Source organism: Kitasatospora saccharophila, assembly GCF_039529925.1.
Taxonomy (GTDB): domain Bacteria; phylum Actinomycetota; class Actinomycetes; order Streptomycetales; family Streptomycetaceae; genus Kitasatospora; species Kitasatospora saccharophila.
Genome location: NZ_BAAANS010000014.1, coordinates 1 through 57,671, shown reverse-complemented (window position 1 = coordinate 57,671; position 57,671 = coordinate 1). Strand labels below are relative to the sequence as shown.

Annotated in this window: 35 protein-coding genes and 1 pseudogene (1 of these 36 running past the window's edge); 24 read left to right on the top strand and 12 right to left on the bottom strand. The window is 75.8% G+C overall.

The genetic code is table 11. From position 1 onward, the window contains the following. From ABD345_RS12770 to ABD345_RS12755, 4 genes are all read right to left on the bottom strand, one after another. A protein-coding gene (locus tag ABD345_RS12770; RefSeq protein WP_344552105.1) for an ABC transporter permease crosses the window boundary here: on the bottom strand, nucleotides 1-264 show its 5' portion. 777 nt of this gene lie to the left of the window's left edge; the window shows 264 of its 1,041 coding nt (coding positions 1-264); it begins with the start codon at nucleotides 262-264; its stop codon lies beyond the left edge, outside the window. Further along, nucleotides 261-1,811 carry an ABC transporter substrate-binding protein gene (locus tag ABD345_RS12765; protein ID WP_344552104.1) on the bottom strand — a complete coding sequence of 517 codons (1,551 nt, stop codon included), beginning with the start codon at nucleotides 1,809-1,811 and terminating at the stop codon, nucleotides 261-263. Before ABD345_RS12765 ends, ABD345_RS12770 begins: the two co-directional genes overlap by 4 nt. A gap of 501 nt (nucleotides 1,812-2,312) precedes the next feature. Further along, nucleotides 2,313-3,224 (bottom strand): thioredoxin domain-containing protein, encoded by a 912-nt coding sequence (locus ABD345_RS12760; RefSeq protein WP_344552103.1) that lies wholly within the window; start codon nucleotides 3,222-3,224, stop codon nucleotides 2,313-2,315. Beyond that, a complete protein-coding gene (locus ABD345_RS12755; protein WP_344552102.1) occupies nucleotides 3,221-3,658 on the bottom strand; it encodes an RrF2 family transcriptional regulator in 438 nt (145 codons plus the stop codon). Before ABD345_RS12755 ends, ABD345_RS12760 begins: the two co-directional genes overlap by 4 nt. A gap of 154 nt (nucleotides 3,659-3,812) precedes the next feature. On the opposite strand from ABD345_RS12755, the gene ABD345_RS12750 reads away from it, so the two are divergent. The 3 genes from ABD345_RS12750 (at nucleotide 3,813) to ABD345_RS12740 (ending at nucleotide 7,670) form a co-directional block, all read left to right on the top strand. Further along, on the top strand, nucleotides 3,813-4,349 hold the full coding sequence (locus tag ABD345_RS12750) for a cupin domain-containing protein (protein WP_344552101.1): 537 nt from the start codon (nucleotides 3,813-3,815) through the stop codon (nucleotides 4,347-4,349). Between the two features lie 244 nt (nucleotides 4,350-4,593). Next, nucleotides 4,594-7,140 (top strand): DUF7617 domain-containing protein, encoded by a 2,547-nt coding sequence (locus tag ABD345_RS12745; RefSeq protein WP_344552100.1) that lies wholly within the window; start codon nucleotides 4,594-4,596, stop codon nucleotides 7,138-7,140. A gap of 143 nt (nucleotides 7,141-7,283) precedes the next feature. Then, nucleotides 7,284-7,670, top strand: coding sequence for a helix-turn-helix domain-containing protein (locus ABD345_RS12740; protein ID WP_344552099.1), 387 nt, complete (start codon nucleotides 7,284-7,286; stop codon nucleotides 7,668-7,670). A 31-nt stretch (nucleotides 7,671-7,701) separates the two neighbouring features. On the opposite strand, the gene ABD345_RS12735 is transcribed toward ABD345_RS12740, so the two are convergent. Together ABD345_RS12735 and ABD345_RS12730 are read right to left on the bottom strand one after the other, a co-directional pair. Continuing rightward, complete coding sequence (locus ABD345_RS12735; protein ID WP_344552098.1) at nucleotides 7,702-8,307, bottom strand: ClpP family protease; 606 nt, start codon at nucleotides 8,305-8,307, stop codon at nucleotides 7,702-7,704. 1 nt (nucleotide 8,308) lies between these two features. Further along, entirely contained in the window at nucleotides 8,309-8,962 is a 654-nt protein-coding gene (locus tag ABD345_RS12730) for a ClpP family protease (protein WP_344552097.1), read from the bottom strand. 281 nt (nucleotides 8,963-9,243) lie between these two features. On the opposite strand from ABD345_RS12730, the gene ABD345_RS12725 reads away from it, so the two are divergent. Continuing rightward, a complete protein-coding gene (locus ABD345_RS12725; protein WP_344552096.1) occupies nucleotides 9,244-9,669 on the top strand; it encodes a hypothetical protein in 426 nt (141 codons plus the stop codon). A gap of 124 nt (nucleotides 9,670-9,793) precedes the next feature. On the opposite strand, the pseudogene ABD345_RS40285 reads toward ABD345_RS12725, so the two are convergent. Further along, nucleotides 9,794-10,474, bottom strand: a pseudogene (locus tag ABD345_RS40285) (AfsR/SARP family transcriptional regulator); the annotation flags it as partial. Between the two features lie 491 nt (nucleotides 10,475-10,965). Here ABD345_RS40285 and ABD345_RS12720 point away from each other — a divergent pair. After that, entirely contained in the window at nucleotides 10,966-11,625 is a 660-nt protein-coding gene (locus ABD345_RS12720; protein WP_344552095.1) for a thioredoxin family protein, read from the top strand. Beyond that, nucleotides 11,622-12,131 carry a hypothetical protein gene (locus ABD345_RS12715; protein ID WP_344552094.1) on the top strand — a complete coding sequence of 170 codons (510 nt, stop codon included), beginning with the start codon at nucleotides 11,622-11,624 and terminating at the stop codon, nucleotides 12,129-12,131. Before ABD345_RS12720 ends, ABD345_RS12715 begins: the two co-directional genes overlap by 4 nt. A gap of 168 nt (nucleotides 12,132-12,299) precedes the next feature. Here ABD345_RS12715 and ABD345_RS12710 read toward each other — a convergent pair whose 3' ends face one another. From ABD345_RS12710 to ABD345_RS12700, 3 genes are all read right to left on the bottom strand, one after another. Beyond that, nucleotides 12,300-15,008 carry a hypothetical protein gene (locus ABD345_RS12710; RefSeq protein WP_344552093.1) on the bottom strand — a complete coding sequence of 903 codons (2,709 nt, stop codon included), beginning with the start codon at nucleotides 15,006-15,008 and terminating at the stop codon, nucleotides 12,300-12,302. A gap of 85 nt (nucleotides 15,009-15,093) precedes the next feature. After that, nucleotides 15,094-19,107: a type VII secretion protein EccCa gene (gene eccCa / locus ABD345_RS12705; protein WP_344552189.1), complete on the bottom strand. Its 4,014-nt coding sequence runs from the start codon at nucleotides 19,105-19,107 to the stop codon at nucleotides 15,094-15,096. 153 nt (nucleotides 19,108-19,260) lie between these two features. Further along, nucleotides 19,261-20,166, bottom strand: coding sequence for a LysR family transcriptional regulator (locus ABD345_RS12700; protein ID WP_344552092.1), 906 nt, complete (start codon nucleotides 20,164-20,166; stop codon nucleotides 19,261-19,263). A gap of 202 nt (nucleotides 20,167-20,368) precedes the next feature. Here ABD345_RS12700 and ABD345_RS12695 point away from each other — a divergent pair, with 202 nt between their 5' ends. From ABD345_RS12695 to ABD345_RS12650, 10 genes are all read left to right on the top strand, one after another. Next, on the top strand, nucleotides 20,369-20,797 hold the full coding sequence (locus ABD345_RS12695) for an ester cyclase (protein ID WP_344552091.1): 429 nt from the start codon (nucleotides 20,369-20,371) through the stop codon (nucleotides 20,795-20,797). Between the two features lie 154 nt (nucleotides 20,798-20,951). Next, complete coding sequence (gene eccD, locus ABD345_RS12690; protein ID WP_344552090.1) at nucleotides 20,952-22,325, top strand: type VII secretion integral membrane protein EccD; 1,374 nt, start codon at nucleotides 20,952-20,954, stop codon at nucleotides 22,323-22,325. 67 nt (nucleotides 22,326-22,392) lie between these two features. After that, entirely contained in the window at nucleotides 22,393-23,838 is a 1,446-nt protein-coding gene (eccB, locus tag ABD345_RS12685; RefSeq protein ID WP_344552089.1) for a type VII secretion protein EccB, read from the top strand. Between the two features lie 169 nt (nucleotides 23,839-24,007). Next, nucleotides 24,008-24,355, top strand: coding sequence for a WXG100 family type VII secretion target (locus ABD345_RS12680; RefSeq protein ID WP_344552088.1), 348 nt, complete (start codon nucleotides 24,008-24,010; stop codon nucleotides 24,353-24,355). Between the two features lie 60 nt (nucleotides 24,356-24,415). Then, a complete protein-coding gene (locus ABD345_RS12675) occupies nucleotides 24,416-24,718 on the top strand; it encodes a hypothetical protein (protein ID WP_344552087.1) in 303 nt (100 codons plus the stop codon). 5 nt (nucleotides 24,719-24,723) lie between these two features. Beyond that, nucleotides 24,724-25,170, top strand: coding sequence for a hypothetical protein (locus tag ABD345_RS12670; protein ID WP_344552086.1), 447 nt, complete (start codon nucleotides 24,724-24,726; stop codon nucleotides 25,168-25,170). Nucleotides 25,171-25,260: 90 nt separating this feature from the next. Then, entirely contained in the window at nucleotides 25,261-27,255 is a 1,995-nt protein-coding gene (locus ABD345_RS12665; RefSeq protein WP_344552085.1) for a hypothetical protein, read from the top strand. A gap of 40 nt (nucleotides 27,256-27,295) precedes the next feature. Next, nucleotides 27,296-27,739 carry a YbaB/EbfC family nucleoid-associated protein gene (locus ABD345_RS12660; RefSeq protein ID WP_344552084.1) on the top strand — a complete coding sequence of 148 codons (444 nt, stop codon included), beginning with the start codon at nucleotides 27,296-27,298 and terminating at the stop codon, nucleotides 27,737-27,739. Next, on the top strand, nucleotides 27,732-28,049 hold the full coding sequence (locus ABD345_RS12655; protein WP_344552083.1) for a hypothetical protein: 318 nt from the start codon (nucleotides 27,732-27,734) through the stop codon (nucleotides 28,047-28,049). The genes ABD345_RS12660 and ABD345_RS12655 overlap by 8 nt, the downstream gene beginning before the upstream one ends. Nucleotides 28,050-28,074: 25 nt before the next feature. Next, nucleotides 28,075-41,463 carry an EndoU domain-containing protein gene (locus ABD345_RS12650; protein WP_344552082.1) on the top strand — a complete coding sequence of 4,463 codons (13,389 nt, stop codon included), beginning with the start codon at nucleotides 28,075-28,077 and terminating at the stop codon, nucleotides 41,461-41,463. Nucleotides 41,464-41,521: 58 nt separating this feature from the next. Here ABD345_RS12650 and ABD345_RS12645 read toward each other — a convergent pair whose 3' ends face one another. Next, nucleotides 41,522-42,454 (bottom strand): aldo/keto reductase, encoded by a 933-nt coding sequence (locus ABD345_RS12645; RefSeq protein WP_344552081.1) that lies wholly within the window; start codon nucleotides 42,452-42,454, stop codon nucleotides 41,522-41,524. A gap of 85 nt (nucleotides 42,455-42,539) precedes the next feature. On the opposite strand from ABD345_RS12645, the gene ABD345_RS12640 reads away from it, so the two are divergent. The 8 genes from ABD345_RS12640 to ABD345_RS12605 all read left to right on the top strand — a co-directional run bounded on the left by ABD345_RS12640 (nucleotide 42,540) and on the right by ABD345_RS12605 (nucleotide 54,798). Next, complete coding sequence (locus ABD345_RS12640; protein WP_344552080.1) at nucleotides 42,540-43,199, top strand: TetR/AcrR family transcriptional regulator; 660 nt, start codon at nucleotides 42,540-42,542, stop codon at nucleotides 43,197-43,199. A 104-nt stretch (nucleotides 43,200-43,303) separates the two neighbouring features. Then, nucleotides 43,304-43,636, top strand: a complete 333-nt coding sequence (locus ABD345_RS12635; protein WP_344552079.1) for a trypco2 family protein — start codon at nucleotides 43,304-43,306, stop codon at nucleotides 43,634-43,636. A gap of 61 nt (nucleotides 43,637-43,697) precedes the next feature. Further along, nucleotides 43,698-46,835, top strand: coding sequence for a tetratricopeptide repeat protein (locus ABD345_RS12630; RefSeq protein WP_344552078.1), 3,138 nt, complete (start codon nucleotides 43,698-43,700; stop codon nucleotides 46,833-46,835). 118 nt (nucleotides 46,836-46,953) lie between these two features. Then, nucleotides 46,954-48,300, top strand: coding sequence for a hypothetical protein (locus ABD345_RS12625; RefSeq protein ID WP_344552077.1), 1,347 nt, complete (start codon nucleotides 46,954-46,956; stop codon nucleotides 48,298-48,300). 55 nt (nucleotides 48,301-48,355) lie between these two features. Further along, on the top strand, nucleotides 48,356-51,718 hold the full coding sequence (locus ABD345_RS12620) for a right-handed parallel beta-helix repeat-containing protein (protein ID WP_344552076.1): 3,363 nt from the start codon (nucleotides 48,356-48,358) through the stop codon (nucleotides 51,716-51,718). Nucleotides 51,719-52,136: 418 nt separating this feature from the next. After that, on the top strand, nucleotides 52,137-53,336 hold the full coding sequence (locus ABD345_RS12615; protein WP_344552075.1) for a S8 family serine peptidase: 1,200 nt from the start codon (nucleotides 52,137-52,139) through the stop codon (nucleotides 53,334-53,336). Between the two features lie 154 nt (nucleotides 53,337-53,490). Next, a complete protein-coding gene (locus ABD345_RS12610) occupies nucleotides 53,491-54,150 on the top strand; it encodes a sigma-70 family RNA polymerase sigma factor (protein ID WP_344552074.1) in 660 nt (219 codons plus the stop codon). Nucleotides 54,151-54,288: 138 nt separating this feature from the next. Continuing rightward, on the top strand, nucleotides 54,289-54,798 hold the full coding sequence (locus ABD345_RS12605; RefSeq protein ID WP_344552073.1) for a hypothetical protein: 510 nt from the start codon (nucleotides 54,289-54,291) through the stop codon (nucleotides 54,796-54,798). A 434-nt stretch (nucleotides 54,799-55,232) separates the two neighbouring features. On the opposite strand, the gene ABD345_RS12600 is transcribed toward ABD345_RS12605, so the two are convergent. After that, nucleotides 55,233-57,104 carry an FUSC family protein gene (locus ABD345_RS12600; RefSeq protein ID WP_344552072.1) on the bottom strand — a complete coding sequence of 624 codons (1,872 nt, stop codon included), beginning with the start codon at nucleotides 57,102-57,104 and terminating at the stop codon, nucleotides 55,233-55,235. Nucleotides 57,105-57,671 lie beyond the last annotated feature (567 nt).

Sequence of the window (57,671 nt, the reverse complement as noted above, 5' to 3'; positions counted from 1 at the left end):
GCCGAACTGCGCCCACAGCGGCCGGTCGAGGCCGAACTCGTGGTTCAGCCGGACGATGTCGGCGGGCGTCGCGGTCTCGCCGAGCACCGCCGCCGCCGGGTTGGCGTCGGAGACCGCGCCGAGCCCGAAGGTCAGCACCGAGGAGAGCAGGAACACCGTCACGGCGGAGGCCAGCACCCGGCCCAGCGAGCGGGGCGCCCGGGCGGCCCGGCGCAGCAGCCACCCGGCGGTGCGCCCGGCCGGGACGGGCAGCGCCGCGCTCACGCGACCTTCACCCCCTCGAAGCGCTGCACCACGGTGAACGCCGGGATCGGCGAGACCGACTTCCGCCGGGCCAGCAGCCGCGGCACGCTGTACAGGAACACGTTCGGCATGGTCCGCACCGCCAGCGCGGTCGCCGCCTGCAGCGCCTTCGGGTAGTCCGGCGAGTCCAGCGGGGTGCGCGAGACCTGCTGGACGGCCGCCCGCAGCTCGGGCGGGGTGCTGCGGCCCGGGTTCATCAGCCCCTGCTCGCCGAACAGCACCTGGAACGCCTGGGCGGCCGAGTCGCGGCCGGCGAACTGGTCGGTGAACAGCGCCTTGGAGTGCTGCACGTAGACGATCTGGGTGGCCTGCGCCGCCGGGATCACCTCGATGGTGGCCCGGATGCCCACCTCCTTCAGCTGCGCCTGCAGCTGCTCGGGCAGGCCCTGCGCGGCGCTGGTGGTCAGCGTCAGGTCGACGCCGTCCGGGTGCCCGGCCTTCGCCAGCAGTGCCCGCGCCTTGTCCGGGTCGTAGCGGAACAGGTCGGCCGAGCCCGGGTCGTAGCCGACGTAACCCTTCGGGAACGGCTGGTAGTTGACCTCGCCGTGGCCGAACAGCTGGGTCTTCACCAGGGCCTCGCGGTCGATCGCGTACTTCAGCGCCTCCACCACGTCCGGGTTGTCGAACGGCGCCTTGGTGGTGTTGACGTCCAGCACCGCGACCACCAGCGACGGGATCTCCTGCACCTCCAGCCCGGCGGCCTTCGCCGCCTCGACCTGGCTGCCGGGGATCTGCGCCACGTCGAACTGCCCGGACTGCAGGCCGCCGACCACGGTGGCGGCGTCCGGCAGCGGGTAGACCTCGAAGTTCTCCAGGCCGATCGACCCGGCGTCCCAGTACTGCGGGTTGCGGCGCAGCACAGCCTTGCTGTTCTGCACGTACGACACCAGGCTGAACGGGCCCGCGCCGGCCGGCTTCGAGGCCAGCGCGGCGGCGTCCGACTCGAACGCCTTCGGGTTCACCACCAGGCCGGTCTTGCCCGCCAGCAGGTTGGGCAACTGGTAGTCGGGGGAGGCGAGTTCGAGCACCACGGTGGTGGCGTCCGGAGCCAGCACCTGCTTGACCTGGGTCAGCTGCGGGGCGACCAGCGACTTGGGCTCGGTGCGGCCGCGGTCCAGGCTCTTCTGCACGGCGGCGGCGTCCAGCGGCGTGCCGTCCGCGAAGACCAGCCCGGGGCGCAGGGTGAAGGTCAGCTTCGTGCCGTCGGCGCTGTACTCCCAGCCGGTGGCCAGCGCGGGGACGGCCTTGCCGCTCTCGTCGAGCTTGGTCAGGCCGGCGTACACCAGGGACAGCACGTGCACGTCCCAGCCGGCCGAGGAGAACACCGGGTCCCACGAAGTGGGCAGCGCCCAGCCCCACTTGAGGGTGCCGGCGGTGCCGGACCCGCCGGTCTGGGCGACGGTGGCGCCGCCGCACGCGGTGAGGGCGAGCGCGGCGCCCGCCCCCAGGCCGAGGCCGAGGAAGGAGCGTCTGGCGAGGGTGGCGGAGGACGGGGCGGAACTGGTCATGGGCGTGCGTCACCTTTCACGGCACGGCGGGCACCCGGACGCACGCGTCGACGCGGCGGAGCGCGGACGGCGGGGAACGGGCGTGACGGCGCGGCGGGGCACCGGCGGGGGAAGGGGGCGGCAGCCGTCGCCGCCCGGTCACGGGCGGGGCGGTGCCTGGGGGAGGAGGCCCGGGGACGGCGGCCGGAGCCTGCCGTGCGGCGCGGGGCGGCCGCGTTCCGGGAGCCGCGGGCGGTCGTGCCGCCGGCGGAGGAGGGCACTCAGAGACAGAGGTCGCTGCTGGTGCGCCGGAAGTCCACGTAGCGGCACACCACGTTGGGGTGCGTCGTAACCATGGCTTCATCCTGTCGGGCGGTCGGGCCCGGTGTCAATGGACACCAGAAGGTGTCCTATTGGCCGATCGGCCGCCGACCGTCGGACCGGAGATCAATCCGCTGCCAGCGGAAGGAAAATGACGGAGCGTCAATTCCGGTTCGGCGGACCGAAGCTCTCCGGAGCGTCTCAGGATGCGGAGAGCAGCGGCGAGACGGCGGCCTCCTCCGGCGACAGGTGCAGCGGGCCGCCGGGCGTGTCGACCGCCACCGCGCCGGGCGGCGGACCGTCCGGCAGCTCCGGCGCCGTCAGGCTCCGGTGGCGGCGCAGCAGTTCGGCCGGGTCGGGCCGCCCGTCCGGCACGGCGGGCAGCCGCGGGCACACCGCCCGCGCCGCCGCCAGGTACTCCGCCGCCGAACGCCAGCCCGGCACCACCCGGCACCCCGCCGGGCCCCGGAACAGCAGCGTCGGCAGGGCGTAGCGGTGCCCGGCCGCGATCTCCTTCGCCCCGCCCGGGTGCGGACCCGCCCCGCGCAGCCCCACCACCTCCGGCCGCGGCGCCCTGGTCTCGGCCCGGTCGCGGGCCACCCGCTCCCGCACCGGCGCCGAGGCCGCCGCCACGGCCAGCGCCGCCACGGCCAGCGCCGCCGCGTCCAGGCCCGGCACCCCGCGCAGCGCCGCCGCGATCCGCTCCGGGGTGTCGGCCGGCTCGCCCCGGACGAACATCGACTCGCGCAGCCGCCGCAGCACCCGCTCCGCCACCCGCGGACCCTGCGCCTCCGCGGCCGCCGCCGCCAGCGAGGCCGGCCAGCTGCTCGCCGCGACCCAGTGCAGCCGGGCCGGGCGCGGCGCGCCGGTGTGCGCCGACACCCGGGTCACGAACTCCCCGTACCAGGCGGCTTCCGCGGCCGGATCGGGGGCGGGCTCCTCGTCCTCGTCGAACAGGATCCCGAACACCCGCCGGTGCGCGGCGCCCCCGCCCAGCGCGCGGCGCAGCGCCCGCAGCACCGGCTCCGAACCCCAGGCCCAGGGGCAGAACGGGTCGGTGAACTCGACCACCTCCAGCGCGGGTCCGGCGGGGGCGGCGTCGCGGCCGGTCACACCGGCTCCGCGACCGGACGGGGCGCCGGGCGCCGGGAGCGGTGCACCAGGGCGGCCACGGTGGTGGCGGCCAGCAGGGCGCCGGCCCGCTCCTCGACCTCGCGCCAGACGTCGGGCAGCGCGTCGGCCGGGCCGGGGTAGGCGAGCGCGGCCAGCGGTTCGCCGCGCAGCGTGATCAGTTCGCCGTCCACGGCGCGCACCACGTCGAGCAGCGTGATCTCCGCGGCCGGGCGGCCCAGCCAGTAGCCGCCCTCGCAGCCGCGCTGGCTGCGGACCAGCCCGGCCCGGCGCAGGTCGCCGACGACGGACTTCAGGAACCGGAACGGGATCTCCTGGGAGGAGGCGATGGCCTCGCAGGTGAGCGGACGCCCCGTGTCGCAGGCCAGCTCGACCAGCGCGCGGGCGGCGTAGTCCGCCTTCGCGGAAATATGCATGGTCCGAAGTATCCACCGGGCCGGGGGATCATCAAGTCCCTTCCCGGGCAGCCGGTTCCGGGCCCCGGACCGAAAGGACACCTCTTGACATCCTTTTCGGGCCGCGCTTAGCGTTCCGTGCGTCCCACCGTCGTCCAGCCCCCCGGGAGACCCCGTGTCCACCGACCCGCACCAGCCCGCTCCGGCGACCGACGGGAGCCTGCGGACCTGCGCGGGGGAGGGCTTCCACCCGCACCTGACCGCGCCGGACACCGACCCGGACGCCGCCGTCCCGCTCCGGGCCCGCCTGCACCACGTCCGGGCCGGGGAACTCGACGGCGACACCGCGCAGAGCGGCGGGATGCGCAGGTTCGCGGCGATCAGCGGACGCACCGTCGGCTCGGAGAAGCTCTGGATGGGCGAGACCCACGTCGCCCCCGCCACCGCCTCCTCCGACCACCACCACGGCGAGTCGGAGACCGCGATCCACGTGGTCAGCGGCCACCCCGAGTTCGTCTTCCTGGACCACTCCTCCGGCGAGCCGGTCGAGGTCCGGCTGCGCACCGGGCCGGGCGACTACGTCTTCGTGCCGCCCTACGTCCCGCACCGCGAGGAGAACCCCGATCCCGCGCACGAGGCCGTGGTGGTGATCGCCCGCAGCACCCAGGAGGCGATCGTGGTCAACCTGCCGAGCCTGCACACCGAATCCTGAGCGGGTCGGGGACGGGGCCGGGGCCGGGAGGCGCCGGCTCCGGCGGGGTGCGAACGGCGGGGCGACCGGCGGCCTGGTGTTCGTTTTCCGGGGCGGTCGCGGACCCGATGATTGGTCATATTCGGTCATGATGTGACCAATAGGAAAAGTTTGGTCCGGGGCGAACCGGCCGCCACCTTACCTTGGTCCGCGGCGTGGCCTGACGACCCGTCAGGTCAGCTGCCGATCCCGAGGTGGAGAAACAGTGCTGAGAAGCCCGCGTCCGCCCCTGCCGATCCGTCGCTCCCACCCCCGCCGCGCCACCCTGGCCGCGTCGCTCGCCACCGCCCTGCTGCTGCTCGGCCTCGGCGGCACCGCCCCCGCCAGCGGCCAGGCCGCCACCGCCGCCACCAGCACCGACGCCGGCTCCGGCTCCACGCTGGTCAAGAGCGTGCGCAACGCCACCCACCCCGGTGCCGCCACCGCCCAGCACGGCGACACCCTCGACTGGACGGTGAAGTACCAGAACAACGCCGCCGACGACACCCCCGCCCCGGCCCAGGTCACCGACCCGATCGGCGGCGCCGGCGGCTACGTGCCCGGCTCGCTGAAGGTGCCGCCCGGCTGGACCCCGTCCTGGTCGACCGACGGCAGCACCTTCGGACCCACCGACACCGGCGCGGCCACCGTCGCCGTCCGGGCCGAGAACCCGGTCGCCCGCTCCGGCGGCACCGAGATCTCCCCGCTGCTGCTCGCCCCCGTCCAGCCCACCGCGCAGGCCACCGGCGGCGACGGCTACACCCCCGTGCTGTACCGCACCCCCACCGGTGAGGTGCAGGCCTGGAGCATCTACCACCACGCCTCGCCCGCCGCCGCCAAGGCGGTGTGCAGCAGCCTCACCACCGGCCAGCCCTGTACCGGCGGCCCCTGGCCGCGCCCGCTGAACACCACCGTCGGACCCCTCGGCACCGGCAACACCGGCGACCTCGGCAGCCCGCTGACCACCAAGTACGTGATCGACCCCCAGCAGTCCAACCTGCTCTACTACCCCGCCAACACCGCCACCGGCGTCGGCATCGGCTGCCTCGACCTGGCCGCCCACGCCAACTGCGGCTACACCGCGCTCGCCACCAACGGCACCTCCCCCAGCAGCGCCAACAACCTCGCCGGCCTGGCGAAGGTCGGCGACAACCTGTACGCCGTCGCCAACACCGGCCAGGTGCTGTGCATGACCCTGCCCGGCCGCACCCCCTGCGCCGGACAGCCCTACGCCCCGATCGTCGCCGCCAACCACGACCTGCCGGGCAACCCCGGAGCCCTCTACCAGGGCGGCCTGACCGCCGTCGGCGACAAGGTGTTCGCCTCCTCCGCCCCGCAGGGCGGCGGCTCCACCGTTCCCGGAGCGCCCGCCATCGGCTGCTTCGACACCAGCACCAACACCACCTGCGCCGGCTGGAGCACCCCGCACACCGCCGGACCCAGCTCCGCCTACTACACCTACGACGCCTTCACCGCCTACGACACCGCCGGCCACCCCAACGGCGTCTGCACCAGCACCGCCGGCGGCGCCAACGTCCTCACCACCTGCTACGCCGTCGACGGTTCGCCGCTGACCGCACCCGGCATCCTCGCCACCCTCAGCGGCTCCACCCTCACCTTCGACCCGGAGACCGTCACCACCGACACCACCACCCGCAGCTACTTCCCGGCCTGGGGCGGCAGCGGCGGCAGCGGCGTCACCCTCTGCTACGACTGGCGGGCCGCCGCCCCCTGCGCCGGCTTCCCGCTGCCCGCCACCCACCCCACCGCCAACGGCGGCACCACCCGCGACTACGGCTACAGCTACGACAGCACCACCCGCTGCCTGATCGGCCTCGGCGACGCCGGCGTGCTGTTCTCGATGGACCCGGCCACCGCCGCCAGCCCCTGCCAGCACAGCGGCGCCACCGTCACCCTCAAGCCCACCGACTTCTACTGCGACGGCAGCACCGGCCACGTCCAGTCCTACACCCGGGCCCGGCTGACCGGCCTCGACCTCACGCACGTCGACCTCGGCGCCTCCCGGGTCCTGGTCACCGACCCCGACGGCACCCCCGTCACCACCCCGGGCCTCGCCGCCGACGGCACCGTCGACCTCAGCGGCGTCGACCCCGCCGCCCACCCCGCGCTCACCGTCACCGCGCAGCTCGTCCTCACCAGTACCGGTGACTTCACCGCGAACAACCACCCGATGCTGGTCGTCGAGTACAAGGGCGACGCCCCGCAGATCTGCTTCCGCACCACCGTGGCCGCCGACTGCGCCACCACCGCCGTCAGCAACACCGCCACCGGCACCGACGCCACCGGCGCGCTCACCTCCAACACCGTCACCGCCCCGGTCGCGCCCGGCGCCGGCTGCCAGCCCAAGGTCAGCGTCCAGAAGGAGATCTGCGGCTCCCTCAACCCGCACGACTGCGCCCCCGGCGGACCCGGACCCTGGGCCAAGACCAGCCCCGTCGGCCTGCTCGGTCTGCTGGGCACCGCCCACTGGCGGATCACCGTCAGCAACGCGGGCCCGGTCGACGCCGCCGCGGTCACCGTCAACGACCCGTCCACGCCCGCCTGCCGGACCGCCGCCGGGACGTTCGCCCTGGCCGCCGGGGCCAGCCGCCAGGTCTACTGCGACTCGCTGCTGCTGGCGCTGCCGGTGAAGAACACCGCCTCCGCCAGCTTCGTCGCCGCCAACTCGCCCGCGGGCACCGTCCCGACCAACACCGCGGCCTCCTCGGCGGTCGCCTGCTCGCTGCTGTGCCTGTTGGCGGTGCCGGACTAGCAGCCCAACCTCCTTGCCACACAGCCTAGTTGACCGGCCGCCGGGGCACTTCCGACCCGGCGGCCGGTCGCCCGCCGCGCCGTTCTGCCGAAAGCAGAGCGGCGCGGACTTTCCTTCCGCCGCCCGGTGCCTAGGCTGGGAGGATGAGCACCCACGCCTCGCCCGCCCCGGCCCGTGTCCTCCCGCTGCGCCCCCGGCCCGAGGTGCCGGCGGCCCCGGCGCCCAGGGAACCCCTGCTGCGCGACGTGGTGGGCGACGTGCTGCGGCGCGAACGGCTCGCCCAGCGGCGGACGTTGAAGGACGTCGCGGAGGCCGCCCGGATCTCCGTGCCCTACCTGTCGGAGCTGGAGCGCGGCCGCAAGGAAGCCTCCTCCGAGGTGCTCGCGGCCGCCGCCCGGGCGCTCGGCCTGGGCCTGGGCGACGTGCTCTCGCTGGTGCAGCGGGAACTCGTCGCGCTGCACACCGCGACCGCCCCGCACGGCCGGCCGGCGTCCGCGGGCCGGTACGGCGGGCTCTGCCTGGCGGCCTGAGCGGCAGCCCGTCCCCGTACCGGCCCCGCTCTCAACCCGCGGCGGGGAGACGGCTGTTCAGCACCCGGTCGGCGAGGCCGTACGCCACCGCCTCCTCGGCGCTGAACACCTTCTCCCGGTCCATGTCGGCGCGCAGGGTCGCCACCGGGTGGCCGGTGTGCCGGGACAGCACCTCCTCCACCTGCGCACGGATCCGCAGCACCTCCTTGGCGGCCAGGCTCAGGTCGGAGACCGTCCCGCGCCGCCCGCCGCTGGCGGGCTGGCCGAGCAGCACCCGGGAGTGCCGCAGCACCGAACGCCGCCCCGGGTCGCCGCCCGCCAGCAGCACGGCGGCGGTGGAGGCGGCCTGCCCGACGCAGTAGGTGGCGATCGGGCAGCGCACGAAGGTCATCGCGTCGTAGATCGCCATCAGCGAGGTGAACGACCCGCCCGGCGAGTTGAGGTACACCGCGATCTCCTCGTCCGGGCTCGCGGACTCCAGGTGCAGCAGCTGGGCGATCACCACGTTGGCGACGCCGTCGTCGATCTCGGTGCCGAGGAAGACGATCCGCTCGTTCAGCAGCCGGCTGAACACGTCGTACGAGCGCTCGCCCTGCGCGGTCCGCTCGATCACGTAGGGAATCGGGTAGGAGGCCATGTCACAGCCCCGCCCGTCGACGGGACGCGGTCGCGCCGACTTCGGCCAGCGACTCCAGCACCCGGTCCACCATCCCGTACTCGCGGGCCTGCTCGGCGGTGAACCAGCGGTCCCGGTCGCCGTCCCGGGCGATGGTCTCCCGGCTCTGCCCGGTGTGCTCGGCGGTGATCCGCTCGATGGCCAGCTTGGTGTACTCCAGGTTCTCCGCCTGGATCTCGATGTCGGACGCGGTGCCGCCGATGCCCGCCGACGGCTGGTGCATCATGATCCGCGCGTTCGGCAGCGCGAACCGCTTGCCCGCCGCGCCCACCGTCAGCAGGAACTGCCCCATGCTGGCGGCGAACCCCATCGCCAGGGTCGACACGTCGTTCGGGATCAGCCGCATGGTGTCGTAGATGGCCAGCCCCGCCGTGACCGAACCGCCCGGGCTGTTGATGTACAGGCTGATGTCGGTGCGCGGGTCCTCCGCCGAGAGCAGCAGCAGCTGCGCGCACACCCGGTTCGCCGACACGTCGTCGACCTGGGTGCCGAGCAGCACGATCCGGCGGGCCAGCAGCAGCGCCGCCAGGTGGTCGTCGAACGGGCTGGGCGGGGTGTCACCGTCCTCCACCCGCGGGCGGAGCCGGTGGGGGAAGGTGCTGGACAGTGGGGTCATCGGGTCTCCCGGTGCTGACGGAGGGTCGGTGACTCCACTGTCGGCGACCGGCGGCCCCGGGCGAAGGCTTCTCTGCCCGCCGCAGATTCGCTGCGGGCAGAGCGCCGGCGGACGGCGGGCCGCTCACCCCCGCGCGGACGGTTCCGCGGACGCAACGGTGAACGCGACGCGGGGCGGCAGCCGTTCAGGTCCACGGGACGGTGACGACGAGCGGACGGCGGAGGAGGGCGGTGACGGTGACGGCGGTGGTGGGCGGTGCCGGGGCTGGCATTCTGGAGCGCATGGACGGCGAACAGGAGATCCGGGCGCTGATCGGCTCGTGGCTGGCGGCCGAGGACGCCGCGGCCCCACCGCCGCGGGAAGGGGCGCCCGGGCCCGGAGCGGACGGCGGCGCCCTCCCGGTGCGGGACTCCGGCGCCCGGGAGGTGGCGGCGGCGGCCCGCCGGCTGGCACTGCGCGGCCTGGCGGAGGAGCGCTCGGCGGCCCGGCCGGACGGGTACGGGGGACCGGACGGGCCGGACGGGCTGCCGGAGGTGTCGGACGCGCTGCACCGGATCGCCCGGGGGCTGGTGGTCGACGAGCACCCGTCGGCGTGGCGCTGGACGCGGGCGGAGCGGAACGAGGTGGCGCACTGGGTCGCGCTGCTGATGCGCCGCTTCGGCGAGGACGGGGTGCAGGAGCTGATCGCCGAATTCCCGGCCCGCTGACGGCGGTCGCGCCCACGGGCACGGGCCCGGGCACGGACGGGTTCGCGGGCACGGACGGGTTCGCGGGCGCGGGCGTCGGCGTCGGCGCGGGGGACGGTTCCGGTGGCGCGGACAGGATCTCGTCGACCGCCGACTGCAGGACGCGGCCCGGGCGGACCCCCAGTCCCTCGGCCAGCCGCCGGCGGGTGCGGTGGTAGGCGGCGAGGGCGTCCGCCAGGCGGCCCGAGCGGTGCAGGCAGCGGACCAGCAGGGCGGCGACCGGCTCGTACAGCGGGTCCTCGGCGCCCGCCCGGTCGAGCGCGGAGACCGCCTCCGGGCCGCGGCCCAGCCGCAGCAGGCGCTCCGCCCAGCACTCCAGGGCCCGCATGCCCTGCCGGTCCAGGCCGGCGGCGAGGACGCGCCGCAGCTCCGTCTCCGGCAGGTCGGCCAGCGCGGAGGTCCCGCGCCACAGCCCCAGGGCCTCGCGCAGCAGCGCGACCGCGGCGGCGTCCCCCTCCGGCCCGGGGTCCCCGTCCGGTCCGGTGAGCTCGGCGGCGCGGGCGGCGAGCCGCTCGAAGCGCAGCGCGTCGACCAGGTCGGCCGGCCCGTCCAGCCGGTAGCCCGGCGCCCGGGTCTGCAGGGTGAACGGGGTGCCCGCGAGCAGCTTGCGCAGGGCCGCGACGTGCCCCTGGAGCGCGGCCCGGGCCTGGGCGGGGGCCGCGTCGCCCCAGAGCAGCTCGAACAGCCGGGCCACCGGGACGACCCGGCCCAGTTCGAGCGCCAGCAGCGCCAGCACACCCGACCGCTTGGGCCCGCCGGGCGCCACCGAGCGACCGTCGGCGGTCGACAGCTCGACCGGTCCCAGCAGTCGAATGAACACGGATCCCCCCAGGTGGATGCGGGTTGGCGAAGCGTTCCGTCCCGATTCGGGCGGCAGTCTGCCACACCCGGCTGTCCGTTTTCCGAGCCGACGGATCGCAGTTTTGTACGGTTTTCCGCGCGTTTGTGGCGCGCCCGGACCCGCCCGTCCCGCCCGTCGGCCACCCGGCCGGGAACCTGGTGGCCCAGCGTTCAAGCAGCGGCCGGCCCGCGTTCGCTGACCCGACGTCAGAAGTTCGCCGTCCGAGCCGGGTCGCGAGGCCCCCGCCCGTCCCCACGGTGAACCCCCGGACGCCGTCGGCCCGTCGAGCGGGGTGCGGGTCGGACGCGAGCCGCCGCTCCCGTTCCGGGACGTCCGCGCCGCGGCCGGACCGCGTGAACGGAGCCGGACCGTCCCCGCTATCCTCCTGCGTCTGATCACTTACGGGAGGGAACCCCATGCGTCGAATACGCCTCGGGACGGCAGTCGCGCTCGCAGGAATCGCCTTCACCACCGGATGCGCTTCGAGCACGGCCGGCACGGTCGGCACGGTCGGCACCGCGCCGGCGTCCGTCTCCTCGGCGGCGGCGGCGACGACGACGGCGGCGACGCCGTCCGGCACGGCCGCCTCGCCCGGCGGCAGTCCCACTCCCGCGACGACCCCGACCCCGACGACCCCGGCGGCCCCGGCGGCCCCGACCGCCGCGCGGACCCTTCCCGACGGGTACGACGCCACCCGCGACGCGAAGGCCGACATCCAGGCGGCCCTCGCCGAGGCCGCGAAGGACCACCGGGAGGTCCTGGTCGACTTCGGCGCCAACTGGTGTCCGGACTGCCGGGCCCTGGACGTGATGTTCCGCTCGGCGCAGGTCGAACCGCTGCTGCGGAAGGACTACGTCGTGGTCGCCGTCGACGTGGGCAAGTTCGACCACAACCTCGACCTCGCCGCCCAGTACGTCAACCTGCAGACCAGTGGGATCCCGGCACTGGCCGTCCTGAAGTCGGACGGCGACCTGCGGACCGCGACCGACGACGGCGCCTTCGCCAACGCCAGCAGCATGGACGCCGGTCAGGTCGGCAGCTTCCTGACCCGCTGGGCGCCCGCCGGCGACCGGTGAGGCTCCGGCTCCGGCCGTGGGCCGTGCTGGGGGCCGCCACGGTCTCGGCCCTGCTGCTCGGCGGCTGCGGAACGGACCGCCCCGCCCGACCCACCGCACAGGCCACGGCCAACGGGGTCACCGTCACGGTCACGCTGGTCCCGGCGTCCGACGGTCGGCGCGAGGTGCGGGCGACCTTCACCCCGCAGGAGAGCGGTTTCCACCTCTACAGCATCGACCTGCCCGCGGAGGGCGTCGACGGGCTGGGCATTCCGACCAGGCTGTCCGTCCGGGGCGACCTCACCGCCACCGGCAGCCCGAGCACGGACCGCGAGATCCGCCGACTGCGACCGGCCGGGTTGGACGTCGAGCTGCCCGTCTACCCGGACGGCGCCGTGACGTTCACCCTGCCGGTCCGCAGCACCGGCTCCCGGCAGGCCGACGTGGTGGTCAGCTACGGGGCCTGCAGCGAGACCCGCTGCCTGGTGCCCGTCACCGACGAGGTGATCCACCTCGACCTCGCCTGATCCGCACCGGCCGCGGCCCGGCGGCCCGGTACGGACCGGCGGCCCAGTACGGACCGGCTGTACCCGGGGTCGTGGCCGGGGCCCGGGCCGGTCGGCGGGCCCGGCCGGGGCGGTCGCCGGGTGCTGTCCGGGGCCGCCGCCGACCGGGGACCGGCCGCCCGACTCCCGTCAGGTGCCGGTGGGTTCGGCCGGTACGGCGACTCCCGGGGTGAGGTGGAAGCGCTCGGGGCGGTCGGCCGTCCGGCGGTCGGCCGGGGCGATCCGGGCCCGGCGGTCGAGCCAGGACCGGAGCCGGGTGAGCGCGGCGCGGTCGCGCGCGGCCGGGTCGGCGGCCCCGGCGTCCGCGGCCTCCCGCAGCAGGACCCGGGCGGGCCGCCCGGCGTCCCCGTCCTCGGACGCCTCGGCGGGCAGGACGTCCAGCACGGTGAAGGACGTGCCCGGGGCGAAGGTCACCTGCGGTTCCTCCGGCCCGCTGCCGGCGAAGGCCGCGGTGCGCCGACCGGTGGCCGACCAGATCACGAACTCGACCGGTGTGTGAGGGAGTTCGGCCAGGGTTGCGGACAGTCCGGTGACCGGGGCCGGTTCGACCAGCTCCCGGCCGACCCGGTACTCGGCGAGCAGCGCCACCGGGTCCGTCCCCGGCGGCGCCCCGAGCAGCACCGCGCCGTGATGACTCGGCAGCCGCCGCAGCCCCGACCCCAGGCAGCGCAGGAACGGCCCCAGCCCCGGGTCGCCGGAACGGGCCGCCGCGACCAACTCCCCCCGCCCCACCGGCACTCCGGCATCGCCGTGGTGCAGCAGCACGGCGGCCAGATCGGGCTTGATGTCGTCCTTCGGGCTCGACCGCAGCCCCGGCAGCCGGGTGGACACCTGCTCCACCCGGCCCGCGCACCGGTGGTAGTGCTCACCGAGCAGCGCCCGGACGGCCTCGCGGTCCGCCCCGCTGCTGGCGCCGGTCGCGGTACGGGGGTGGTCCTCCGGACGGAAGCGGTGGTAGCGCGGGGTGTCGGCGGGGGGAGGAGGGCTCCCGGGTTCGGCGTCGGCATCCGGTGCGGGGTCGGGGCCGGGGTCGGGGTCGGAGCCGGGGTCGGGGATGGGGAGGGGTGGTGACGGCTCGTCAGCGGCCTCGGGCGGTCCGCCGCTGGTGGCCGTCCGGACGGGCGGGGGTGGCGGGGGCGGCGTCTCCTGCTCCGGGAGGGCGGGCTCGGCGGTACCGGCGGTGGCCGTCCGCGCGGGTGCGAGCGCGGGTGCGGGTGCGGGCGGCGCTTCGTGCGGCGGGAGGGCGAGTTCGGGGGCGCTGCTGGTGACCGTCCGGACCGGTGGTGGCGGCAGCGGTGCGGGTGGTGCGGGCCGGGCGGCTACGGCGGCCGCCTCGGGCTCATCGGGCTCGGTGGGCGCCACGGGCTCGGTGGGCGCCACGAGTTCGGTGGGCGCCACGGGCTCGGCGACGGCGGCGCTGGTGCCGTACGAGACGGGCGCGGGGGCGGGCGGGGTGGTGGCGGGGTGTTCGGGGCCGAGCCAGTCCAGGTCGTGCAGGCGGGCGACGAAGCGGGCGACCGGGACGGTGGACGGGTCGAGCAGGCCGTGGACGAGCAGGCCGAAGCCCTCGGTGCCCGCGGTGGGCAGCCGTTCCAGCAGGTTGCCGAGTTCCTCGAAGACGTCGGCGGCCACCGGGCGGTCCCGTTCCCCGACGATCAGCAGCGGTCGGGCCGCCTCGGGACGGCGGAAGCGCGGGGTGAGGACGTGCGGCGGCTCCGGGCGCAGCCACAGCCCGGCCGGGACGGCCTCCAGTGCCCAGTACGGGAACGCCTCGAAGACGGCCGGTCCGTCGGTGCGCCAGTCGGCGGGGCCCTTGCGCCACGCCCAGGGGGCGGTCGGCCGGCCGGGGGCGGCCGCCAGTCGCAGCAGGTAGGGCTCCCAGCGGGCCCGGCCCTGCCCGTCCAGGACCCGGGAGGTCGGTCCGTCCGGCCCGAGCACCGGCAGGCCGATCGCGGCGTGCACCGGGCGGGCCAGGCGGGCGGCGAGCGTCCCGGTCAGGGCGGCGAGTTCGTCCGGCGCGGCCCACGGTGCGCTGACCAGCGGCCGGGTACCGTCCAGCGGCAGGGCGGCCACGGCCTCGGCGAAGTCCTCCGGCAGCAGGACCGGGCAGGCGGGGGTGCCGACCAGGACGACGGTGGTTCCCGGTGGGGCGGCGGTCAGGGCCAGTCCGGGCAGCGGGGCGGCGGGCGGGGCGGCGGTGTGGGTCAGCCAGTACCCGGCGGCCAGTCGGCGCACCTCCACCGCGGCGGGCGGCCGGGCGGGTGGTCGGGGCGCGGCGGGGGGCCGGGAGGCCGGGGCGAGTTCGGCGACCGGGGCGAGGACGGTCTCCCGCCGGGCCCGGCGGGCCCGGCGCGGGGCGGTCCCGGGGGCGCAGTACCACCAGGAGGCCGGCGCCGTGGAGCCCTCCGGCGCGACGACGTCCAGCTCGCCGTCCGGGGAGATCTCCACCACCCCGTCCGGGGCGATCACCGGCACCTCCGCCCGGTCCGCGACCACCTCCGCCGGGCGGCGCCCGTTCGGGGCCAGGGCGGCCAGTCCGGAGGCGGCGAGCACCAGGGTCGACGCCCCGCGCGAGCGGGCCAGCACTCCCAGGTCGGCCATCCGGTCGCGCAGCACCGCCGCCGAGTCGGGGGCGGCCGCGACGACGATCAGGCTCCCGGGCAGTTCCCGCAACGTCCCCACCGCCGCGGCCAGCTCGTCGTCCGCGGCCCGGTCCGGGGCGATCACGAAGTGCGGCCCCACCGCCCGCAGTCCGGAGGGCGCGGGCGCGGGGGCGGGGACCGGAAGGGGAGCGGGTTCGGGGGCGCGGGCGGTCCGGCCGAAACGGGAGAGGCTCATCGTCGGGATATACGGTCGGGCCGGGCCGCCCGGTTCAACGGGCCCGCGCGGTTCCGGGCGGGCGTCCCGGCCGGGTGCCCGGGGGTCAGCCCGGCGGACGTGGACGCCCACCCGCTCGACCGAGCACCCCGCTCGGCTCCGGCTCCGGCTCCGGCTCGGGCTCCGGTTCGGGTTCGGGCAGGTACGGGGTCTGGAGCTGCACGGTGCGGCGGCGGGTGATGTGCAGGGCGCGGCCGGGAGGGAGCGGGCGGGGCTTGGTGCTGCCGAAGAGGACGCCCTCGCTGGGCGGGCAGGAGAGCAGGGTGACGGGGGTGTTGACGTCCTGGAGGCGGCGCAGCAGGGGGTCGTTGTAGGCGCGGCCGATGCCGTTGGCGGAGCGGGCGACGATCAGGTGCAGGCCGAGTTCGGCGCCCTGGGCGAGGTGGTCGAGGAGCGGCGCGAAGGGGTGCTGGGCGCCGGGCTGGGTCGGGACGAGGTCGTAGTCGTCGACCAGGACGAAGAGTTCGGGCCCGGTCCACCAGTCGCGCAGGCGCAGCCGGGCGGGGGTGATCTCCTCGCCGGGGAGGCGGGCGGTCATCGCGCGGGAGGCGCCGGTGACGACCTGCTTGAGGACGTCGAGGGCGACGGCGTAGCCGAGGCGGTAGGGCTCGGGGACGCTCTCGTAGAGGCCGCGGCGGAAGTCGACGAGCATGATCCGGGCTTCGGCGGGGGTGTAGGCGGTGGTGACCGCGGTGACCAGGTGGCGCAGCAGGTTGGTCTTGCCGCTCTCGCTGTCGCCGACCACGAGCAGGTGCGGGGACTCCTCGAAGTCGTGCCAGAGCGGGGCGATGGCGCTGCCCTCCAGGCCGAGCGGGACGCGCAGCCGGCCCTCGGGGGCGGGGAGGTCGGCGGCGTCGAGGAGGGCCGGGAGCATCCGGACCTGCGGGGCGCGGGGGCCGGTCCAGTGCTCGTCGACGGCGTCGATCAGGTCGGCGACGCCCTCGGTGAGGGTGTCGCCGTCGCCGAGGCCGTCGATCCGGGGGAGGGCGGTGAGGAAGTGCAGGCGGTCGGCGGTGAGGCCGCGGCCGGGGACGCGCGGGACGGTCTGCGCGGCGCGCATGTTGACGGCGGAGTCGATCGGGTCGCCGAGGCGCAGCTCGAAGCGGGTGCCGAGCTGGTCGCGCAGGCCGCTGGGGACGTCGTTCCAGCGGGCGGCCGCGATCACCAGGTGGACGCCGTAGTTGAGGCCGCGGCCGGCGATCAGGGCGAGCGCGGGCAGCAGGTCGGTGAACTCCTCGCGGACGGTGTTCCAGCCGTCGATGACCAGGAAGACGTCGCCGTGGCGCTCCTCGGCCAGCGCGGGGTCCCCGGCGGCGCGGCGGCGCCGGAAGGCGGCGGCGGAGTCGAGGTCCCGCTGGGCGAAGAGCAGTTCGCGGTGGGCGATGACGGCGGTGACCTCGGCGACGGTGCGCTGGACGCGTTCGGGTTCGTGGCGTCCGGCGACGCCGCCGACGTGCGGGAGGCCGCGCAGGCCGGTGAGCGTGCCGCCGCCGAAGTCCAGGCAGTAGAACTGGACCTCGCGCGGGCTGTGGGTGAGCGCCAGGCCGGCCACCAGGGTGCGCAGCAGGGTGCTCTTGCCGCTCTGCGGGCCGCCCGCGACGCCGACGTGGCCGCCCGCCGCGGCGAGGTCGGCGGTGAGCAGTTCGCGCTGCTGCTGGAAGGGGCGGTCCACCACGCCGACCGGGACGGTGAGGGTGCCGGTGGCCGGGCGCCCGTCGGGGGCCAGGCCGTGCGCGGGGGTCGGGGCCAGCGGCGGCAGCAGCTCGTCCAGGGTGGGCGGGGTCTCCAGCGGGGGCAGCCAGACCCGGTGGGCGGGCGGCCCGGCGTCCCGGAGCCGGTCGGCGGCGAGCTCCAGCAGGGTGGTCGACGGCTCGTCGGACGCCTCGGGGGCGGCCGGTTCGGCCTCGGGGGCGGGCCGGCGCGGGGCGACGTGGTCGGTGCCGTACGGGACGATCTGCCCGGCCGCCGCGGCCTGCCGGGCGGCGCCGCGCCGGCGGCGGTAGGGGCCGGAGACGTAGGCGGCCTTGAACCTGGTCAGGGTGGTGGTGTCGCTGCGCAGGATGCCGTTGCCGGGCTGCGAGGGCAGCTGGTAGGCGTCCGGGACGCCGAGCACGCCCCGGCTCTCCATCGCGGAGAAGGTGCGTAGCCCGATCCGGTACGACAGGTGGGACTCCAGGGCGTGCATCCGGCCCTCGTCCAGGCGCTGCGAGGCGAGCAGCAGGTGCACGCCCAGCGAGCGGCCGAGGCGGCCGATCATGATGAACAGGTCCATGAAGTCCCGGTGCGCGGACAGCAGTTCGCTGAACTCGTCGACCACCACGAACAGCGTGGGCAGCGGGTCCAGCGGGGTGCCGGCGGCCCGGGCGTCCTCGTAGTCCAGCAGCGAGCTGTAGTTGCCCGCCGCCCGCAGCAGTTCCTGGCGGCGGTTCAGCTCGCCGTGCAGGGCGTCGCGCATCCGGTCCACCAGGGCGGCCTCGTCCGCCAGGTTGGTGATCACCGCGGAAGTGTGCGGCAGGTCGTCCAGGCCGAGGAAGGTCGCGCCGCCCTTGAAGTCGACCAGCACGAAGTTCAGCGTCTCGGACGAGTGGGTCAGGGCCAGCGCCAGCACCAGGGTCCGCAGCAGCTCGGACTTGCCGGAGCCGGTCGCGCCGATCAGCATGCCGTGCGGGCCCATGCCGCCCTGCGCGGACTCCTTCAGGTCCAGCTCCACCGGGGTGCCGTCGGCGCCGACGCCGATCGGCACCCGCAGCCGCCCGCCCGGCGGCCGGGCCGCCCAGCGGGCCGCCACGTCGTGCCGGTACAGGTCGTTGACGTTCAGCAGCGCGGTCAGGTCGAAGTCGGTGCTGAGCGGCTCGGCGGCGTCCAGCGAGTCGCCCAGCCGGTGCGGGGCCAGTGCGGTGGCGAACCGGACGGCGGCCGGGCCGGACAGCGCGTCGGGGCGGCCCAGCGGGGTGCGCTCGTCCTGCCGGTTGCGGTCGGCGGTCACCAACTCGATGCGCCCGTCGGCCAGTTGCAGCCGCAGCCGGTGCGGGACGTGCTGCCACTCCAGCGCCCCCGCCAGGTCGACCAGCACCGCGTTGCGGTACCCGGTCAGCGCGGCCCGGCTGCCCGCGGGCAGTGCCACGCCGTCCAGCACGATCACCGTGAACGGCTCGTCGCGGCCCGGCTGGGTGTCCGGCTCGTACGGCGGACGGTCGGTGAACTCCGGGCCGAGCAGTTGCTCCAGCTCCAGCAGCGAGTCCGCGACCAGCCGCACCGGGCCCGCCCCGTCGGTGTCCACCGGGTGCAGGGCGTGCGGCAGCCACTTCAGCCACGACCACTCGGTGCGCAGGCCGGGCGCCACCGCGGCGGCGATCCGCAACTCGTCCGGGGCGTGGAAGAACGCCAGCTGCGCCAGCATCGCCCGCACCAACTCCCGTGGTGCGGAGCCCTGTTCACCGTCCGGCGCGGAACGGACCAGCACCTGCGCGTAGCCCCGCACGTGCACCGCGATCGGCTGGTCGGCGATCGACCCGTACGCGTGGATGAACCGGCGCAGCGCGTGCGCGCACAGCGGCTCCAGGTCCTCCACCGGCTGGGTGGACAGCGGGGCCAGCCGCACCGCGAGGCGCTGCGCGCCGACCGCGATCCGCACGTCCCCGAAGTCCGGGTGGGCCGCCCGCCGCTCCCACAGCCGCGAGGAGCGCACCATCGAACCCAGCGCCCCCGGCGCCGGGTGCCGCCAGGCCAGCGCCTCCCGCTGCCGCACCACGTGCCGCCGGACCTGACGGCGCATCTGGGCCAGGTACCGCAGGTAGTCCCGGCGCTCCGCCCGCAACTGCCGCTTGCGGTCGCCCGCCCCCCGGACCAGCTGGGTGACCAGCATGCCGACCGCCGACAGCCCCATCATGCCCATCGCCACGTACGTCAGCGGCCCGTTCGCGGACTGCGGGTTCAGGAAGATCATCACCATCGAGAGCGAGCTGAGCGCCATCGGCGCCATCGCCACCACGTTGCCCATGCCGCTCTGCTGCTCCGGCAGCACCGGCGGCTCCTGCAACTGCAGCTCGCCGTCCGGCATCGCGGGCCCGGGACGCCGGGGCGGACGGTCGACCAGCACCACGCTCAACGGGAACCTCCTCCAGCAGGGGACGGAACCGGCCCCGCCCACCCAGGCGTACGGGCGGCGGACGGCCGGTGGTTCAGCCGGGCCCTCCGCGCGGGGCGCCGCCCGTCAGCCCCCGGGGCGCAGGCAGCCCCGCGCCGCCGCCCGGAAGGCGGTGACCAGGGGGCCGCGGTCCCCGACCCGGGTGGCCAGCACGACCCGGCCCGGCTCGACGCCCAGCAGCGGGACGACGGTCAGGTCGGAGCGCAGGCCCCCGGCGTGCAGCGCGGCCGGGACGATGGCGACGGCCTGCCCGGCCGCGACGCACTCCACCTTGTCCTCGATGCTGTCGACCAGCGGGCCGTCGGGCGCGGGAACGCCGCCGGGACGCGGATCGAGCCGCCAGTAGGCGCTCCACTCGGCGTCGGCGAAACGCGGAACGGGCTCGTCGGCGATGTCGTCGAGCGTCACCGCCGCCCGGCCCGCCAACCGGTGGTCCACCGACACCAGGAGCACCCGGGGCTCCTCGTGCAGGACGGCCACCCGCAGGCCGTCCGCGCGCAGCGGCAGCCGGGTCACCACCGCGTCGACCCGGTGGTCGAGCAGGGCCCCGCGCGGCTCGTCCCACTCCAGGAACAGGGCCCGCGCCTCGGCCTCCGGGTGGCGGCGGCGCAGCTCGCGCAGGGCCGGGGTGACGATCAGCCCGGCGGTGTAGCCGACCACGATCCGGCCGGGCCGGGCGGCGGCCAGCGCCGCCCCGCTGGCCCGGGACGCCGCGCGCAGCAGCGCCCTGGCCCGGGGCAGGAAGGCGGCCCCGGCCTCGGTGAGCCGGGTGCCCTGCCGGTCGCGGTCCAGCAGCCGGGCCCCGACCTGGGCCTCCAGCCGGCGCACCTGGCGGGTCAACGACGGCTGGGCGACGTGCAGTTCGGCGGCGGCGCGCCCGTAGTGCAGGTGCGCGGCCACGACGGTGAAGTACCGGACCAGCCGCAGGTCGAGGTCCTGACCGGGAGACGCGAGTTCGGACACGCCCCCCATGCTAGGCCGCGCCCGGCCCGGCCCGGGGCGGCCCCGGGCGTCCCTCCGCGCGGGCCCCGCCCCCGGGCGCCGTGATGCCCGTCGTGCATCACGTGCTGCGGAACGGGTCTTGGACGGCGGCCGGCGCCCGCTCCTAGCGTGAGGGCACCGGCCCGCCGCCATCGGAGCACGGGCCGGACCAGCCGAACGAGGAGCACCACCCATGACCGCACACCGCGCCGCCGAGTCCGAGACCGTCGTCCGCCGCTTCTACCAGGCGCTCGCCACCGGGGAGACCGACCTGGTGGACGAGGCCCTGGCCCCCGACTGGGAGGCCGTCCCGGCCATGCGGACCGGCGGCGGCCCCGACGGCTGGAAGGCGGGCATCGCCCACCTGCGCGGCGTCTTCACCGACCTGGCCGTCACGATCGAGGGCGTCGTGGTCTCCGGCGACGGCGAACTGGTCGCCGTCCGCTCGCTCGCCCGCGCCGTCCACACCGGCGAACTGCTGGGCGTCCCCGGCACCGGCCGCACGGTCGAGTTCCGCGCCTCGGACGTCCACCGGCTGGTGGACGGCCGGATCGTCACCACCTGGCACCTGGAGGACTACTTCGGCCTCGCCACCCAGCTCGGCCTCACCTTCACCCGCTGACGCCCCCGCTGACACCCCCGCTCCGCCCGCCGTGCCCACTCCGCCCGCCGCGCCCGCTCGGCCCGCCGCGCCCGCGGCCGGTGAACCGTCCGCCCGGTGCCGTCCGTACTAGTCCGACGGGAGGACGGACCCGGCGAGAGGGAAGCGGACAGCGATGAGCGGTGGCACGGCGGCGACCGGACTGGTCCGGCTGAGGTTCCGGGCACCCGAGGCCGCGTTCGAACTCGCCCTCCCCGGGGACGTGGTCCTCGCCGACCTGCTGCCCGCCGTCCTCGGCTGGGCCGGGCCCGGCGTCGAGGAGGCCGGCGGCGACCACTCCGGCTGGGTGCTGCAACGCGCCGGCGGGCCACCGCTCGACGAGGAGCGCACCCTCGACGGCCTCGGCCTGCGCGACGGCGAGGAACTCCACCTGCGACCCGGCCTCGCCCCGCTGCCCGAAGTGCACTTCGACGACCTGGTCGACGGCGTCCGCACCGGCACCCTCGCCCGCGGCGACTCCTGGCGGCCCGCCGCCACCCACCACCTCGCCCTCGCGCTCGCCCTCGCCGCCCTCGGCTGCGGACTGCTGCTGCTCGCCCTCCCCGGCCCCGCCGCCCCGCGCTGCGCCGCCGCCGCGCTGGCCGCCCTGCTGCTGCTGTCCGGCAGTCGGGCCGTCACCCGGCAGGTCGGCGACCCCGCGATCGGCACCGCGCTCGCCGTCGCCGGAGTCGCCCACGCCGCCGCGGCCGCCGCCCTGCTGCCCGGCGTCACCGGCCCCGCCCGGCTGCTGGCCGGCGGCTCGGCCGCCGCCGGGGCGACCGTCCTCGCGCTCGCCCTCACCGGCGCCGGGCCGCTGTTCACCGGCCTGCTCACCACCGCCGTCCTCGCCTGCGGCGCGGGCGGGCTCGCCGCGTACGGCGTGCCCACCACGCACGCCGCCGCCGTCACCGCCGCGCTCGCCGTCCTGTTCGGCGCGTTCGTGCCCGCGCTCGCCTTCCGGCTCTCCGGGCTCCGGCTGCCCGCGCTGCCCCGCAACGCCGACGAACTCCAGCAGGAGATCGACCCCTTCCCCGCCGAGGACGTCCTCGCCCGCAGCCTGGTCGCCGACAGCTACCTCGCCGCCCTCCTGCTCGCCGTCGGCACCGTCTGCGCCGCCGCCCTCGCCCTGCTCGCCACCGCCCGCGACGGCGGCTGGGCCGTCCCCGCCACCGTCGCCGACCTCTCGCTGCTGCTCCTGCTGCACGCCCGCGAGATCGGCGGCCGCCGCCACCGCCTGGCCCTGCTGCTGCCCGGCGCCCTCGGCCTCGCCCTGCTCGCCCTGCGCACCGGCCAGGACGCCGGCCCCGCCGGACGCCTGCTGCTGTTCGCCCTGCTGGCCTGCGCCGCCACCGCCCTGCTGGTCGCCGCCCGCGCCGTCCCCGGCCGCCGGCTCCTGCCCTACTGGGGCCGGGCCGGCGACCTGCTGCACTCCCTCACCGCCCTGGCCCTGCTCCCGCTCGCCCTCCAGGTGCTCGGCTTCTACGGCGCGATGCGCGGACTGGCCGGATAGGTCGAGCAAGCGGCTCGCAGAGCAAGGAAATTGACGGAGCGTCAGCACTACCCCTGGAGGAACCCCGATGCAATCCCGACGCGACCAGGTGCAGGCCCACCTGTTCGTGATGGGCCGGGTCGCCGCCGGCGTGCTGCGGGCCGAGCCGGACGCGCCGGACACGCCGGTGGGGCGGACCAACCGGGGGGCGGCGCTGGGGCTGGCCGTCGCGGTGCTGATCGGGGCGGGGGCCGGGGTGTACGGGCTGGTGAAGCCCGGCGGGGCGAGCGGGTGGAAGAAGCCCGGGACGCTGGTGGTGGTGAAGGAGAGCGGCGCCCGCTACCTCTACACCGGCGACCTGCTGCACCCGGTGCTGAACGAGGCCAGCGCCCGGCTGCTGGCCGGGGACCGGCTGACGGTCGCCCAGGTCTCCGCCCGCTCGCTGGAGGGCACCGGCCGGGGCACCCCGGTCGGCATCGTCGGCGCCCCCGACGGCCTGCCCGCCCCGGCCGCCGTCGGGGCCGCCGACTGGCTGGTGTGCAGCGTGCGCACGGCGGACGCGGGCGCGGCGCAGGCGGCGCCGCGGTCCTCGGTGAGCATCGGGCCCCGGCAGCCCGGACGGGACGCCGGCGACCGGGCGGTGCTGGTCGCCGCGCCCGACGGCGCGCAGCACCTGCTGTGGCACGGCCACCGGTACGCGCTGGCCGTCGAGGCCCGCGCGCTCGGCTACCCGGGCGCGGAGCCCGTCCCGGTCACCGCCGCCTTCCTGAGCGCCTTCCCGGCCGGGCCCGAGCTGCGGGCCCCCGAGGTGCCCGGCCGGGGCGGGGCCGGACCGGTGCTGGCCGGGCAGCCGACCAGGATCGGGCAGCTGTTCGGCGGCACCGGCGCGGAACGCTACCTGCTGACCCAGGGCGGACTCGTCCCGCTCACCGAGACCCAACTCGCCCTGCTGCAGGGCGATCCGCGCACCCAGCGGGACGCGTACGGCGGCGGCCGGGTGGTGCTCGCCCCGGTCGGCGCGGCCGACCTCGCCGCGCCCTCCGCGCCCGCCGCCGGCGCCCCCGACCCGGCCGGCCTGCCCGAGCGCCCGCCGGAACTGCTGCGGCCCGCCGCCGACCGGGCGCTGTGCGCGGCGCTGCACCCGGCGGCCGACGGCGAGGGCGAGTTGGCGCTGACCGTCCCGGACGCCACCGCCGTGCTGGGCCTGCCGCCCGCGCTGCAACCCGGCGTGCTCCCGTCCTGCACCCCCGCGGACCGGATCGCGGTGCGGCCCGGCGCGGGGGCGCTGGTGCGGGCCCTGGCCGGGGGCGGCTACGGCTCGACGCTCTACCTGGTCACCGACGGCGGGGTGAAGTACCCGCTGGCCTCGGCCGCCGCCGCCGAACGCCTCGGCTACGCCGGGACGGCGCCCGCCGCCGTCCCGTCCCGGCTGCTCTCGCTGCTGCCGACCGGCCCCAGCCTGGACCCGGCCGCCCTGGCCGCGTCCGGCGTCGTCCCGCCCGCCGCCACCGCGGAAGGGCACTGCACGCGGTGAGCGGCCACCGCGGAAGGGCACCGCACGCGGTGAGCGGCCACCGCCGGCACGCGGTGAACCGCCGGGCGGGGCGCCCCCGTTCACCCTGGCGGGCCGCGTCCGAGCGCGGCCCCGCGACACGCCTCGCCGTCCGTTCCCGGCCGGCACCACGCGAGGAGGGACTCCGCACGTGAGCACGCCCACGTTCAAGAACACCGACGCGGCCATCAGCCAGGTGATCGCCTGGGTGCAGGGCCAGTACCAGGCGATGGAGCAGATCCGGCAGCACATCGACGGCATCACCGACGCCGTCCGGGACAGCTTCAAGGGCGCGGCCAGCAGCGTCTACCAGAGCAAGATGGCCGAGTGGGCCGCCGAGTACGCCAACGTCACCCGGGCCTACCAGGACTTCGAGGAGAAGCTCGCCGCGGGCAAGGGCCAGCTGGGCAACGCGGGCGACCACACCGTGAAGCTCGCCACCGGCATGGGCGGCGGCGGGCTGTCCGGCTACATCGAGGGCGCGCTCAACCCGCGGTAGCCCGCCCCGCCCCCACCGCAGCAGCCCCCTCCGCGCAACCTCCACCGAAAGGGTCGAACCATGAGCGGCGACCTCGAACTCCACTACGCCAACCTCGACGCGGCGATCGACGACCTGGCGGCCAGCTTCCGGCAGATGGTCGACCAGAACGAGGAGACCATGAACCGCCTCAAGCAGGTCCTCGGCACCGAGCTGATCGGCCAGTTCTCCGGCGCGGCCGACGCGTTCTCGGCCCAGCTGAGCACCGCCGACTCCCGGATGTCGACGAAGATCGACGAGGCCAAGGTGGTCCTCGGCGAGATGCGCGACACCATCCGCGACGCGGACATGCAGGCCAGCACCCACTTCGACCACACCCGGTGAGCCCGGTGGGCAGCGAGGACGACCCCGGGGGCAAGGGCGGCGGCGACGAGGTCAAGATCACCGAGAGCTACCTGGGCGAGTTCGCCGACCAGAAGCTCAAGTGGCTGATCGACGACTTCGACGCCTCCGAGCCGCGCGCCACCGTCAAGCTCTACGCGGGCGGCGGCGGGGACGGCAAGAGCGGCACCAACCACCTGCTGGCCGGCACCTCGGTGGACGGCAACCCGGCCCCCGGCAGCCTGGTGACGGCCCTGGGCACCTACGCGGGCGCGCTCGACACCTACTTCGGCGCGCTCTCGCTCCAGGCCGTCCGGCTCCGCGAGGACCTCAAGCACGCCTCCTGGGCGCTGAACGACGGCCACGAGGAGGCGCTCACCGCCGCCCAGTTGATGTGGCTGATCGACGACGTCCTCAAGGGCGGCAACCCGGGCGGCAGCACCACCGCCCCCTGACCCGCCGCCCGGGGCCGCCGCCCGGCCCGCCACCGGGGGCGGCCCCGGCACCGCCAGTACCACCAGCACCGCACCAGGGAGGGAACCGCCGTGGACCAGTGGGAAGACGTGCTGAGCCTGCTCGCGCCGTCGCAGTACGCCACCCGGGACGGCCGGACGGCCGTCACCGACCCGAAGGTCGAGTGGATCGGCGGCCACGGCGTCGAGGTCACCAACGGCATCAAGGGCGCCGACCTCGGCGGCCGGGCCTTCGACACCTGGTACTCCTGGAACTTCTCCTACACCCACGGCGGCTCCACCTCGTACGGCAGCGTCGCCGTCGGCCTGACCCTCAAGTGGGACGAGTTCCTGGCCGCGACCACGCCGTTCGGCAAGTTCCTCCGCGACGGGCCCCGGGTGCTCCACCCGCTGTGGGGCACCGGCGCCAACGACCGGATCAGCGTCGCCAGCTTCGAGGACGCGGCGGTGATGCTGGAGAAGGCCACCTGGTTCCTGGACGGCTGGATCCCGGTCACCCGCCAGTGGGCCGCCGACGTCGGCACCCCCGGCAGCGACTGGCAGGGCAGCGCGGCCGGCTCCTTCGCCGCCGTACTGACCGCCTACGGCCGGGAGCTGCAGACCCTGCGCGACCGCCTCGCCGACGCCGACGTGGCCGGATCGCTGCGCACCGCCGGGGCGGCCGTCAAAGCCGCCCTGCCACCGCTGGTCGACGCCTGGGAGCACTGGCGCAACAGCAAGGAGGCCAGCCCGGTCACCTCGCTCGCCAAGGCCCTCGCCGAGGGCCTGTCCGGCGCCGTGGTGCACCTGGAGGCCGACTCGCAGGGCGGCGGCGGCGACTTCTGGGGCAACCAGGGCGGCAAGCCGGCCACCCAGGTCGACGGCTCCCCGGAGCACGCCTCCGACTTCACCGTCACCTTCTCCGGCGCGAAGTTCGGCGACCCCCGGCAGGACGACTTCTGGGTCGCCGTCGGGGAACGCGCCAAGGCCCTCTGGGAAGCCGACCTCAAGCCGCTCGACGACGCGGCCAGGACCGCCCTGCGCGCCATCGAGACCAGCTACAACCACACCCGCACCCTGATGGAGAACCACCCGATCGGCAGCCCCGAACTGCGGATGCCGATCAGCGACCCGCCGGCCACCGACCCCGGCACCGACGGCCCCACCCAGGACCCGACCAAGGACCTCACCGGCGGCCCCGACGGCAGCGGCGACGACGGCTCCGGCACCGACCTCGGCGGCGGCCCCGACCTCAAGGACCTCGGCGGCGGCACCGGCGGGACCGGGGACGGCGGCCTCGACCTCGGGACCGGAAGCACCGAAAGCACCGGCGGGATCGACGGGACCGGCACCGGGGACGGCGGCCTCGGCCTGATCGGCGGCGGCACCGGCACCGGTGGCCTCGACCTCGGCACCGGCGGCACCTCCACCAAACCGGTCACCCTCCCGGCCGGCTCCCGGATCACCGACGACGGGCGGATCGTCGACGCCAACGGGAACCCCGTCCTGGACGCCAACGGCAACCCGATGCTGGCCGGCAAGGACTACACCATCGGCCCCGACGGCACCCTGCGCGACGCGAGCGGCACCCCCGTCCCGCAGTACCGGCAGCTGCTCACCGACAGCTACGCCACCGACTCCGGCGACGACCTGCTCGCCCCCAACCGCTTCGGCACCGGCGGCTACGCGTACAGCACCGGCACCCTCGGCACCGGCGGCGGCACCGGCACCGGCGGTGGCGGCCTGCTCGGCGGCCTGCCCGGCCTCACCGGCACCGGCGGCGGCCTCAGCAGCCGCGGCCTGGCCAACGGCGGCGACCCGGTCGCCGTCAAGGCCGCCGCCGAACAGGCCAACGCCGAACGGCTGGCCGCCCAGAAGGCCGCCGCGGCCGCCGCCGAGGAACAGGCCCTGCTGACCGGACGGCAGACCGCCACCAGCTCCTCCGGCACGCCGCCGATGATGCCCCCCGGCGGCGGCGCGGCGGGCGCCCCGGGCGAGAAGGACCGCCGGCGCACCACCTGGCTGGCCGAGGACGAGAAGGTCTGGGGCACCGAGACCGGAGCCGTCCACGGCGTCATCGGACGCTGACCGTCCGCCAGGAACCGAGCCCAGCAGGGGAAGGACCGAGATGAGCAACCCGTTCGCCGAACAGATCGCCCTCGCCATGGCGGAGGTGCAGGCCGAACTGGCCCGGGCCGAGGCCGTCCAGCAGGAACTCGACGGCCTCACCGCCTCCGCCACCAGCAAGGACCGGACGGTCACCGCCAAGGTCGGCTCGCAGGGCCAGGTGGTCTCGCTGACCTTCCACACCGACGCCTACCGCTCGATGGCGCCCGCCGAACTCGGCAAGGCCCTCACCGACGTCCTCAACGAGGCCCGGGCCGCCGTCGGCGAACAGGTCGCCGCCCGGCTCGGCGGCTTCGACGGCCTCGGTGAGACGCTCCGGCTGTCGATGACCGGCGGCACCGAACTGGACGACGTGCTGGCCCCGCTGTACGCGATGCGCCCCGGCGCCGAACCGGCCGCCGCCCGGCCGCGCCGGGCCGACCGGCAGGAGGAGTTCCGTGGCTGACCCGACCAGCACCGGCAAGACCTCGACCCTCAAGGCGGCCTTCGCCGAGTTCGACGTCCTCAAGGACATCGTGACGGGGGTCAACGACGACCTCACCCTGATCAACACGCTGAACCTGCACGTCGGCGGCGACGACGAGATCGGCAAGCAGTACCACCAGCAGGTCGACGAGGGCACCCGGATCCTCACCGAACTGATCACCAGGATCCGGACCACCATGGGCCAGTACTACGAGGGCGGCACGGCCTTCGCCGACACGCTCGACCGGGCCGACGACGACGGCGCCCACCTGATGAACAGCAAGCTCTGACCACCACCGAGGCGAGGCCGGTCCCGTGTCCCACTCCTCCATCGAGGTCAACGCCTCCACGGCGGCCTTCTTCAGCGCGATCACCGGCATGCCCTGGCCGAAGATCCGCGAGGGGGAGCTGCGCGACGTCCGGGACGCCTACGAGCACTTCGCCGCCGAGATGCCCGAACTGCGCGAGCAGATCGCCAAGGTGGCCGCGGCCTGCCTGAACCGCGGCGAGGGCGCGGCCATGGAGACCTTCGCCGAGCAGCTGAAGTCCTTCATCGGCGGCACCGGCGGCGACGACTACGTCACCGCCGCCGGGAGCACCGCGAAGAAGCTCGCCGACTGCGCGGGCGACGTCGCCAACGCCGTCGAGTACACCAAGTGGATGGCCATCGCCCAACTCGTCCAGCTGATGGTCGAGATCGCGCTGGCGGTCTTCTGGGCGCCGTTCACCTTCGGCGCCAGCCTCTCCGGCCTGGTGCTGCGCAAGCTGCTCACCAAGGTCGCCCTGCAGGCGCTGATGAAGTACCTGATCAAGACGATCCTGATGCACACCTTCTCCGGCCTGGTCGGCGGCCTGGTGATGGACGGCATCATCCAGGGCGTCCAGATCGGCCAGGGCAACCGCAAGGAGGTCGACAAGGAGTACACCAAGCAGGCCGCCCTGTTCGGCCTGATCGGCGGCGTGCTCAGCGGCCCGCTGGACCTGCTCGGCCTCGGCCTCGGCAAGCTGCTCGGCCGCCTGATCGGCAAGAGCGGCGGACGGCTGCTCGCCGACCGGCTCAGCGACTACCTGGTGCACGGCGACCTCCAGGGCCTCAAGGGGCTGCTGAAGACCGCCGCCGCGGCCGCGGAGAAGGAGGGCGCGAAGGGCCCGCTCGGGGCGCTGGGCAAGAAGGTGCTCGCCGCCTCCGAGAAGGAGCTCGCCGCACTGCCCTTCACCAAGAAGGAGGCCAGGGCGCTCGCCCGCGACCTCGGCAACCTGCTGGACGCCGCCGCCGAACAGCTCCAGCACGGCTTCGGACCCACCGGCCGCGGCACCCTCGCGGAGATCTTCGTCCACGACATGGGCAGGGTCTTCGCCGACCACCTGGGCAGCTCGCTGGGCGGCCGGGAGGCCGCCGGGCTGATCGGCCGCGAGTTCGGCGAAGCCTTCACCCGGAACTGGTCGGGCACCGCCGAACGGGCCGCCCTCAAGGACGCCGCCGGCACCGGCGTCAAGGACGCGCTCGGCACCGTCCTCACCGGCGCCGAACTCAGGGCCGCCGAACTCAAGGCGGCCGGCCTCTCCGCCCGGCACGTCGAGATGCTCGGCACCCACCTGCCCGAACTGGCCGAGGGGATCACCGGCGGCAACCGGGCCTACCACCTCGGCACCGTCCTCGGCGGCTACCTGCAGAGCGGCGTGCAGAACGTCCTCACCGAGGGCTTCTACAACCTGATCTTCGGCGAGAACCACGAGTTCACCGTCTCCGCGGGCAGCTTCCTCGGCGGCGTGCTCACCGGCATGATGGGCCACGTCCTGCACGTCGGCGCCTCGCCCCTGATGCACCGCTACCAGACCTGGGTGCACGAGACCCAGCACGCGGCCGTCCAGGACGGCGCCTCCGAGTACTTCCCGCTGCACCACCCGATCAGCTTCGCCGCCCTCGCCAGCCTCGCCTCCGGCAAGGTCGTCCCGTTCCCGGTGCCCCGGATGGGCCACCCCGGCGCCTACCAGGTCTCCAAACTGCACGGCGGCACCCTGGAGGACTACGCCGAAGCGATCGGCCACGCCTCGGGCAAGCAGGTCAGCACCCCGGAGGCCGACGCCGAGGTCGCCGAGTGGATGCAGTCGATGCTCACCTACGCCGACTTCCTGGCCGAGGAGCAGCCCGCCGCGCCGACCCCGGAACACCTGGCGGAGCAGGCGAAGGAGACGGCCCGGAAGCCGCCCACCGTCGGCGGCGAGCAGCCGCTCCCGGAGACCCCCGCCCCGCCCGTCCCGCCGAAGACGCCCACCGAGAGCCGCCAGCCCGTCCTGGAACCGCACGTCGAGCAGCAGGCCGTCCAGCAACCGCACGTCGAGCAGCAGGAGCAGCAGGCCGTCCAGCACCACACCCCCGCGAGCGAGGCGCCGAACGTGCTCGGCACCCGGGAGATCCGCCCGCCCGCCGACGAGTTCGCCCGCCACCAGGCCGCGCGCGCCTTCGAGTCCTTCCGGGCGACCAGGCTGGAGCTGCCCGACGGCGACACCGAGACGCTGCTGACCCTGCGGGTGCACCTCGACACCCGGCACCTCGACCCCGCCGCCCCGGACACCGCGCAGGCCCTCGAAGCGCTCAGGCAGCGCGCCCGGGAGGGCGTCGCGGACGCCTACGACCTCGGCCAGCGGCTCCCGAACGGCGACCGGCTGCGGGTCGAGGTCGAGTTCGTCGACGACCCGGCGGACGCCCACCACACCGCGACCGTCCACCCCGAGCAGCGCCGCGAGGACCTGCGCAACTGGAGCCTGCACAGCGACGCCACCACCCTCGCCCACGAACTCGGCCACGCCCTGGGCCTGGCCGACGAGTACCGCGAGGCCGGCGGCGGCCCCCGGCCGGTCTACCCCGACGCCGGACTGATGGGCACCTGGCACCGCGACGAACACGGCAACCCGCTGCTCGACGCCGACCGGACCGGCCTCGCCCCCGGCGACCGGGCCCCGCGCCCCGCCCTGAAGGCCCGCAACCTGCGCCAGCTGGGCGCCACGATCGACGCCGCGTTCGGCCCCGCCCCGTCCCCGCACCCCGACCTGCCGGCCCGCGCCCGCTTCGACGAGGACACCCGGCGCCGGGCCCTGTACGGCGGCCCGGCCGGCGGCGGCCACCTGTACGCCCCCGCCGGATCCGGCCGCGACCGGCCCGCCCCCGTCCCCGGCGGCACCCACCGCAACGGCACCTTCCGGGTGGTCGGCGGCCCCGCCGACCAGTTCCGCCCCCGCCCGAACGACCCGGCCGGGGACCTGGCCGGAGCCCGCCACCGCACCGTCTTCCCCGAGCACTGGACCGCCGACGACGCCGTCTACGCCGCCGAACGGGCCTACCAGCAGGCGCTGCGCACCGGCCGGATCACCGAGACCGGCCCGTACGCGCACCACTGGGTCGGCGAGTACGACGGTGTCCGGATCGAGGGCGAGGTCCGGGCCGGCGAGTTCACCTCCTTCCGGCCCGCCGACCGGCAGGACGACCTGGAGACCCCCGCCCACCTGCCCCCGCACCCGCTCGGGCACCCCTTCGACCTGCGCGGCGACGACCTGCTCCAGTACGGCGACCGGCACACCATGACCGGCGTCCACCACGCCCCGACGGCCGTCGCCGCGGCCGCGCACGGCATCAGGGTCGAACCCACCGGGCAGCCCCCGCACGAGAACGGCACCTACCGGGCGGACGTCTGGTACCTCGACCCGAAGGTCGCCCCCGGCGCCCCGCTCTCCCACCTCGACACCCGCTGGCACCGCCCCGCGGGCGAACCCCCGCACACCATGTACCCGGCGCACTGGACGCTCGCCGAGGTGCACGCCGCCGTCGAGGAGGCGTACCGCAACCGGCGCGACCCCCGGCCCCCCGGCCCCGGCGCCGAGCACTGGGTCGGCGAGGCCCGCGGCGTCCGGATCGAGGGGATCACCCGCGACGGCCGCCACCTGGTGCACCGCCCCACCGACGACCAGCCGCCCACCCCCGTCATCCCCGCCACCGACCACCGGCCGTCCAGCGCCCCGCTGCACGAACCCGGCACTCCCGGCACCGGCCCGCGCCCGCCCGCCACCAGCCGCCTGACGAGCGGCGAACAGGCGCTGCTCGACCAGGTGTTCGCCCCCGTCCCCGCCCCCGGCGCGGGGCGCGACCTGCCCCCCGAGTGGACCCCGCTGGAAGTCCGGCACGCCGTCACCACCGCCATCCCCGTCACCACCCGCACCGACCCCGACACCGGCCTGCGGTACACCGTCGCCGACCACCACGGCCTCACCATCGAGTACCGCGCCGAGAACGGCCTGATCGTCGACTACCGGGGCGTCCCCGGCCAGACCCTCCCCGACCAGTACCGCGTCACCCCGCCCACCGGCGCCACCGTCGAACCGCCGCACGCCCCCGTCCCGCCGCACGCCCCCGCCCCGCCGCACCTCCGGTCCGAGCCCGAACCCTCGCTGTACCTGGACCCGGACGGCCTCTGGCAGCGCCCCCGGCACCCCGACGGCAGCACCGCCGGGCTGCTCCGCCCGCGCGGCAACCCGCGCCACCCCGCCCCGACCGTCGAACCCAACGGCACCGTGCGCGTCCACGACTGGACGCCGCGCCCCGGCATCCACCCCGACTCGCCGCTCGCCGCCTTCCCCTCCAACTGGCGGCGCCCCGCGCACGACCGGGGCCACGTCCACTACCCGACCGCCTGGAGCCCCGCGCACACCCACGCCCGGGCCCGGGAGGCCGCCGCCCAGCCGCTGCGGCAGCTGCAACTCCCGGACGGGCGACGCTACTTCGTCGGCGAGGCCGGCGGCGTCCGGATCGAGGGCCACACCGACCGGGACGGCCAGCTGCTGACCCACCGCGCCACCCCCGACCAGCCACCCGCCCCGCACCCGCCCGCCACCGACCCCGCCGCCCCGCCCCGCCGCTCCGGCTACCTGCTGACCGGCCGCCCGCCCGCCACCCCGCCGCCCGGCACCGACTGGACCGCCGGCACCGAGCAGGGCCACCCGCGCTGGCCGCACTGGTCACCCACCGCCACCGGCCGCGACCTGCCGCCCGGTTGGACCCCCGAACAGGGCCGATTCGCCGTCGACCGGATCCTCGCCGAGGCCCTCGCGGAGGGCGTCGTCCCGCCCGCCGCCGGCCCCGCCGTGCTGCGCGGCGAACACGCCGGCGTCCTGATCGACATCGCCCTCCAGGACGGCACGGTCACCGGCTACCGGGCCGTCCCCGTCCGGGTCCGCCCGCCCGGGGAGGGGGAGTTCCGGTTCACCCCGGCCCAGGAGGGACAGAACTTCGACGTCCACCGCAACGACCTGGAGGACGGCGACCGGGAGACCCTGCTGACCGTCCGGATCGCCCTCGACACCAGCCGCCTGGACGCTCGGGACCCGGAGACCGTCACCCGGTTCGGCGAACTCCTGCAACGCGTCCAGGCCGACGTCGACCGGGTCTACAACCAGGGCCAGCGGCTCCCCGACGGCGACCTGCTGCGCCTGCGGATCGAGTTCGTCGACCCCGCCGACGACCCGCACGCCGTGGTCGCCGTCCACCCCGAGGGCCACGAGGAGGACTTCCGCAACTGGAACCTCGACACCACCGGACCCACCCTCGCCCACGAACTCGGCCACCACCTCGGCCTGCCCGACGAGTACCGCAACCACCTGGCCGCCCGCCGCCCCGTCCACGCCGACGGCGGCCTGATGGGCATGGACCGGATCGACCAGGACGGCCGGATCCTCCCCGAGACGCACAACTGGGACGGCGACGACCTGGTCGAGCACGACCGGGCCCACCTCCAGCCCCGCAACCTGCGCCAGCTCGCCGCCGTCATCGACCGCGCCCGCCGACGGGACGGCCGCCCCACCGGCGCCCCGCAGCACCACCCGTACCCGGACCTGCCCACCCGCGCCACCTTCCGCCACGACGCCCGGCAGACCGCCCTGCACGGCCCCGGCGGCAACGGCAACGGCCACCTCGCCCCGCCCCCGGGCGCCGACCGCCCGCGCCCCCTCCCCGTCCCCGGCACCCGCAATCCCAACGGCACCTACCGCGCCGAGACCCCCGCCCCCGACGGCGGCCGCCGCCGCGCCGCCGACGACAGCACCCCCCGGCAGCAGCGGCCCACCCGGATGATGTTCCCCGACGACTGGACCCACGAGCAGGTCCTCCACGCCGCCGAACAGGCGTACCTGCACGCCCTGCGCCACGGCACCGTCCGCACCGAGGGCCTCGGCCACCACTGGACCGGCGAGTACGGCGGCGTCCGGATCGAGGGCGAGCTGCGCGGCGACGAGTTCACCTCCTTCCGCCCCGCCGACGACCAGCGCGGCCTGCGGCCCGCCGCCTTCCAGCCGCCCCGCCGCACCGACCACCCGATCGACCAGCGCTCCGTCGACCACACCCTGTACGGCGACCGGCGCACCATGAGCGGCGTCCACCACCGCCCCTCCCGCGACTCCGGCCGAGCGCGCGGCGTCCTGGTCGGCGAACCCGTCCTGCGGCACGACAACGAGACCTACCGGGCCCCCGTCTGGTTCCTCGACCCGCTGGTCCACCCCGACAGCCCCGAAGCCGAACTCGCCGCGAACTGGCACCGCAACGCCGAACAGGGCCACCACACCTTCTACTCCGAGGACTGGGACCCGCCGCAGGTCGAGCGGGCCGTCAACGAGGCGTACCGCAACGCCACCACCGTCGAACTCCTGGAGGACGGCCGCACCGAACGCTGGACCGGACTCGCCCACCTGGAGGACGAGGACCTCCCGATCCGGATCGAGGGACTCACCCGCGACGGCCGCCACCTGGTCCACCGCCCCGCCGCCCACCAGCCGCACACCGACTGGCGCGAGCACGACATCGCCCTCAGCACCGACTTCCGGCACACCGCGCTCGACCCCGACGGCGGCGACCCGCTGGCGATCCGCCACGTCCGGTTCCTGAGCGGACAGGACGGCGTCGAGATCACCGTCCCCGTCCACTTCGACGCCCCCGGCGCCACCCCCGAACAGCGCGCCGAGCACCTCGCCCGGCTGCAACACGCCCTGGACACCCACCTCGACCGGCTCTCCGACGGCACCGAAACCCTGGTCCGGCTCCGCCTCGAACTCACCGACGACCCCGCCGCCGCCCACTCCAGCGTCCCGCTCACCCCCGACCACCCGATCGGCCTCGACCGGCTGCTGCCCCGGATCACCGAGGAGGCCGACGGCGACCTCCCCGGCTACCTGCGCGAACTCGGCGATCTCGGCGAACTCGGCGACCAGTTCACCGCCGGGCCCTGGTACCAGCTCCTCGACACCACCCCCGCCCCGATGGACGCCCCCGTCACCCCCGGCACCGGCCGCCGCCCCGACTCGATCCGGCTCTCCGACGAGCTCCAGGAGGGGATCGACACCACCCGGCCCGAGGACACCGAGATGGCCGAGCCGCTGCTGCGGCGGGGCCAGCGCGCCGACCGGGACAACGGCGGCGACAACGGGAACGGCGGCGACGACGGGAACGGCGGCCCCTTCACCAACCTCCGCCGCAAGGTGGAGGACAACGGCCTCTGTCTGCTCGACGCCGTCATCGGCAGCGCGCCCGACCTGGTCCCGACCACCGACGACCCGGTGGAGTGGCTGCGCCGCAGGATCGAGGACCACTACCGGGAGATCCCCGCCGAGGACGTCCCGCGCGCGGTGATGTTCGCCCTCCGCTCCCTGCCCGACTGGAGCCCCGGGGAGGACAACCGGTCCCTGCTCGACTACCTCCGGCCCGAGGACCGCGAGGACTTCCGGGGGCTGACCGGCGAGGAGCTGGAGAGCCACATCCGCCCCGTGGTCGTGGAGGAAGCCGACTACATGCCCGAGCGGGAGCGGGACACCCTGCTGAGGACCGTCCGGGAGTGGCGCACCAGGTGGCGGGACGACGCGGGCGAGATGCTTCCCCCCGCCCTCGCCCACGCCCTGGGCATCGACCTGCGGGTGGTGACCCACGACGGCACCCTGCGCGCCCGGTTCGGCCCCGAGGACGGACGGCCCGTCACCGTCTACTACAACGGCACCAACCACTACGACGCCAGCGAACCCTGGTCCGCGCACCAACTCGTGGACGAGATCGCGGCCGCCCACGGCAGCGACACCCCCGCCCTGCGCGAACGGCTCGCCGGGTACCTGCGCGACACGGGCCACGAGCTGCCCCCGGAGATCGCCGGTCTCGTGGACGTCAGCGAGCAGTTCGTCCCCAAGGGGGTCGCCCCCGGGCTGCGGAGCATCTACGCCCCCCTCGAACTCAAGAGGCGCCTCAGCGACCCGGCCGCCCCCCTCCACCTCCCCGAACCCGGCCTCCTCCCGACCCTCCTCGGCCACGCCCTCGACCGCCGGATCCGGCTGCACCAGTACGACGCGGACGGCACCGAGAGCGTCCGGGAGTACGGCCCGGAGGACGGCACGCCGCTGGACATCGGCAAGCGGGAGCAGCGGCAGCACGAGCAGGAGCAGCAGGAGCAACGGCAGGAGGAGCAGCACGAGCAGCACGAGCAGCGGCAGGAGGAGCAGCAGGAGGAGCAGCAGCACGAGCAGGAGCCCAACGATCCGGTGATCACGGGCGGTCCCGGCGGGAACGGCGAGGAGGCGCCGGGGACGGCGGGGCGTCCGATCGCCGGGACGGACCTGGTGCTGGGGCTGACCGGGGGCGAGAAGGCGCTGCGCGAGAAGGTCGTCGAGGTGCTGGGGCGCCGGGCGAAGGGCGACCTGGCGGCGGTGCGGGTGTTCGCGGAGGCGTACTTCGGGCCGACCACCCTGCGGCCGGTGCTGGCCGCGCTGTCCCGGGGGGAGACCTGGCGGGCGCCGTTCCAGGGCAACGGGTGGAGCGGGGAGGTGGTGCTGCGCGGCCGGGTGGACGGGTCGGTGCGCCGGGCGGAGCGGCAGAAGGTCGAGTTCGAGAACGGCGCGGACCGGTCGGTGACGGTCGGCACCCGCAGCGACAAGCGGCGGCTGTTCAACCTCGGCGTCCAGGCGAAGCACGCGAACGGCGGCGAGGAACTGTCCGAGGTGCTCGGCTACTTCCACGAGAACGGCGAGGGCGAGGTGCACCTGGAGACGGGCGGCACGATCGCGCGCTCGAAGAGCTCGGTGGACGCGGACGTGTACGACTCCACGATGGAGCTGGAGCTGGACTTCGGGGCACTGAGCTACGAGGACGTCCGGCTGGAGGGCGTCGAGAAGGTGTCGGTCGGGATGGTCGTCGCCGTGCCGACCTACCTGCCGGTGCCCGGGGGCAAGGAGTTGAAACCGCCGTCGCGGCTGGACGGAGGCCGGATCGGCGGCCAGGAGGTGGTGCTGGAGCTGACGCCGGACGGCACGGGAACGGCGGACCTGCGGACCCCGGTGGAGCAGCTGCTCGACCAGCTGGACGCGGCGGGCCGGGCGGAGGCGGGCGCGCACTGGCCGGCGCTGCGCGAGAAGATCCTCGCCGAGGTCGACTTCGCCCGGCTGCAGCGGGAGTTGAAGAGCATGACGGCGGGCGAGCCGGTCAGGGTGGTGCTGACCGACCGCAAGGGCACCGAGCTGGTCTCGTTCGACCTCGCCGCGAAGGTCGGCGGGCTGAAGGCGGTCGGCAGCACGAAGGAGAGCGAGTTCAACATCGGCTCCTTCGTCCAGGAGTCGGACAGCGTCCAGCACAGCGTCGGCAACGCCGGCCAGTACGGCGGCGGCCTCGCCCCGAAGCTCGACCCCGTCCTGCTCAGCGGCGGCGGCAACCACCGGATGGGCCGGGAGCACGTGGTGCTGGAGGGCCGCAGCCGGACGTCCCAGTTGACCGCGAAGGCGAAGGTGCCCGCCGTCGTGTACGACGGCACGGTCGAGTTCACGGCGACCTTCAACGGGAGCGGGACCGGGCACCGGGCGGGCCGGGCGGACGTCCGGCTGCTGGTCGACAGCCGGGACGTCGGGAACTTCGGGGAGCTGCCCGTGCACCCGAACCGCACCTCGCCGGACGGGATCTGGGAGAACGGCCTGGACGAGACGGTCGTCGTGCGGGACCTGGAGGGCGTCGGCGAGCTGCGCAAGGAGCTCGACCGGCTCGGCGAGGCCGCGTACGGGGACGACTGGAAGGCGATGCGCCCGGAGATCGAGGACCTGGTCAGCACGCCGAACCTGGCCGCGCACCTGACCGCGATGACCCGGGGCGAGCCGGTGGAGCTGACGCTGCGGGGCAAGGACGGCGTGCAGGTCACGCTGACCGCCCGGGTCGACGCCCTGGAGCACCGCCGCTGGGACGACAGGGCCGAACGCAACGTGCTGAGCGAGACCAACGAGTTCGGCGCCGACCGCCTGCTGGTCTCCAGCACCGGCACCAAGCAGGTCCAGTCCGGCGGGACGGGCATCAAGACGGGCCCGCTCGGCCTGGAGGTCACCGGCACCGGCAGCACCCAGGAGCGCGACCGCAACGCCGCGCGCAGCGGCAACAACGAACGGATCTACGCCAGCGGCAAGCACAAGGCGAAGCAGGACGTCTACGGCGCCACGCTGACGGTGGACGTCGAGGTGCGCGGGAAGGGCAGGACGTTCACGGCCGCCAAGGAGGTCAGGGCCGAGATCGGCGTCGACGGGAAGACCAGCGAGCAGGGCGCACCCGCCGGCGACCGGACGCTGTTCGACCGTTCCGAGTACGAGAAGCGGAAGGCGGAGAAGACCACCGAGGAGGCGGCGGCGGGGCAGGCTCCGAAGAAGGAGCCGGCCCCGGAGGAGGAGGCGCCGGCCGCCCGCACCGCGCCGACCCGGCTGAAGGACGGCCACGAGCTGAACGCGTCCTACGTGGTGCACAGCCTGGAGGGCGCCGAGCGGGTGCACGGCGCGGTGGAGGCGGCGGTGCGCCGCAAGCACCCCGACCTGTCGGAGCGGGACGCCCGGCGGATCCGCAAGACCTTCGGGCGGGTCGGGCTGAAGGCCCAGCTGTCCCGGCTGACCAGGGGCGGGACGCTCACCGAGACGGTGGGCGGCCGCACCTGGAGCGCCGAGATCACGGTCACCGCCAAGGTGCGGAACCCGGTGGAGCGCGGCGTGCTGGAGGGCTACGAGTTCGAGTCCGGCACCCGCTCGTCCAGCGGGCACGGCTACGGGTACGACCGGCTGAACCGGAAGACCGGCGGCGGGCAGGTCAAGCTCAAGGGCGGCATGGTCGACGGCGGGTTCGGCTACGCCTACCGGCGCGACGCGACCAGCGGCGTCACCGTGGACACCGTCGGGTCGTCCTCCAACCGGGGCAAGCACGTCGAGGACGCCGTGCTGTTCGACCTCGACGCGCAGTACGAGGTGCGGATCCGGTTCACCCGGCTGGGCGTGCAGGAGCGGCCGGTCGAGCTCTCGGTGCGGACCAGGGCCCGGGTGGCCGTCCCGCTCCGCGACACCGGGAGCGGGGACGGGTCGCCGGGCGGCGCGGGGAGCGGGAAGAAGCCGAAGGGCTTCCTGGAGCAGCGGCGGCTGGACTCCTCGGCGATCGTCACCGACGTGCACGCGCTGGACGGGGACGGCTCCGGCCGGGGGACCGGCCCGCGCGGGACCCCGCGCAGGACCCTGGGGGAGACGCTGCTCGACCAGGTCGAGGCCGGGCCGAAGCCGAAGCGGTGGATGCGGCGGCTGTTCGACGGCGGGGACTGGCAGCACCTGCGGCGCGAACTGGCGGCGCAGCTGACGCCGGACCGGCTGCAGGCCAGGCTGAAGGCGATGACGGCGGGCGACGAGATCGTGATCCGGTACAGGGGCCTGGAGGTGCGGGTCCGGGCGGTGCTGACCCGGATGGACGAGCTGGGCCCGGCCGGCACCACCGAGTTCAACGTCGGCACCGACGTCCAGCACAGCCGCGCCAGCAACGACGGCGCCACCAACTTCGGCGCGGGCAGCGGCCACACCGGGAACTTCGCGACGACGGTGACCGTCCCGGTGGCGGGGTTCGTGCCGGTCACGGTCGGCGTGCTGGGCAACCACGGTCGGGGCAGGGACCTGCTGGACATCGCGTACGGGTCGACCACGTCCGGTGGCGGGACCAAGGCGAAGGTGTCCGGCAGCGCCTACCGGGGGGAGGCGGAGCTGCAGTTCTCCCTCACCCGCAAGTCGTGGGGGAGCGCTCCCCTCCACCTGCGGCGCACCGCCAGGATCGGCTTCGAGAGCATCGTCGAGACCGGCGAGCTCCTGGAGGTGCCCCCGCCCCCGCCCCCGCCCGGCGCCGAGCCGCCGCCGCGGGTGGTCCCGTTCGAGCCGGCGGCGGAGCGGACCGTCCTGGTCCCGCCGGCGCGGGTCTGGGAGTTCGGGCTGCGGGACACCGACGTGCTGCGCTGGCTCGGCGACGTGGGCGGCCTGCAGGACCTGGTCCGGGCGCTCGCCCCGCGGTACTTCGGCCGCGACGAGTGGCGGCGGATCTCCGGCCTGATCGAGAACAGCACCGCGCACAGCCACCTGTCCGCGCTGTTCGGCTCGGTCAGCCGGGGCGCGGGGTCGGAGCTGGTGGTGACCGTCCGGCCGGGGAAGTGGCAGTCGAGCGACGGCGAGGGGGTGGAGGTCCGGGTGGAGGTCCTCCAGTTGGAGCACGAGGGCGTCGACGGGAAGACCGAGTGGAGCCCCGCCCACACGACCGTCACCGGCTCCACCCGCACCGCGCTGTCCTCGAAGAGCACCACCGCGGGCGCGCAGCTCGGCCTCAAGATCACCGGAGACGTCTCGCACAGCCCGGCGGTCGTCGCGAGCCACCAGTGGACCTCGCGCGAGGGCGGCAGCCACGGCGGGGGCGGCCAGCTGATCGCCAACGGCAAGGCCCCGACCCCGATGTCCCGCTACGGCGGGCAGGCGCTGGTCACGGTGGTCTTCTTCGACGGGCGGAGGGACCCGCTGGAGGAACGGGGCGTGCTGCCGTTCACCGTGGACATTCCCCAGCGCGACACCGAGGAAATCATCGTCCCCGGTGACAGCTACCTCGTTTTCGACAGAGAGCACCCCGAAGGCGACCTGAGATTCGAAGGCTCCTACCGGATGCTCGCGGAGGTCCGCGAACTGCTCGGCAACGCCCGGGGCCCGGCCGGCGGCGAGAGCCTCCCGCCCGCCCGGCTGGTGGGCCTGGTCCGGCTGGGCCACGCCGCCTTCGGCCACGGCTTCAGCCCCGACGCCCCCGCCGGCCCGCTGCACGTCGAGACCCTGCACCGCCTGGTCGCCCGGGCCGACGGCGACCCGGCCCGGCTGACCACCCTGATCCGGCAGGCGTTCGACGTACCGGACGGCACCGACCTCGCCGGCGCCCACGTCCGCCGGGTGGTCGAGCACGCCGAGTGGCAGGCGGCGCGGCACCCCGCCGACGGGGACGGGAGCCTGCAACGGCTGCTCGACACCGTCCGGTTGGGCCACGGCGCCTTCGGCGACGCCTTCACCACCGCCACCCCGGAGGGTCTGCGGCACGTCGAGACGCTGCACCGCCTGGTCGCCCTCGCCGGCGGCCCGGCCGCGCTGCGCGCCGAACTCCGCGCCCTGCTGCCGCACGGCACCGGCCCCACCGGCCCCGACCTCCGCCGGATGGTCGAGTACCTGGAGTGGCGCGCCACACAACACCCCGACGGCGGACGGCCGTTCACCCTCGACGACCTGAGGGCCGGGGCCGGCACGGACTGGGCGGCGGGCGGCCCGCCGCCCGACCGGCGGATCGCCGACACCCCGTCCCTGGCGGACGAGGTGTTCCGGGGGCTCGTCGGCTGACGGCCGTCGGGGGCCGGGTCGGTGCCCCCGACGGCCACCGGCCCGGGCCGGCGCCCCGTCAGCCGTGCTGGATGTCCCCGGAGCGGGAGGGGACGGCGTCCAGCGCGGCCAGCGTCTGCGGGTCGAGGGCGACCGCGCCCGCCGCGACGTTGGCCCGCAGGTGCTCCGGGTCGGCGGTGCCGGGGATCAGCAGCGTGTTCGGGGCGTGGTGCAGCAGCCAGGCCAGGCCGACCTGCGCGGGGGAGACGCCGAGCGCCCGGGCCGCGGCCAGCACGGCGGGCTCCTCGGCGACCTTCGGGATGCCCGGGTACGCGCCGCCGAGCGGGAAGTACGGCACCCAGGCGACGTCCTCGGCGAGGCAGAGCCGCAGGAGGTCCTCGTCCTCGCGGAACACCAGGCTGTACGCGTTCTGCACGCAGGCGACGCCCGCCGGGAGGGCCCGGCGCAGCTCGTCGGCACCGACGCTGCTCAGGCCCAGCGAGCCGATCTTGCCCGCGTCCCGCAGCTCGACCAGCACGGCGAGCTGGTCGTCCAGGTCGACCAGCTGGTCGCCCTCGGCGCGCAGGCCCGGGCCGTGGCTCGCCCGGCGCAGGTTGACCAGCGGGATCCGCTCCCAGCCGAGGCTGCGCAGGTTGTCCTCGACGGCGGCGCGCAACTGCTCGGGCCGCTGGGCCAGCCGCAGCGGGAGCGGGCCGGTGGCGGGCTCGGCGCCGACCTTGCTGGCCACCAGGACGTCGTCCCCGGCGGCGAACGCGGTGCCGATCACCTCGTTGACGAAGCCCGCGCCGTAGAACTGGGCGGTGTCGACGTGGTCGACGCCCAGCTCGGCGACGGTGCGCAGCAGGGTGACGGCGGCGGCGCGGTCCAGGCGGGGCAGCTGCATGGCACCGAAGCCGACCCGGGAGACGGTGCGGCCCGCGAGCGCACCGGCGCCGCCGGCCCGCTCCGCACCGGTGGCGGTGAACTGCGGGGACCCGATCGTGGAGGGCATGGCGATCTCGCTCCCGTGAGACGATGGAGGTAAACGGAGGGACTCCGTTAATCGCCACCGTAGCACTAACCGGAGGGACTCCGTTTTGCCTTCTCCCGACCCCCACGCCGCCCCCTCGCCCGACTCGCCCTCGTCCGACTCGCCCTCGCCCGCCTCCGCTTCCCCCGCCTCCGCCGCTCCCGGCGGCCGACCGCCCCGGGCCGACGCCCGGCGCAACCGGGAACGGCTGCTCGCCGTCGCCCGGGACGCCTTCGCCGCGACCGACGGCCAGGCCACCCTCGACGCCGTCGCCCGCGAGGCCGGAGTCGGCATCGGCACCCTCTACCGGCACTTCCCCACCCGCGAAGCCCTCGTGGAGGCCATCTACGCCACCGAACTCGACGCCGTCGTCAACAGCGCCCCCGTCCTGCTCGCTCAACTCCCGCCCGAAGCCGCCCTGCGCGCCTGGATGGACGGCTACGCCGCGTTCTTCGCCGCCAAGCGCGGCATCTCCGAGACCCTCCGGGCCGGCTGGGCCTCCGGCACCATCGCCACCCCCGCCACCCGGGAACGGATCACCGCGACCATCGCCCTGATCCTCGACGCCGGAGCGAAGGCCGGGACGCTGCGCGACGACGTGCCCGCCGAACAGGTCACGATGATGCTCCTCGGCGTCTTCCTCTCCACCCGGGCCGGCAACGACCCCGAGCTGACCGGCCCGCTCCTCGACCTGGTCGCCGCCGCCCTGCGCCCCGGCGCCCGCTGACCTGAGGTGTTGTGGCCGACGCCGTGCTGTCCCTACGGTGGGTCACCTCATCGGCAGCGCCGGGCGCGGACCACCCGCCCCGGCCGGAGAGTGGGGGGCCCGTGATGGGCGAGATCGAGCTGGCGGACGCGGTGGCGACGGTCCGGGACGAACTGCTGGCGGCCGCCGCGCGCGGGACCGGCCAGCACCTGCAGTTCAAGGTCGGACCGGTGGAGCTCGAATTCACCGTGGAACTGCGGCTGGAGGCGAAGGCGAAGACCGGGTTCAAGGCCTGGGTGGTGACCGCCGGAGCCGAGGGCGGCGTCGCCCGCGGGCAGACCCACAAGGTCAAGGTCACCCTCACCCCGCAGAACGCGGACGGCACCGACGTGCTGGTGCACGGCGACCCCGCCCGCGCCGACGGCCCCGGCGACCTCAGCGAGTACATCGAGAACTGACGGACCGTACGGGCGGCTGCGGCTGCGGCAGCGGCAGCAGCGGGCGGGGGAGGGGCGGCGGGTGGAGCGCGACCGGGTCGTGGTGGTGGAGGGGCCGGACGGCCCCGGCTCCGGGTACGCGATCGCGGCCCGCCTGGTGCTCACCTCCGCCCACGCCGCCCCCGCCCCCGGCGGCCGCGTACCGGTGTTCCGCCCCGGCCGGGCCGCCGAACACCCGGCCCGGGTGCTGTGGCGGGGCACGCCCGGAGGACGCGACGACGCCGCGCTGCTCCTGGTCGAGGACCCGGCCTGGACGCCCCCGGCGAGCGGAACCCCGCTGCGCTGGGGCCGGTTGGCCACCACCCGGCCCGGCACGCCCTGCGAGACCTGGGGCGCCCCCGACCTCGTCCAGCACCCCGGCCGGCCCACCGACGGACTGCACCCCTCCGGCACCCTGAACCCCGGCGACCGGGACATCGGCAACCGGTACGCGATGAACCTCGACGGCCACCCGCCGGAACCCGCCGCGCCCGGCAGGTCCCCGTGGGGCGGCCTCTCCGGCGCCGCGCTGTTCTGCGGCGACCTGCTCACCGGCGTCATCGCCGCCGACCCCGCCCGGCGCGCCCACGCCGTGCTGGAGGCGGTACCCGCCTACGTCCTGCTGCGCGACCCCGGCTTCCGCGCCGCACTCGCCGCACACGGCGCCGGAGCCGGCACCGTGCTGGAAGCCGTCGAGTGGCAGCACCTCGACGACCCCGCCGACCGCACCGCCCCCTTCCGCTCACCCGCCGTCCTGCTGCACGCCCGCCGCCAGACCGTCCCCTTCCGCGGCCGGGAAGACCTCCTCGCCCCCCTCCTCGACTGGACCGGGCGCCCCGGCTTCGGCGCCCACCTGCTGCACGGCCCCGGCGGCCAGGGCAAGACCCGCCTCGCCCAGCACCTCGCCGACACCGCCGCCGAACGGACCCAGGTGCTCTGGCTCGACGCCGGCGCCCCACCCGGAGAACTCGCCGTCCTCGCCGACACCACCCGCCCGCTGCTCGTCGTCGTCGACTACGCCGAGACCCGCGCCCCCCAACTCCTCGCCCTGCTCGACGCGGCCCACCGCCACCGCGGCCCCCACCCGTTCAAGCTCCTGCTGCTCGCCCGCACCGCCGGCGACTGGTGGGACAACCTGCAGTCCGCCACCTCCCGCGCCGCCGACCTCCTCGACGGCGCGCCCACCACCCCGCTCGGCCCCCTCGAACCGGAACCCGGCCGCTCCCGCACCCAGGCGTACCGGGAAGCCCTCGACGGGTACGCCCGCCACCTGCCCGACGTCGACGACTGGCAGCACCACGACTGGCCCGCCCTCGCCGCCCGCCTCCGCGACCGGGAGGTCGACGCCACCGCCCTCGGCACCGCACTGACCCTGCACATGACCGCCCTCGCCGACCTCCTCGACGCCGCCACCGGCACCACGGCCGGGGACACCGCCCCCGGCGCCGCCAAGGTCGAGGACCGGCTCCTGCACCACGAACGCCGCTACTGGACCGCTGCCGCCGAGACCCGCGGCCTGCTGCCCGCGCTCAGCGAAGCCACCCTTGAGGACGCCCTCACCGCGGCCTTCCTGCTCGGCGCCCGCGACCGGGCCGAAGGCGACACCGTCCTGCACCGGGTCCCCGCCCTCGCCGACCAGACCCGCGACCGCCGCACCCTGGTCAGCGACTGGATCACCTCCCTCTACCCGCCCCCCGGCAACGACCAGCGCTGGGGACTCCTCCAACCCGACCGCCTCGCCGAACGCTTCATCGGCCGCCACCTCACCCGGCACCCCGAACTCGCCCACCACCTCGCCCCCGCCATCACCCGCCCCCAGGCCGACCACCTCCGCACCCTCACCGCCCTCGCCGCCGCCCACCCCGGCCTCCACCACCTCGCCCCCCACCTGACCACCCTGATCGCCACCCACCCGGCCACCCTCGCACCCGCGGCCATCGACGCCGCCACCCAGGCCGAACGCCCCGGCCCACTGCTGGACGCGCTCCAGTTCATCGTCGACGACCCCGCGACGCCGGTTCCCCTGCTGGAAGCGCTCACCGCTGAGCTACCCGACAGCAGCCACGTGCTCGACCCCTGGGTCGCCCGCCTCCTCGATCGACTCGTCGGGGCCTACCGCCTGCAAGCCCGGCAGGACCCCGGCCAGCAGAGCCGATTCGCCGGCAGTCTCAACGATCTCGCCGTCCGGCTCAGTCGGTTGGGGAAGCCTGAGGAGGCCTTGGCTGCTGCTGAGGAAGCCGTTCTGGTCCATCGGGACCTGGCCGCTGCCCGTCCCGACCCATACCTTCCCCACCTCGGAACGGCCCTCAACACTCTCGCCGTCCAGCTCGGGAACCTGGGGAGGCCGGAGGAGGCCCTGGCTGCCGTCGAGGAAGCTGTTCTGGTCTACCGGGACCTGTCCGATGCCCACCTCTCCGATCTCGCCATGAGTCTCAACAACCTCGCCGTCCAGCGCGGAGCCCTCGGACAGCACGAAGAGGCATTGGCCAACGACAGGGAGGCCGTTCTGGCCTACCAGAACCTGGCTGACAGCAACCCCGACAAGTACCGCCCCGACTTCGCCATGAGCCTCAACAACTTCGCCAACCGGCTCGCGGCCTTCGAGCGGCACGAAGAGGCTATGATCATTGCGGGGGAGGCTGTCCGGATCTGTTGGGAGTTGGCCGCTGCCCGCCCCGACGCGTACCGACCCAACCTCGCGATAAGCCTCACCAACTTCGCCAACCGGCTCGCGGCCTTCGAGCGGCACGAAGAGGCTCGGATCATTGCGGTGGAGGGTGTCCGGATCTTGCGGGAGTTGGCTGCTGCCCGCCCCGACGCGTACCAACCCAACCTCGCCAAGAGCCTGGGTAACCTCGCTAACCGGCTCGGCGCCCTCGGACGCCACGGAGAGGCTCTGATCATTGGGGCGGAGGGTGTCCGGATCTTGCGGGAGTTGGCTGCTGCCCGCCCCGACGCGTACCAACCCAACCTCGCCAAGAGCCTGGGTAACCTCGCTAACCGGCTCGGCGCCCTCGGACGCCACGGAGAGGCTCTGGACGTCGTAGAGGAGGCCGTCCAGGTCTTTCGAGAACTGGTCGCCGCCCGCCCCGATGTCCACCGTTCCGGCCTCGAAACCTGCCTGCGGCTGCAGTCCTGGCTCCGGGAGCAGATCGACGGCGGCGAGCAGCCCCTGACCTGACCCCCGCGTGTGGGTGAACCGTCGGGGCGGGCCGGGCCGTACCTACGGAGAGGGAGCTCGCGGGCCGGTGGGCCGGCGCTCCCGCAGGACGGACCGCGAGGCAGTCGAGGAGCTTCTGGTGGGGACGAACACGGGCGGGAACGACGCGCAGGGTGCGGGCGGGGGCCTCCAACTGCCGTCGGTGGCCTGGGAGATCGAGGAGCCGGAGCCGGAGCCCGAGCAGGTCGCCGTGCCCACGTACGGCCGGGTGCTGCCCGACCCGAACCGCAGGCGTCCCGCCGCCCCGGCTCCGGCCGTCCCGGAGTACGGCCGCACCGAGCCGGCCGAGCCCGTTCCCTCCGCCGAGCCCGTCGCGTCCGCCGAGCCCGTCGCGTCCGCCGAGAGCGAGCGGACCGAGCCCGGGGGCTTCCCGTTCCCGGCGCCGGAGGCCGAGGCGCAGCCGGAAGAGCAGCCGTCGCGGCGGGGCCGCAAGCCGGTGGTGATCGCCGCGGTGGTGGCGGGGGCGCTGCTGCTGGGGCTGCCGTTCGCGCTCTCGGGTGGCGGCGACGGCGGCCGGGGGGCGGGGGACGGGGCCCGGGCGGGTCAGTCCCCGGCGGCCGGGCCCGAGTTGGGCGAGCCGGCGCCGACCCCGGGGCCGGACGACCCGACCGCCGTCGCGGTGCCGGTGGACGTGGCCCCGCCGTCGCCGGGTGACTCCGGCGCGCCGTCCGCGAGTCCGTCCGCCGGCGCCCCGGGTGCGCCGAGCGGCAGCGGCAGCAGCAGCCCGTTCACCAAGCAGGGCGGCACCGGCGGTTCCACCGGCAGTAGCACGAGCGGCGGCACGAGCGGCGGCACGAGCGGTGGCGGTGGGGTCGCCCCCGTCGTCCCGGTACCGGCCAACTCCCCGGCCAACCCCCCGGCGAACCCCCAGTCCCCGCCCCCGGCCCAGCCGCAGGCGCCCGCCCCGGTCGCCTTCAGTGCCGTCGCGGGCCTGGGCTGCACCCTCGGCATCGACCAGAACGGCCGCTGGACGGAGGGCAGCAAGGGCTGGACGACCAGCTCCACCGGCGGCTACACGGGCGCGGGCTGCAGCGGTACGTACACCTCGCTGCCGATGTCCGGCGACGCCGGCAAGGACAACGGCGGCGGCTCGGTGCTGTGGGCGTTCAGCACCGCCCCGGTCACCGCCGGGACGTGCAAGCTCTCGGTGTTCGTCCCGAACAACAGCGACCCGAAGGCCGTGGGCGGCAAGCCGACGTACTACACCGTGCAGCGCTACTTCACCACCGGCGAGGGCACCATCGGCGCCTTCACCATCGACCAGACCGCCAACCGCGGCAAGTGGGTGAACGCCGGCAGCTTCCCGGTCACCGCCGGGAAGCTCGCCGTGATGCTGCACAACCGGGGCGTCGACTACGGCAGTTCCAGCCTGAACGGGGCCCACCACGCGGCCTCCGCCGTGCGCGTCGACTGCACGGCGGCATAAGCCCGCCGTTCGCACGAGCCCATTCGGAAGTCCAGCGGGGAGAGGAAGGCCAGCCATGTCGCGCCACGTGCTGACGGTGTGTCCGGAGCAGCGGGACGGCCGGTACCGCACCATCGGCGAGGCGCTGGCGGCCGCCCGCAGCGGGGCGGTGATCTCGGTGCGGCCCGGCCGGTACGAGGAGAACCTGGTGATCGGCAAACTGGTCACCATCACCGCCGCCGAGGCCCGCGGCAGCGTCCGGATCACCGCCCGGCGCGGCTGCGTGGTGCAGGTGACGGCGGAGGCGGTGCAGCTGACCGGGCTGGTCGTGCAGGGGCAGGACGAGGAACTGCCCGCCGTCGACGTGCCGCGCGGGCAGGCCGCGATGCAGGACTGCGAGGTGGTCGGCAGCTCGTGGACGGCGCTGCTGACCCGCGGCGAGGGCTCGCTGGCGATGCGCGGCTGCCGGATCACCAACCCGGCCGGCGCGGGCATCGTGGAGACCTCCACCGGCGGCAGCGTGGTCGAGGACTGCGTGATCGAGCACCTGGGCAGCTCGGCGGTGGTGATCGGCGACGACGCCGACCCGCTGGTGCGCAACTGCGTGCTGCGCGACGCCCGCGGCAACGGGGTGTGCGCCAACGGCCGGGCCCGCGGCACCTTCGAGGACTGCGACATCTCGGTGACCGAGAAGCCCGGCGTCGCCCTGGAGGAGCGCAGCAGCACCCGCCTGCTGCGCACCACCGTCCGGGACGCCACCATCGGCGTGTACATCAGCTCCGCCGAGCAGGTGCGGCTGGAGGAGTGCACCGTCACCGGCACCTCCGGGCACGGCTTCGCGCTGGCCGGCGGCACCGACCCGCACCTGCGCGGCTGCCGGGCGGTGCGCACGGCGGGCCACGGCATCCACGTGACCGGCCGCTCGCGCGGCACCTTCGAGGACTGCGAGGTGGCCGGCGCCCACGGCACCGGCATCTGGGTCGGCGACTCCGCCGGGCCGGTGCTGCACCGCACCGTGGTGCGCGAGTGCGGCGCCGACGGCGTCGAACTGACCGGCGGCAGCGCCGCCGACCTGGACCGGCTGGAGGTCCGCGACGTCACCGGCACCGGCGTGCTGATCACCGACGGCGCCAACCCCCGGCTGCGCCGCGCGGCCGTCCACCGGGCCGGAGCGGACGGGGTGGCCGCGCTGCGCGACGGGCGCGGCCAGCTGGAGAAGGCCGAGGTGCTGGACGCGGGCCGGGCCGGGATCCGGATCGCCGACGGCGCGGACACCCGGATCGGCGACAGCACGGTGCGCGGTTCCGGCGGCTCCGGCGTGCTGGTCGGCCGGGTCGGCACCGCGACGCTGCGGGACTGCGAGGTGACCGGCTCCGCCGAGGACGGCGTCACCGCCGAGGACGGCGCCGAACTGAACGGCACCCGGCTGCGCTGCACCGGCAACCGCCGGCACGGCGTGCGGCTGGGCGGCGGGGCGCGGGCCGTCCTGGTCCGGCTCACCGCCGAGGAGAACGCCGGCGACGGCCTGCGCACCGACTCCGACGGCCCGGTCCGGCTCACCGACTGCACGCTGTCCCGCAACCGGGGCTCCGGCCTGCGGCAGACCGTGCCCAGCGAACGGCTCGCGCTGGAGGGACTGGTCAGCGCGGAGAACGGCCTGCCCGACGCGCACGGCACCGCCACCGCGAGCCCGTCCACCGCGAGCCCGTCCACCGCGGGCCCGTCCGCCGCCCCCGCCCCCGCGGAGGGGCAGCCCGCCGTCCAGGCCGTCCCCGCCGCCCCGGCCGGGCCGCTGGAGGTGCTGGAGTCGCTGGTCGGCCTGGCCGGGGTCAAGGAGCAGGTCGCCACCCTGGTCAACCTCAACAAGCTGGCCCGGCGCCGCGAACTGGCCGGGCTCCCCGCCCTCCCGATGAGCCGCCACCTGGTCTTCGCGGGCCCGCCCGGCACCGGCAAGACCACCGTCGCCCGGCTCTACGGCAGCATCCTGGCCGAACTCGGCGTGCTGCGCGAAGGACACCTGGTCGAGGTCACCCGGGCCGACCTGGTCGCCTCGGTGATCGGCGGCACCGCGCTCAAGACCACCGAGGTGTTCCGCTCCGCGCTCGGCGGCGTGCTGTTCGTCGACGAGGCGTACACCCTCTCCACCGGCGGGGGCGGCAGCGGCCCCGACTTCGGCCGGGAGGCCGTCGACACCCTGGTCAAACTGATGGAGGACCACCGCGCGGACGTCGTGGTCATCGTGGCCGGCTACTCCGCCGAGATGACCGACTTCCTCGCCGTCAACCCCGGCCTGGCCTCCCGGTTCAGCCGCACCGTCGAGTTCGCCAACTACTCGGTCGACGAACTCGTCACCATCGTCGGCCGCACCGCCGCCGGACACGGCTACGAACTCGCCGAAGGCACCGCCGAAGCCCTCCGCACCCTGTTCGAACGACTGCCCAGGGGCGAGGACTTCGGCAACGGCCGGGCCGCCCGCAAGGTCTTCGAGGAGATGGTCGACCGGCAGGCCACCCGGCTCGCCACCGGCGCCGAGGTCTCCGACCAGGACCTCGCCCGGCTGCTCGCCGAGGACGTCGCCCCCGTCGACGGCCCGGCCGCGACCCGCGGCGACGGCACCGCGCTCCTCGCCGAACTGCGCGCCATGGTCGGCCTGCCCGCCGCCAAGGAACAGGTCGAGGACCTGGTCGACCTGCTCCGGCAGACCCGCCGCCGCGAACAGGCCGGCCTGCCCACCGCCCGGATCAGCCACCACCTGGTCTTCGCCGGCCCGCCCGGCACCGGCAAGACCACCGTCGCCCGGCTCTACGGCAGGCTCCTCGCCGAACTCGGCGTCCTCCCCGGCGGCCAACTCGTCGAGACCGCCCGCGCCGACCTGGTCGGCCGCTACATCGGCCACACCGCCCAACTCACCAAGGAAGCCTTCGACCGGGCCCGCGGCGGCGTCCTGTTCGTCGACGAGGCGTACACCCTGACCCCCCGGCACGGCAGCGGCGCCGACTTCGGCCAGGAAGCCGTCGACACCCTGATGAAACTCATGGAGGACCACCGCGACGAGGTCGTGGTGATCGCCGCCGGCTACGAGGACGAGATGCGGCACTTCCTCGCCTCCAACCCCGGCCTCGCCTCCCGCTTCACCCGGCAGATCGAGTTCGGCCACTACACCGACGAGGAACTCGTCACCATCGTCGGCCACCACGCCGAAACCGCCGGCTACACCTGCGCCCCGCACACCCTGGACGCCCTGGCCCGGCACTTCGCCGCCGTCCCCCGCGACCGCACCTTCGGCAACGGCCGCTTCGCCCGCCAGACCCTCGAAACGATGATCACCCGCCAGGCCCGCCGCCTCGGCCGCCTCGACGTCACCGACCTCTCCGAACTCAGCCTGCTGCTCCCCGAGGACCTCGCCCCGCACCGCCCGACCCCCGGCGCCGCCGGATGAACGCCGCCCCACGGGCGACCGGGCCCGCCCGAGCCGCTGCCGCGCCGGTGCCCGTCCGAGCCGTTGCCGCGCCGGTGCCCGCCCGGGGCGGCGCCGGGGCGGCGGTCCCGTCCGCAGCCGGTGCCCGGGGACGCACTCGCCCGGCCCGGCTGGCCGTTCACCGGTGCGGGCCGGTCGGTGCGGCCGGTGCGGTCACGCCGTTCGTCGGTGCGGCCGGTGCGGTCACGCCGTTCGGGGCGGCCCGGCGCCGGTGCCGTCCGGTCGGACGGACGGGCGTCCTCCCGGCCGTGGCCGCCGGTCTGCCGATCCGTCCGGGGAGCACCGGGTGAACCCCTCCCGGCCCGCCCGGGCCCGGCGCGCCGCCCGCGCTGTCCGTGCTGCCCGCGCCGTCCGCGCGATTGGTGCCGCCGGTGCGCTCGTGCTGCTGGGCCCGTCCGGCGTGGCCGGGGCGGTGGTGGCCGACGGCGCGTCACCGGCCGCCGCCGACCTGCCGGTCGTCACGCAGACCCTTCCCGGGGTCCAGCAGGACGGCTGCCGCCGGCCGTCCGGCAGGACCGCCGACCGGACCCCCTGGGAGCGGGCGTACCTGCGGCCGGAGGCGGCCTGGCCGTACGGGCGCGGGGCCGGGGTGACGGTGGCCGTGCTCGGGTCGGGGGTGGACGCGGGGCTGGGCGGGGACGGCGGGGTGCTGGCCGGGCGGTTGCGGCTCGGGCCCCGGCTGTACGGGCCGGGCGGCGCCGGGCGGGACTGCGTGGGGCACGGCACCTTCCTGGCCGCGCTGGTCGCCGCCCGCCCCGGCAGCGGTCCCGGGCCGGTCGGCGTCGCCCCGGAGGCCACCGTGCTGGCCGTCGCGGTGACCGACGACGCCGGGACCACCACCGCCGACCTGCTGGCCCGGGGCATCCGGGCGGCGGCGGACGGCGGGGCCCGGATCGCGGTCGTCGGGGTGCCCGTCCCGGCGCCCGACCAGGCGCTCACCGACGCCGTCGGGTACGCCGCCGCCAAGAACGTCCTGCTGGTCGCCCCGGCGGCCCCCGACGACCAGCAGGGCGCCGACCCGGTCTACCCGGCGGGCTACCCGGGGGTCCTCGCGGTGGCCGCGGTCGGCCCGGGCGGCACCGCGGCCGGCCCGACGACCGGCAGCGCGAGCAGCGGCGGCGGCAGCACCGCCCGGGTCGACCTGGCCGCCCCCGGCGAGGGGCTGCGGGCGGCCGGACCCGGCGGCGGGCAGGTCAGCTCCTCCGGCCCCAGCGGCGCGGCCGCGCTGGTCGGCGGCACCGCCGCCCTGGTGCTCTCCCGCGAACCGGACCTGACGGCCGCCCAGCTCGCCGCCCGGCTGGAGGCCACCGCCTACCGCCCGGGCACCGCGCTGCCGGACCCGGCCGTCGGCTGGGGCACCGTGGACCCGGCGGCCGCCGTCGCCGCCCGCCAGAAGGACGCCGCCGTCCCGGCCGCCGCCGACCCGGTCACCGTCCCGCCCGCGCCCGACCGCACCGCCGTCACCCGGGCCACCGCGCTGGCCGCGGCGAGCGCCCTCCTGACGGCCGTGGTCGCCCTCGCCGCCGCCGCGGTCCGCGCCGGACGCCGCCGCGCGGCCGCCGGGGAGCCGTCCGCCTGAGCACCGCCCGTCCGAAAGCCGGGCGCCGTACGGACGTTGGCGGGACGTTGGTGCCGCGTTGGCGGCGGCCGGAAGCATGGCCGGCAACTGGTGGTGGGCCAAGCGGGGGCGGCTTGCCCAATACCGACGACTTGTTGTGAAGGGCTCAACCGCCGTGTCCATCGACACCATCCCGCGAACCGGGAACACCGACGTCACCGCCGCACCGGACGGCACTGCCCCGCCGGAGCGCGCCACCCTCGACCAGCACACCCTGGCCGAGCTGTACCGCCTGCACGGCGGCTACCTGCTGCGGGCGATGCTGCGCGCCACCAGCGGCGACCGGGGCAAGGCCGAGGACATCGTCCAGGAGACCCTGCTGCGGGCCTGGCAGAACCCGGCGGCGATCCGCCGCGGCCCCGAGCACAGCCGGCCCTGGCTGTTCACCGTGGCGCGCCGGATCGCCATCGACCACTTCCGGATGCAGTCGGCCCGCGCCCGCGAGGTGTTCGACGAGTCCGCCGAGGAGCACGCCGGGGCCCACGACCCGTACGACGAACTCCTCGAAGCCTGCGACATGGCGGTGGCCCTGGCCGAACTGCCCGACCACCACCGGGACGTGCTGGTCGAACTGCACATGAAGGGCCGCTCGGTGGCGGAGGCCGCCGCCGTCCTCGGCATCCCGGCGGGCACCGTCAAGTCGCGCAACTTCTACGCCGTCCGGGCGCTGCGCCCGATCCTGGAGGCCCGCGGCACGGACGCCGCCGGGGGAGCGGACGCCGACGCGGGCACCGGCGGCACGGGCACCGGCGGCACGGACGGCACGGGCCCGTGAGGAACGGGGACCGCCCTCTGGACGCCCGGTGCGGGAAGGAGCAGACTTGCCTCCGACGTTTCGGGGGGAAGAGTGCAGCAGCGGCCACCCCGGTGGCTTCGACCGTCACCGCTGGGCTACGGCCCGGCGGTCGAATCCGTGAGCAACGTGGCGGCGCCCCTGCTGGCCGGTTTCAGCGTGAGCACGATCGGCATCGTGCTCACCGCCGAGCAGAGCCTCCGGTGGCCCGGGCCGATCCTGGTCGCGCTGACCGTCGCCGCCGCGGCGTTCGTCATGTGCGTCCAGTGCGGGTTCCACGCCCGCCGGCACCTCTACTCGCCGGCCGACCTGAGCGGCTGGTGGGCGGAGGAGGACCTCCGGGCCCACGCGGCGGAGCTGGAGGAGGAGCAGCGCCGCGACTACGCGGTGTGGGCGCACTGGACGCTCTGGACCCGCCGCTGTTACTCGACGGGGATCGTGGCCCTGTGGTTCGGCGTCGGAACCGCCCTGTGCCCGACCCCTGCCGACCACGGCAGCACCGGGGTGCTGAGGTGGGCCGCCGCCTCCATCGCCCTCGGCACCGGAGTCGGCGAACTCTGCTGGGGCGTCGTACCGGCCTGGAGACGTCGGCGCCGCCGGGCGCGGATCCTCGCCGGGCGACGCCCGTGACCGCATGACCAGTACCGGGGAGGAGCGCGCGTGAACGGGACCGGGGACACCGGGGACACCGGGGAGGACGTGCCCGAGGGGTGGAGCCCGCCGCAGCAGCCGGTGCCGGGGCAGCCGGTCCCGAGCGGGCCGGTGCCGGGGCGACCACTGCCCCCGGACCCGCCGGCCCCACTGCCTCCGCCCACGCAGGCCACGCCGCCGAGCCGGGAGAGCTGCCCCGGCTGCGGGGGGTCGTGGTCGCACTTCCATGGCTGCGCCCTCACCGTCCTCAGCGTCGAGGAGGCGAGCGTCCTCGGGCTCAGGAAGGCCGAACGGCGGGTGCGCCAGGTCCTGGAGGAGCGGAGGCGGATCGCGGAGTCCTCCGCAACGCCCTACCCCGGCGCACCCCTCCCGTCCGGGCCCCGCCCCGGCGCCGGTCCGTACGACGAGGCCGGCTACCCCAGCACCGCGCGGCCCCGCTGGTGGCGGAGGCTCTTCAACTTCCGCCGCGGCCCCTCCGCGCCGTAGCGGGGGGCAGGCACCGGGTCGGCGGGAAGCGGGCCGCGACGGCCGTCGAGGCGGTGCAGCCGGTCGGCGAGGCGGTGCAGGTGGTGGCGGGTGCGGTCGACGTGGTGGTGGTCGGCGGGGGTGAGGGCGAGCGCGCCGTCCACCGTCCGCTCCACCTCCTCGATCAGCGCGGCCCACCGGTCGGTGGCCCCCTGCCGCCACGGCGGCTCCCGCCGGGCACGCTCGAACTCGGCCCGGGCGACCGCGAGTTGCAGGTACGGGGCGAGCGCGGTACGGGGGCGCGGCGGGGTCAGCGCGAGCGTGGCCTGCTCGACCGCGACGGCCAGCCGGCGGGCCACCGCGAGCTGCCGGTGGCGGGGGCCGGCCAGCTCGCAGGCCAGCACCGCGGCCAGGCAGCCGATCGCGCAGCAGGCCAGGTTGGGCAGCAGCAGCGGCAGCGCCGGATCGCCCGCGATCTGGGTGACCATCAGCACCACCGTGGCCAGCGCCGCCGCCTGGTACAGGTAGCCGGTGCCGGACAGCGCCGGAACCAGCCCGGCCGCCAGCGCGAGCACCGCCAGCAGCACCCAGTCGGTCCCGCCGCAGGCCAGCACCAGCCCGCTGCACAGCACCCCGAGCGCCGTCCCGCAGAACCGTTCCAGCGCACGCCCGGTGACCGGCCCGACGTCCGGACGGCAGACGAACGTCACGTTCAGCACCGCCCAGTACGGGTGCGGCAGGTCGAAGTACGCGGCCGCCGCACCCGCCAGCAGCAGCGCCAGGCCCACCCGCAGCCCGCACCACCAGGACTGCGGGTCCGCCAGCACCGCCCGGGCCACCGCCCGCAGCCGCCCCGCCCGCCAGTCACCCCCCGCGGCCGGCTCCGCCCCCGTCAACGCCCCTGCTCCGGGCAGCACCGCGGCCCGGGCCGCCCGGGCCAGCCGCTCGTCCAGCGGCCCGCGCCCCGGCGGCCACGCCGGCTCCGGCGCCGGACGCCCCGCCGCGACCCGCACCGCCTCCGCGCGCAGCCGCCCGACCAGCGCCGGGACGGCGGCCAGGCCGAGCGCCCCGGACGAGGAGGCCGTCCCGGCGAGGGCCAGCAGCCCCGGCAGGTGCCGGGCCAGCAGGGCGCTCCCGCCGATCGCGCCGGTGTGCCGGGCCCGCTCCAGCAGGTCGTGCAGGGCACGGCGCCGCGCCGCCCCGGCCGGGCCCGCCGCCTCCGGCTCCAGCACCGCCGCGCAGCCCGCCAGGCACTGCGCCAGCAGCGCCCGCTCGGCCCGGCCGCGGAAGAACAACCGTCCGGCCAGCGCCGGCGCGACCACCGACAGGCCGCCCAGCAGCATCAGCGCGGGCGGCAGCCAGCGCGGGCCCGGCAGCGGCAGGTCCAGCGCCACCTGGGCGTCCATCAGCAGGATCATCGCACCCAGCGAACCCTCCGGGCCCAGGCGGGCCAGCACCCCCGCCAGTACCCCCAGCGCGGGCAGCAGGTACGGCGCGACCGCCGTCCCCTCGGCCGTCAGGGTCGCGAACGCCCCCGCCACGCCCAGCAGTTGGGGCACCAGCATGGTGACCGCCCGGTGCCGGTAGGCGACCGCCACGTCGGTCAGCACCGCCGAGAGCGCCCCCAGCGCCACCATCACCCCCTCCGCGGGCCGCCCGACCAGCAGGCCGAGACCGGTCGACGCGGTCACCGCCAGCAGCGAGCGCCACGCGGCGGACGGGAGGGCGGGCCGCCGCTTGGGCGCGCAGGTCTGCCGCACCCAGGGCAGCAGCGAGTCGGACCGGAACGCGCGGTGACGCCCGTGTCGAAGAGTTGACATGCCGCACATGCAAGGCGAAGCCCCGCCCCGGCAGCCCCGCGCCGCCGCCGACCTGCGCCGCCTGGAGTCGGGATTTCGCTTGGCCGGGGGAGACTCCGTGACCTCCCGGCTTCGCCCGGATGGAGTGCGTAACCCCCCGGCCCGCCCGCTCCGGCCCGCTCCCCGCACGGCCGACCCCGCCGAGCACACGACGCCGGATCACCCCGCTCCCCGAGGAGCCTGGGGCGCCTCACCACCCTCCCGAACACCACCCCCAGGCCCGAGGAGGGCTGGGAGGAGCCCCCTCGGCACCCGCCTCCTTGACCGCCGCCGGGCAGGAGGGGCCCGCTCGCCGCACCGGACGCCGCGAGGCCGCCCTCCGGGCGACGCCGGGGGTTTGAACACCGCCCCTAGGGCTCGTATTCTGTTGTGATCATTCTGGGAAGTTGCCCTCGCGGCGCGGCCTGATCCGGTAGACCGTGTTCCGTGATGCGAGTGCAACTTTCCGATGCGGAGTGGGAGTTCATCAAGCCGTACCTGCCGATCGGCGAGTACGGTCCGTATCCCGAGCGGCTGCGCCGGCAGTTC

Excerpts from the sequence above, each read along its gene's own strand:
- ABD345_RS12645 (WP_344552081.1), bottom strand. The coding sequence starts at position 42,454 with ATGCCCTCCACGATCGGGTCCCCGCAGTTCACCGCCACCGGTGCGGAG.
- ABD345_RS12725 (WP_344552096.1), top strand. The coding sequence starts at position 9,244 with ATGGACGGCGAACAGGAGATCCGGGCGCTGATCGGCTCGTGGCTGGCG.
- ABD345_RS12600 (WP_344552072.1), bottom strand. The coding sequence starts at position 57,104 with ATGTCAACTCTTCGACACGGGCGTCACCGCGCGTTCCGGTCCGACTCG.
- ABD345_RS12735 (WP_344552098.1), bottom strand. The coding sequence starts at position 8,307 with ATGGCCTCCTACCCGATTCCCTACGTGATCGAGCGGACCGCGCAGGGC.
- ABD345_RS12675 (WP_344552087.1), top strand. The coding sequence starts at position 24,416 with ATGAGCGGCGACCTCGAACTCCACTACGCCAACCTCGACGCGGCGATC.
- ABD345_RS12710 (WP_344552093.1), bottom strand. The coding sequence starts at position 15,008 with ATGAGCCTCTCCCGTTTCGGCCGGACCGCCCGCGCCCCCGAACCCGCT.
- ABD345_RS12700 (WP_344552092.1), bottom strand. The coding sequence starts at position 20,166 with ATGGGGGGCGTGTCCGAACTCGCGTCTCCCGGTCAGGACCTCGACCTG.
- eccB (WP_344552089.1), top strand. The coding sequence starts at position 22,393 with ATGCAATCCCGACGCGACCAGGTGCAGGCCCACCTGTTCGTGATGGGC.
- eccD (WP_344552090.1), top strand. The coding sequence starts at position 20,952 with ATGAGCGGTGGCACGGCGGCGACCGGACTGGTCCGGCTGAGGTTCCGG.
- ABD345_RS12765 (WP_344552104.1), bottom strand. The coding sequence starts at position 1,811 with ATGACCAGTTCCGCCCCGTCCTCCGCCACCCTCGCCAGACGCTCCTTC.
- ABD345_RS12720 (WP_344552095.1), top strand. The coding sequence starts at position 10,966 with ATGCGTCGAATACGCCTCGGGACGGCAGTCGCGCTCGCAGGAATCGCC.
- ABD345_RS12660 (WP_344552084.1), top strand. The coding sequence starts at position 27,296 with ATGAGCAACCCGTTCGCCGAACAGATCGCCCTCGCCATGGCGGAGGTG.
- ABD345_RS12755 (WP_344552102.1), bottom strand. The coding sequence starts at position 3,658 with ATGCATATTTCCGCGAAGGCGGACTACGCCGCCCGCGCGCTGGTCGAG.
- eccCa (WP_344552189.1), bottom strand. The coding sequence starts at position 19,107 with ATGCCGGACGGCGAGCTGCAGTTGCAGGAGCCGCCGGTGCTGCCGGAG.
- ABD345_RS12740 (WP_344552099.1), top strand. The coding sequence starts at position 7,284 with ATGAGCACCCACGCCTCGCCCGCCCCGGCCCGTGTCCTCCCGCTGCGC.
- ABD345_RS12730 (WP_344552097.1), bottom strand. The coding sequence starts at position 8,962 with ATGACCCCACTGTCCAGCACCTTCCCCCACCGGCTCCGCCCGCGGGTG.
- ABD345_RS12635 (WP_344552079.1), top strand. The coding sequence starts at position 43,304 with ATGGGCGAGATCGAGCTGGCGGACGCGGTGGCGACGGTCCGGGACGAA.
- ABD345_RS12695 (WP_344552091.1), top strand. The coding sequence starts at position 20,369 with ATGACCGCACACCGCGCCGCCGAGTCCGAGACCGTCGTCCGCCGCTTC.
- ABD345_RS12620 (WP_344552076.1), top strand. The coding sequence starts at position 48,356 with ATGTCGCGCCACGTGCTGACGGTGTGTCCGGAGCAGCGGGACGGCCGG.